This window comes from Streptomyces silaceus, from assembly GCF_001419745.1.
In the GTDB taxonomy this organism is placed as follows: domain Bacteria; phylum Actinomycetota; class Actinomycetes; order Streptomycetales; family Streptomycetaceae; genus Streptomyces; species Streptomyces silaceus.
Map to the genome: position 1 here is coordinate 1 of NZ_LIRJ01000070.1, position 41,846 is coordinate 41,846.

Here is a 41,846-nt window from a genome sequence, read left to right on the forward strand (position 1 = left end):
CCCCCTGACCCACCGCCCCGACCCCTTCGAGAAAGCGTCAAGAGAGCATCCACATGTCGCATCCCGCACCCCGCACCGTCGCCGAGCTCACCGACGCCGTCCTGGCGGGCGCGCACGGCCCCGACCCGGCCGGCCTCACCGTCACCAGCGCGTTCTGGCTGTACAACACCACCCGGCTGGCCGGCGGCGACGTCACGTACCACAACCACTATCTGCTGCTCCGCGTCGGCGACTCCTTCGGCGCCTGCTCGTTCGAGGCGGGTGAACTCGCCCCGGACTTCTGCGAGAACGCCTCGGGGCAGCCCCTGGACAAGCTCCTGCGCGACGAGTCGGCGCCCGTGCGGACCGCCGCGCTCGACGCCTATCTCGCCCGGGTGCGCCCGCACCGCGACGCCGACGACGCCGAGCGCGTCCTGCTGCCCGCCGGGACGCCCGAGGTCCGCGCCGAGGCCAGGGACGCCGCCATCGCCGGCCTGCTGGACCTCGCGCCCGGCGCGCGGGTCGCCCTGATCGGCGTGGTCAACCCGCTCGTCGCGGCGATACGGGAGCGGGGCGGCGTCTGCCTGCCCTGCGACCTGAACCTGCGCACGACCGCGTGGGGCGACCCCGTCACCGACGACATGACCGAGGTCCTCGCGCGGGCGGACGCGGTGGTCGCCACCGGCATGACGCTCAGCAACGGCACCTTCGACCTGATCCTGCGGCACTGCGTCGAGCACGGGGTGCCCCTGACCGTCTACGCCCAGAGCGGCAGCGCCGTCGCCCGCGCCTTCCTCGGTGCGGGCGTCACCGGCCTGAACGCGGAGCCGTTCACGTTCTCGCAGTTCAGCGCCGACGTCACCCCGATGTACCGCTACCGCGCCCCGCGCGCCGACGAGGCCGCGCCGCTCGTGGACGGATCCGCCACGCCCGTCGACGGAGCCGCCGCGTGAGCGTCGACGCCACCAAGGACAACGCGCCCGCCGCGGCCGAGGAGCCCCTGCCGGGCGACCTGCGGATGGCCCGCGCGCTGTGGCCCGTGCTGCTCGCCTCGGCGGTCGGCCTGCTGCCCTTCACCGTCTTCAGCACCTACCTCGTGCCCATCGCCGACGAGGCGGGCAGCGGCGTCGCCGCGATGGGCGGGCTGCGCGGGCTCGGCGGCCTGGCCGCCCTCCTGGTGGGCACCGCGCTGGCGCCGCTCATCGACCGGGTGCCCAGGGAGTGGGCGGCGGCGGGCGCGCTCGTGGCGCTCGGCGCGTCGGCCGCGCTCGGCGCCGGCGGCAACTTCGTCCTGCTCGCCGTGTTCTGCCTGCTCGTCGGCGCCGCCACGGCCGTCCTCAATCCGGCGCTGACCGCCGCGGCCGCCGACCGCTTCGGCACGGGCAGGGCGGCCGGGCGCGCGGCGACGCTGGTCACGGCCGTCCAGTCCATGACCGCGATGCTCGCCGCGCCGGTCATCGCGCTGCCCGCGCTGTTCTGGGGCTGGCAGGGCGACCTGCTCGCCGTGACCGCCGTGTCGCTGCTGCTCGCCGCCGTGTTCGTCGCGCGCGGCAGGCACGCGGGCGGCGCACGGACGGCGGGCACCGGCGAACGCCTCGGCTACATCGCCTCGTTCAGGGCGCTCGGGGCGGTGCGCGGTGCCGTGCCGCTGCTCCTGATCGCGCTCCTGCGCACCGCCGTGTTCATGGGCTACCTCTCGTATCTGGCGGCGTTCTACGAGGAGCGGTTCGACCTGGACGCCGGTCTGTTCGCGTTCGTGTGGACGCTGAGCGGGGCGTCGTTCTTCGTCAGCAACCTCCTCACCGGACGGCTCACCAACGCGGACGAGCCGCGCGTCGGGACCGAACGGCTGCTCACCATCGGCCTGTTGGCGGCGCTCGTCTCCGTCGTCGGCTTCTACTTCACGCACTGGCTGCCGCTCGCCCTCGCGCTGACCTCGCTGCACGCCGCGAGCCACGCCGTCGTCGCGGCCTGCGTGGTGAGCCTCATCGTGCGGCGCTGCGGACCCGGGCTGCGCGGCTCGGCGCTGAGCGTCAACGCCGCCGGCATGAGCCTCGGCGTGTTCGTCGGCGCGGCGCTCGGCGGCGCGGGTCTGGGGCTCGCCGGGTACCCGGGCGTGGCGGCCGTGTTCGGCGCGCTCGTCGTCGGCGCGGTGGTGGCCGCGGTGCTCGTGCTGCGGGCGGGGCCGGTGCGGGACGAGGGCGAACGGGACGATGCCGTACGGGACGACGCGGAACCGGAAGCGGCGGCACCGGACAAGGCGGTCCGGGACAAGGCCGGACCGGACCAGGCGGATCCCTCATGAGCGCGACCGCCGAGGCGCCCGCCGGGTCCGCCGAGCCCGTCGAAGAGGCCACCCCCGCCGGCGTACGCGAACGCCTCGCGTCCCCCAGGGCCCTCGTCCTGACCTGCGTCGCTCTCTTCGTGCTGCTGCTCGTCTCCGTCGTCGTGGCGATCGGGCTCGGCGCGGCGGTGGTCCCGCCGGGCGAGACCGCCCGCTATCTGTGGGCGGCGCTCACCGGCGGGCGCATCGGTGCCGACGAGACGACGACGTACCAGATCATCTGGCAGATCCGCACCCCGCGCGTGCTCCTCGCCGCGCTGGTGGGCGCCGGTCTCAGCGCCGTCGGCGTGGCCATCCAGGCGATGGTGCGCAACGCGCTCGCCGACCCCTTCGTCCTGGGCGTCTCGTCCGGGGCCTCGGTGGGCGCGGTCGGCGTGACCGTCTCCGGCGGGCTGGCCGCGCTCGGGATCTACGCGGTGTCCGCGGGCGCGTTCCTGGGTGCGCTCGTCGCCTCCTTCCTCGTGTACGTCGCCGCGTCGACCCGGGGCGCCCTGTCGCCGCTGCGGCTCGTGCTGACGGGCGTGGCCATGTCCCTCGGCTTCCAGGCCGTGATGAGCGTGATCATCTATTTCGCGCCGGACAGCGAGGCGACCGCCATGGTCCTGTACTGGACCATGGGCAGCTTCGGCGCGGCCTCCTGGGACACCCTGCCCGTCGTCTCGGCGGTCGTCCTGACCGGCCTCGTCGTCCTGCACCGCCATGGCCGCGCCCTGGACGTCCTCGCGCTCGGCGACGAGACCGCCGCGTCCCTGGGCGTCAGCCCGGACCGGCAGCGCAGGCGGCTGCTCGTCGTGGTCTCGCTGATCACCGGCGCGATGGTGGCGGTCAGCGGCGCCATCAGCTTCGTCGGCCTGGTCATGCCGCACCTGGTGCGGATGGTCGTGGGCGCCACGCACGCCCGGGTCCTCGCGCTCGCCCCGCTGGTCGGCGCGGTCTTCATGGTCTGGGTGGATCTGCTGTCCCGGACGGCCGCCGCGCCGCGCGAGCTGCCGCTGGGCGTCATCACCGCGCTCGTCGGCGTTCCGGTGTTCATCGCGCTGATGCGGCGCAAGAGCCATGTGTTCGGGGGGCGTTGAGATGGAACTCCGCATGACGGGGCTCTCGTACGTCACCGACGGGCGCAGCCTGGTGCGCGATCTGTCGCTCGACGTCGGCAGCGGCCGGGTCGTGGGCCTGGTGGGGCCGAACGGCAGCGGCAAGTCGACCGCCCTCAAGTGCGTGTACGGAGCGCTGCGGCCCACCCGCGGCACCGTCCGCGTCGGCGAGGACGACCTGTCACGGCTTCCGCCGCGGCACGCCGCCCGGCTCGTCGCCGCGATGACCCAGGACGGCTCCGTCGACCTGGACTTCACCGTGGAGGAGGTCGTCGCGCTCGGCCGGGCGCCCCATCTGCGGGGCAACCAGGCGCTGGACGCCCGCGAACGGCGGCTGTGCGAGGAGGCGATGGAGCGCCTCGGCATCCGGCACCTCGCCCGGCGCGGCGTCCTCACCCTCTCCGGGGGCGAACGCCAGCGCGTCCTGCTCGCCCGCGCCCTCGTCCAGGAGCCGCGGATCCTGGTCCTCGACGAGCCGACCAACCACCTCGACGTACGCCATCAGGTGGCGCTGCTCTCGCGGTTGCGGACCGCCGGGCTCACCGTCCTGGTCGTCCTGCACGACCTCAACCTCGCGGCGGCCGCCTGCGACCGCATCGGCGTCCTGAGCCGGGGCCGCCTGGTCGCCTCGGGCACGCCCGCGGAGGTCCTCACCGAGGAACTGGTCGCCGACGTGTTCGGCGTGCGGGCCAGCGTCGTCACGCATCCGCTGACGGGCGATCCGCAGCTGCTGTACGCGCTCGACTCCTCCCTCTGACCTCACACCCCCTCCGGTCTCACACCTCTCTGATCTCACACCTCCTGCGAAAGGCGCCGACTGACATGTCCCCCAAACGATCCCTCGCCCTGGGCTCCGCGCTCGCGGGCACACTCCTCCTCGCCGGCTGCGGCGCGGAGGTCGGCCGGAGCGACGACAAGGCCGCCTCCGCGACGGTCACCGTCAAGCGGTGCGGCGAGGACGTGCCGTACAAGGTGCCGCGGCGCGCGGTCGCCTACGAGGGCGGCAGCGCCGACAAGCTGTTCAGCCTCGGCCTGACCGAGCACGTGCACGGGTACGTGATGCCGCCCGCCAACCCGCCCGTGAGCGAGTCCCCTTGGGCGTCGGAGTACGCCAAGGTGAAGATGCTCGGCGACGACCTGCTCAACAAGGAACTGGTCGTCGAGGCCAAGTCCGACTTCGTCGTCGCGGGCTGGAACTCCGGCTTCAGCGACCAGCGCGGCATCACCCCGAAGATCCTGGACAAGCTCGGCATCCAGAGCTTCATGCACACCGAGAGCTGCTTCAACTACCCCGGACACCCGGAGAAGGTCACGCCGTTCAAGGCGCTCTACAGCGACCTGGAGCGCCTCGGGAAGATCTTCCGCGTCGAGAAGAAGGCCGAGGAGGTCATCGGCGGCCTGAAGAAGCGGGTGGCGGCCGTGGAGGCGAAGGCGCCCAAGAGCGGAGCGCGCGTGCCGGTCTTCCTCTACGACTCCGGCACGGACCAGCCGTTCACCGCCGGCAGCCAGGTCCCGCCCAACGACATCATCAAGAGCGCGGGCGGCCGGAACGTCTTCGACGGGCTCGACGAGCGCTGGACGCAGGTGACCTGGGAGGCCGTGACCAAGGCCGAGCCCGAGGTCGTCATCATCCTCGACTACGGCGACCAGCCCGCGAAGAAGAAGATCGAGTTCCTGAAGAAGTCCCCGCACACGAGGGAGCTGCCCGCCGTCAAGAAGAACAACTTCTTCGTCCTCGACTACAACGAGGGCATCAGCGGGCCGCGCAACATCGACGGCCTGGAGAAGTTCGGCACGTACCTGAGGGAGCTGAAGCGTTAGCCTCCCTCAGCCCTGCCCTGCTCTGCCCAGCCCGGCCCGGCAGCCCTGCCCTCGCACCCGCCCGGGGGGCTCGCCTCAGCCCTTGAGGGCCGCCGCGCCCTCGGCCGCCTGGCCGGCCGCCGTGGCGCGGGCCGCGGCGGCCTGGGCGCCCTGCCCCAGCTCGTCGGCGAGCCGCGCCTGGGCCAGCCAGTTGTAGGGGCAGACCGGGCGCAGATTGATGCGCTCGCTCAACAGCGTGCGGGCCAGTTCGTGGCGGCCCGCGCGCAGGGCGGCCTCCAGGAGGGTCTTGTGCACGGCGTCGCGCTGGGCGTGGCTCCCGCCGTACGCGCCCAGGCGGTGCCGCACGGGGAGCAGCAGGTCCACGGCCTGATCGTGGCGCTCCTGCCCGTAGGCGATCAGCGCGCGGCACACGGGCAGGCCGACGTCCGCGGTCATGGCGCGGTTGGAGAGGCCGCGCCCGCCGCGCGCGACGTACGCCTCGCGCTCACGCACCAGGCGTTCGGCGTCGGCGATGCGGCCCGCGCCGACGTACGCCATGACCGCGTGCACGTCGTTGAAGGCGTAGTACGCGCCGTCGTGACGGGCGGCCCAGGCGTCGGCGAGCCGCTGCCACCGCTCGCCGACGTCCTGTCCCGCCAGGTGCAGCCGCCACAACAGGGCGGCTGCGTCGAGGAGTTCCATGGCCGCGCCCGTCGAGCCCGCGTGGTGCAGGGCCGCGTCGTAGATCTCCAGGACGCGGGGGACGTCGCCGGCCTCCAGGGCGTAGAGGCAGTAGTGCCACCAGTTGTGCACGTTGAGGTAGTTGCCGGTCGCCCAGGCGTCGGAGCGGGCGTCGAGATAGCGGATGCCGTCGGCGAACTGCCCCTGCATCTCGTAGGTGTGCACCACCGCGTGGATGGCCCACACGTCGCGCGGCCGGCGCTCGACGGCCTCGAACCCCGTCTCGCGGGCCTTGTCGTAGTGACCGGCCTCCTCCAGGCCGAAGGCGTACATGCCCAGGAGCGGGCCGTAGTGCGGATCGGCGTCGTCCCAGGCGGAGAGCGTGCCGCCGACGCGGTCGCGCAGCCGCGGGGCGTCGCCCGTGAAGAAGTCGATCTGGTGGCCGACGGCCAGGGCGAGGACGTCGCGCGGGTACTCCACGGTGATCTCGCCGAGCACGCGGCCCGCCTGGTGGATGTCGCCGCCCAGCCAGGCGGTGGCGGCGGCGACGTGCATGCGCTCGCGCGGTGTCATCTCCGCGCGGCGCACCTGTTCCTTGAAGTGCTCGAAGGTGTCGCGGGCGTCGGCGGCGTCCTTCTGCTCCGTGCCGAGCAGGCCGAGGTGGGCGGCGAGGACGTTGCCCATGACGGAGCGGGGCGCCGCGGCGAGCAACTGCCGTGACGCGTCGGCCACTTCGGCGCGGAAGAACAGCAGGTGGTCCAGCGCCTGCTCGTAGTGGCCGACGGCCTCGGCGCCGGTGTGCGACATCGGGTGACCGTGCCGGTCGCCTGCCATGATCGGCTCCTTCCGCGGGGACGCGCCGAGAGACCCGGCCGCCGGGTGGGGCGGCTCTCTCGGCGGGACAGGACCCAATCCTGCCCGCCGTGACGTCACTTGACGCACCGTGACCGGCACGGAGGGCGACCCACACACGGCCCTCGGCGTCGACGGTGGGCCCGTCGGGGAAGCCCGCGCCTTCCTCGATTCGCCCGAACGGGCTTCTGTTCGCGACGTGTTGACCGTCGTGGTCCCTCACCCCCTTCCCGGACGGAGGCGTCGCCACGGTGCTGGGCACCGTGATCGGCGGCCCGGCCCTCGGCGTCCTCGACAACGGCATGTCCCTGGTCGGCGTCGGCACGGGCACCAGCAGGTCATCAAGAGCCTCGTGCCGCCGGCGGCGGTCGGCTTCGACGCGTGGAACAAGCGGAGGGCCGGCAGATGAGGCCGGCCGCCGCCCCGGGACGCGGGGCGGCGGCCGGGAAGCGCGGCGGTCCGGCTAGCGGGGGCCCGCCGGCCGCTTCGCGAGCCGGGTGAAGTTGTCCTCGCCGTACCCGGCGTCCACGAGAGCAGCCAGGCGCTCCTGGACCAGGGACGCGACCGGCAGGTCGGGCGCGAGGCCCAGCGCGTTGCCGATGTCCTTCCGTGCCAGTCGTGCGCTGAACCGGCGCGGATGGACGTCGTCCAGCATCTGCCGGCCGAACCGCTCCAGCATGCGGCTCGCCCCCGACGACACCGCCAGCGCGTCCAGGACCGTCGCGGGCGCCAGGCCCGTCTGCCGTGCGAGTTCGAAGCCTTCGCCGAGGACCAGCACGTTGCCCAGGTGGATGATCTGGTTGACCAGCTTCATCGCCTGCCCCTGGCCGATGCCGCCGGTCCAGAAGAGGTGGCCGCAGATGTTCTCGACGAACGCGCGCACGTCCTCGTCGAGTTCCCCTTCGCGGGCGCCCAGGTAGCCGGTCAGGCGGCCGTCGCGGGCGAGTTCCGGGCTCCCCGACACCGGGCAGTCCACGTATCCGATCCCTCGCTCGCCCAGCAGTCCGGCCGCTTCCTTCGCCGCCCGGGGATCGTGCGAGGAGAAGTCCACGACGAAGGCCGCGGTGCCGAGGCCCCGGACGACGTCCAGGACTTCGGTGGCGGACGGCAGGCACAGGGCCACGATCGGCGTGCCCCGCCCGTCGGCCGTGGCCTCCAGGCCGCCGCCCGCGACCAGTTCGCCGACCCGGCCGCGCTCATTGCCCGCGCGGACCGTGTACCCGGACCCGACGGAACGGGAAGCCATCGGCAGCCCGAAGGCACCCAGTCCGTACCACTCGACGATCTTCATCGACGTGCTTCACCGCCGCAGTCCTCCACCGAGGGGAAGGAGTCGGAGAGGAAGACCGTCTGCGCCATCATGCGCAGCCCGGACATCTTCTCCCGGAACGCCTCGATGGTCTCCTCGGGGTGGATCGTGTCGATCACCGCGTTCTCCCCGAAGGCGTTGAACTGGTGCGCGGTGCCGCGGGGTATCTGCATGTCCACGATCGAGGATTCCGGTACCCGGAAGCTGTGGCTCTCGCGCGTGCTGCCCGGCATCGGCTCGCGCTCGACGTCCAGCTTGAAGGGGGTGACGCCCTCGACGTACGTGTAGTGGAAGGGCGAGAGCGTGGACACGCGGATGGTGGTGTCCTCGCCGGTGATCAGCCGCACCATGCGGGCGCCCGTGTGGTAGTGCATCCGCGAACAGGAGCCCCGTTCACCGACGTTGAAGAGGTCCATACAGTAACGGCTCGCCGCGTAGCCGTCGGCCGGTTTGGCCAGCATGTAGACGAGGCCCTCCTCGAAGTGCTGGGCCCGGACCACGCCGTCGTCGTCGGGGGTCAGCGCGGCCTGCGCGGCGTGCCCGTCCCGGACGACCTTCGCCATCGCGTGCACCAGCGCGTTCGCCGCGACGGCCGGCAGTGACGCGACCGGCGTGACGATGCAGGTGCCCGCATCCTCGAACCGGTCGACGTCGTGGACCTCGTTCTCGTCGTCAGGGTTGATCTTCAGAGCGCCGGAAGCCATTGCGTGTCCATTCTGTTCTGTGCGGTATTCACGTCGGTGGGTTGCGGCCCCGAGGACGGGGCCGCCGGTCACAGCGCCTCTCCCTCGACCACGACGGCCGCGTCGAGCTCGGCGCGGCGGGCGAAGCACTCCGCCCGGTCCGCTCCGGTGATCACCGCGTAACCGACCCGGGAGCGGAAGCCGTTCGGCGGGAGCCGGATCTCTCGGCCCTCCGGCACGATCGCCTCGAACCGCTCAAGCCACGGGAACCGGCCGGGGTCCCCGTCGAGGCGCAGCCTGCGGAACGTCATGTCGTGGGGCGGGCAGATCATGTGGATGGTGGCCGCCCCGGTGCGGTCCCGCACGATCCGCGGTTCCCGTCCGACGGCGATCTCGGCCGCGGCCGTGGCCAGGTCGACGCCGGTGGCCAGCAGGCCGAGCTGGGGGATGCGGTCGCCGCCGAGGCGGACGTTGATCTCGATCATGCGCGGGCCCCGGCTGGTCAGGCGGAACTCGGCGTGGGTGGCCAGGTTGTCCAGACCGGCGGCCCGGTGCGCCTCCCGGACCAGGCGCAGGGCGTCGTCCATGTCCGGGTGCGGGGCGGCCGGCACGGTGTGGCCGACCTCCTCGAAGTAGGGCGCGGGCCCCAGGACCTTGTCCGACACGGACAGGGTGTGGGTGACGCCCTGCCAGGTGAGGCAGTCGACGCCGTACTCCGGCCCGTCCAGGTACTCCTCGATCAGGAGCCCGGACGGCCCGCCGAGATAGCTGTAGCGGGCCCGGGTGCCGGCCGCCATGGCGTACCCGGCACGCAGTTCGTCCTTGTCGTCGGCCCGTACGACTCCGATGCTGCCGCCCAGGTCGCGGGGTTTGAGCACCACGGGGTAGCCGATGTCCTCGGCCGCGGCGAGCGCCTCCTGCTCGTCGTGCACGATCGCGTGGCGCACCGGGCCGAGGCCCGCGGCGTCGAGGTGGGCCCGCAGGCCCGCCTTGTCCTTGCACAGCCGCACGGCGTCGGGCGCGGGGGTGGGCAGGCCCAGTTCGTCGGCCAGGTCCGCCACCGGTTCGACCAGGGCGTCGTCGTAGGTGATGAGCCCGTCGGGCGCCTCCTCGCGCGCGATCCTGGCGACGGCGGCCGCGTCGTAGGGGTCGGCCTGGTGGAACCCGCTGAGGTAGGGGCGCTGCCAGGACAGGTCCCGGTCGTCGATCAGGATCAGGTCCACGACCGCGCTCATGTCGGCGAGGATGTACTCGCGGAACGGCCGCCCGGTGCTGGCGACCATCATCAGGCGTTTTCTGGTCATGGGCGGGCCTCGCTCTCCGCCGGGGCGGGGACGCCCCGGCTCAGGGTCCAGTCGGATCGGTCGCCCGCGTCGGTGACCGCGACGCCGATGCGGGACAGCTGTGCGCGGATCGCGTCGGCGCGCTGCCAGTCCCGGCGGGCGCGTGCGGCGGCGCGCGCGGCGACGAGTTCCTCGACGGCGCGGCGCTGCGCGAGGGGCAGTTCACCGGTGCGCAGGGCGAGTTCACCGGGGTCGAGCGTCGTCAGACGCAGTCCGAGGAGGGCGTCGGCGGACGCGAGGACGACGCCCAGGCCGCGGTCGGTGAGGTCCGGGGCGCGGACCGCCTCCTGGAGCTCGGTCAGCACCTGGGCCGTGTTGAGGTCGGCGCACATGGCGGCGTCCATGCGGTCCAGCGCGCGGAGCGCGGCCGTGTCGTCGGGCGGCAGCAGCAGCCTGGCCTGCTCGTACGTCACGACGTCCGGCACGGGAACCGCGGGTCCGCGACGGGACAGCAGGCGGCGCAGCGTCGCCTGGGCGCCGGCCACGCCGGCCCGGGTGTAGGCCAGGTCGCGGCGGTAGTGGCCGCGCAGCAGCAGGAGACGGAACGCCATGGGGTGCAGGCCCGCTGCCGTCAGGTCGGCCACGTGGGGTGCCGTGCCCCGGGTCATGGGCCGGTCGTCGTGGGTCAGCGCGCCGTGGTGGAGCCAGTGCCCCACCCAGGGGCGTCCGTCGGCGAGGCAGGCCTCGCTCTGCGCGATCTCGTTGACGTGGTGGAGGGCGCGGTGGTGCCGGCCGCCCGTGTGGAGGTCGAAGTGCGCGCCCAGCAGCGCCGTGCTCGTGGCGCTGCACGGCAGGTGGCTGCCCGGCAGGCCGCGCCCCCAGGGCGAGTCCCAGGTCCTCGCCGTGTCCCGCGGGTCGTCCCCGGGGCCGGTCAGCCGCCACAGCGCGAAGTCGCTCGGGTTGCGCCTGCCGGGCACGCTCTCCGCGCTGGCTCCGTCGCGCTGGCCCTCCAGGTGCATCCGGGCGATGGCTCCGTAGCCCGCCGAGCGGGACGTGTCGAAGTACAGGCCCGAGCCGAGCCGGTACGCGTGACCGGTGCGCTCCAGCTCGCGTGCCATGCCGATCATCTCGTCGACGTACTCCGAGGCCCGCGGGTAGTGGTCGGCGGGCAGGACGTTCAGGGCCGCGAGGCCGTCGTGGAACTCCTTGACGTGGAGCTCGGGGTCGACGTCGTCGGGCACCCGGGCCCGGACCACATCGGTGATCATCACGGCGTGCCGGACGGGGAACCCCTTCCAGCGCAGGGCCCGGCGCAGCAGGTCCACGCAGACGTAGCCGCGCAGGATGCCCAGGTGGGGTGAGGCGAAGGCGATCGGTCCGCAGCTGTAGAGACCCACCTCGCCCCCGGCGCTCCCCGACGGGCGGAACGCCTCGACACCGCGGTGCAGGGAGTTGCGCAGGCGCAGCGGCGCGCCCGTGCTCACGGCCGCTCTCCCCGGTCGGGGTCCGCCAGGTCGGCGAGGCGCCGCCGGATGATCTTCCCGGTGCTCGTCCGCGGGATCCGGTCGGCGAAGACGAGCCGCCTCGGCAGCGCGTTGGCGGAGAAGGCGCCCTTCAGGTGCCGGTGCACCTCGTCCGCCGAGCCCTGGGGCGCCACCACGATCGCGGTGACGGCCTCTCCGTCGACGCTGTGGGGGACGGTGACGCAGGCCGCGTCGTGGACGCCGTCGAGCCGCACCAGGACGCGCTCCATCTCCTCCAGGGACACCGCCTCGCCGCGCACCTTGGCGATGTTCTTGGTCCGTCCGGTGATGACGATGAGGTTGCCGGGACTCTCCGGGGACGCGACCTCGTACCCGAGGTCCCCTGAGCGGAACCAGCCGTCCAGGAAGGCCTCTTCGGTGGCTTCGGGGTTCCCCGCGTACCGCGACATCACGTTGTGTCCGCGCATCCGGATCTCGCCGGTCTCGCCGGGCTCCGCGCGGGCGCCGGAGTCGGTGAACACCGCGACCTCGTTGCCGTACACGGCGGTTCCGATGGAGGGGATGTCCGTGTCGAGCATGAGACGCCGGTACTCCCCCTCCGAGAGGTCGATCGGCAGGGTGGTGGAGAAGTTGGTCGTCTCGGTCAGCCCGTAGCCCTGGACGATCCGGGCGCCGAAGGCGCGCCGCACCCCGGCGCTCGTCTGCGCGGACAGCGGGGCGGCGGCGGTGAGGAAGTACCCGAAGTCGGAGGGGAGTTCGGGGTCGCGCCAGGTCTGCAGCAGGGAGTTGAGCACGCTGGGCACCGTGCTGGCGATCCGCGGCCGGAACCGCTCGATCAGGCCCGGGTACCCGAAGGGGCCGAACCTGGCGGCCAGCACGGTGTGGGCGCCGGAGAAGAGCGGGGAGAGCAGCGTCGTGTGGACGCCGTTCGCGTGGTGGATCGGCAGGAAGCCCAGGATGCGCTCGCCGGGGCGGACCCGGTGGTGGCGCAGGAACGCCTCGGCGTTGGCGGCGGCGTTGCGATGGGTCTGCGCCACGATCTTCGACGCCGCCGTGGAACCCGACGTGCCGAAGTACAGCGCGTCGGAATCGGGCAGGACCTCGGCGAGGCGGCTCGTGTCCGTGTCGTCCGGCAGCAGGTGCGGGTCCGGCACGGTGACGGCGCCCGGCAGGGGATCCCGCTCGCGCAGGACGGCAGGCGGGCACAGCACCGCGACCGCCGACTGGCCGTCGCTCTGCTGGAGCGCGCGCTCGGCCGGGTCGTCGGGGTTGAGCAGGAGGCACGCGGCGCCGGTGCGCAGGACGCCGAAGAGCGTGGCGATCGACACCGGCTCGTTGAGGGGCATGAGGGCCACGACGTCGCCGGGCGCGACGGCGTGCTCGTCCCGGAGCCACCCGGCCACCCGGGCGCTCCATGTGTCGAGCAGCCGGAAGGTCAGCGTGGTCTCCGTGCCGTCGTCGGCGACGGCGGTCAGGTAGGGCGCGTCCGGCATGTCGTGGACGCGGGCCGTCAGCGCGGCGAGCACCGTGGGGTGCCGGCCGATGTCCCGCGTCGGGGGGATGCCCAGGTACGTGTGGACGGCCGTGTGGGCCGGTGCGGTGCCCGTCATGAGGGGTCCCGGGGCGGGAGTGCGTCCGTGGGGACGTCGGTGAGCCCGCGGACGGCCGTGGCCAGCGTGCGCACCGAGGTGAAGGTGTCGGCGGTGATGAGGTCGGCGGGGAAGCGGACCCCGAAGGCCTGCTCGATGTCGACGATCAGGGCGGCGATCGTCAGCGAGTCCACGCCGCGGTCGGTCAGCGGGGTGTCGGGGTCCGCCGGGGCCGCGGCGGACCCCGCCTTGGCCTGCCCGGTGACCAGGTCCTCGACTGTCTGCGTCACGTCTTTCATCGGTGTGCTTTCTTCCTCTGCGAGGCGGTCGTACGGAGGGTGTGCCGGATGCGGTGCTGACGGTCCGCGAGGCGGTCGAGCGCGACGGAGAGCTCCTCCCAGCGGCGGGCGCTGGTGATCCGCACGGAGCCGCCGGACAGGCAGAAGGTCAGCAGGCCGGGGAAGACGGACACACCGGTCTCCCTGAGCAGGTCCCGGAAGCAGAGGTAGGAGTCCTCGTAGTCGTCGAAGCTCAGGGCCAGGTTGATGGAGTTCTCGGCCGGCATCACGGTGATGCCCGGCAGGTCGAGCCCGCCGGTCACGGCGTCGCGCAGCGTCATCAGGGACTCCTGCCGGGCCAGCCGGTCGGAGCGGTAGGCGTGGAACGCGGCGGCGAGGGCGCGCGGCCGGATGCCGTAGTGCGGCTCGAACTCCGCGGCGTGCTCGGCGCCCGCTTCCTCGACTCCCGTGACCAGCCAGCGCTCCATGCGCGCCAGCACCTCGACCAGGGTGTACGAGAACGACGGCGGGCCGCCGAAGGTCGTGGACGCGTACTCGTAGTACTCGTCGACGAAGGCGCTGTCGGCGATGATCCAGCCCGCCTTGATGCCGGGCGCGGACCAGTTCTTCGACAGGCTGCTCACGCGGACCACGTGGGGCGCCGCGCGCAGGGCGGAGAGGGCGTTGGCGCGGCCGAGCCACTCGTGGCACTCGTCGAGCACGATGACCGTGCGCGGGGAGGCGGCCTTGATCAGTTCCTCGAGTTCCTCCTCGGGAACCAGCGCGCCCGTGGGGTTCGCCGCGGTCTGCAGCAGCACCAGCGGGGTGTCCGGGCGCAGTTGGTCGATCAGCGGCCGCAGCGACGACGTGCCGTCCCGGGCGGGCAGGGGCACCAGGCGTACGTCGGTCCGCCGGGCCACCGACTCCACGAGCGGCGGGTAGTTCGGCAGGGCGCACAGGGCGGGCGCGGTGGTGGTGCCGCGCGGCAGCAGGAAGTCGGCGAGGCTGCTGATGGCGAAGGTCGCTCCCATCGTCAGGGCGACGTTGGCCGCTCCGTACGCGGGAACACCGAGCCGTGCCGACTCGTACGCCGCGACCGCCTCGCGCGACGCCTCCCGGCCGCGGGAGTCGGAGTAGCCGTACCAGTCCCGCCGCAGCGCGTAGCTGACGCACTCCTTGAGGACGCCGGGCAGCCCCCACGCCTCCTCGTCCACGGCGCCGCCGGAGAGGATCACCTCGGCGGTGGGCCGCAGCTCGCCGTAGAGGTCGTCGCGGAAGTAGTAGTTGAACATCTCCTTGACGAAGCGGACGGTGGCCCGCGAGGTGAGCACCCCGTCGGTGTCGAACTCGCGGCGCACCCGTGACTCCCGCCAGCCGCGCGCGAGTTCGTGCCGTGTGCTGTGCCGGCCGAGCTCGGACTCCATGCGGCCGAGGTACAGGTCGCGGAGTTCCATGGGGTTCTCGGGGTCGGCGGCCCGCCGGAAGATCTCGGTCAGGCGGTCGTCCGGGGAGGGGTCCATGAGCACCCCCGCGGAACGCGGGACCGTGCTCGCCCTGCGGGCGGCCTCCTCCGGCAGTGCGAGGGGCGCGCCGGTGACGATGCCCGAGAACAGCCCCGTTTCCGTGGTCACCGCTCCCCCTCGGGCCGGGTCGCCCTGATCCGCAGCCGCTTCAAGTGGCGCTGTGATCCGGTCTGTTGGGCGGTTGTGTCCGCCGCGGCCGACACAACGGCTGTGCCTGCCGTGCGGCCGTGGAAGAAGTACGTGTTGTCGATGACGGCGACGGTGCCGCGCGCCCAGTGGACGGCGGCGGCCGTCTCCGGCGCGTACATGGCCGCGAGCAGGGCGCGGAAGGCGTCGTTCACCTCGGCGGCGGTGCCGTCGTCGGTGTCGCTCTCCCAGTGCAGGGGCGCGGCGTCGAAGTCGCGGAAGGAGAAGACGGGCCGGCCGCCCGCCTCGCGCAGCACGGTGGGCACGGGATGGTCGCTGCGGTAGCGGGTGACGCGCAGGAGGGCGCGTTGGGCCGGGGTGAGCGCCTCGTGCACGGCGGCCATGGGCACCAGCACGGTCTGCGCCGGGGTGTGCTCGGCGCCGTCCGCGTGACCGGCGGGCCGCCCGGGGTCGCAGCACATCAGCGCGATGTGCCGGGGCTGTTCCGCGACCGCCCGGCCGCTGCCCTCCGAATGGAGCGTCAGCGGGCCCTCCGCGAAGGGCTGCAGGGACACGTCGTCGGTCCGGGAGTGGACCGCCGACAGGTTGAGCAGGACCTGCTGGGCGGTGTGGGCCCGCACCGCGGGGTCCGTCTCCGGTATCAACTCCCCCAGCCCGTCGCCGAAGGCGATGAAGCCGTCATCGTCCAGGGGGGTGTCCAGGACGCCCAGGAACAGCCCGTGCGCGGCCAGTTGGCCGGCCGATGCCTCGGCGAGGCCGCCGGGCCGCACCCGGGGCACCGCCGCGCGCGGCGCGGGAAGTCGCCGGCCGCTGTCCAGCAATGCGCCGCGCAGGGCGACGTGCGGATCCGAGTCCCGTTCGACAAAGGTGCCTCGCACCATCACTCCAGGTTCCCGCCGTGCACCAGGACGGCTTCGCGCGCGAGCGCGCCGAGATCCCGGATGCCACTACAGACGTAATCAAAGAATTCCCTGTCGTTCAGGGAGTCCGAGCGCGTCATAAAGAAATTTCTCCATGCATCGATAATTCGATCCCTGGTCGGAACGATGGGGAAGCCTAGAGATTGCCGCGCAACGGTGGCAACCGTCGCCCGATGTTCGCTCGAACAGCCGGAAGTGCCGACCGTGTGGACTCAAACGAGCGGTGTGCCATAGCGTTCGGTGCGGAACCTGTAGGCCGAAACTTTCGGAGAGAATTTCAGGCCATGCATATCGCAGCCGTTGACTACACCAGCCCCCATGCGCCGTCCGAGTTCGCGAGATCCATGCATGAGACCGGCTTCGGCGTCATCCGCGGCCACCCGCTGTCCGACACGGGTCTGACGGACGAGATCCACCGGGAATGGGCGGCCTTCTTCGCGACCGAGGCCAAGCTGGACTACCGCAACTCGGAGGGCCAGGGCGGCTTCTTCCCGCTGCCGTCCGCCACGGGCGCCGACGCGTCGAGGCTCGACCGCAAGGAGTTCTTCCAGATCCTGCGCGACGGCAGCTATCCCAAAGAGGTGTCCGATTCCGCGCTGCGGTACTTCGACGAGGCCAAGCGACTCGCGGCCACGGTGCTCGGGTGGCTCGGAGACGCCCTGCCGGCCGATGTCTCGGGCCGGTTCGCCATGCCACTGCCCCGCATGCTGGACGGCTCGCTCAGCACCACCCTGCGCATCCAGCGCTACCTCCCCGCGAACGGCGAGGAGGCACCGGACGCCCTGCGGGGCCAGGCCCACACCGACGTCAACCTCATCACCGTGCTGCCCGCCCCGCGGATACCGGGGCTGCAGGTGCGCGACAGCGCGGGCGCGTGGCACGACGTGCCCTGCGACCAGGGGGCCTTCGTGATCAATGCCGGGGAGATGCTGGAGCAGATCACCGACGGGCACTACCGGGCCACGGAGCACCGGGTGGGGTTTCCCGCGGGCGGGGACGGCGGACACGCGCGCTTCTCCATGCCGATGTTCCTGCACCCGCCGGGCGACACCCGGTTGAACGAGCGGTACACCGCGGCGTCCTTCCTGCGCAAGCGCGCCGAGGACCTGCGCAAGCTGGGCTGGCGGCCGGCGTTCGGCGGGCCCGCGGACAACGGGAAACAGCCGGGGGCGGCCGGCGAGGAACAGCCCGTGGCCACCTAGGCGGCGTCGCGCAGCGCCGGAACCACCTCGGTGGCGAACAGTTCCATGGTCCGCCAGTCCAGCGGCGGCCGCGAGCCCAACAGGAAGTCCCGCACCCCCAGTTCGAGGTAGGGCCTCAGCCGTTCCACGCACTCCTGCGGCGTGCCGAACACCAGGTACTCCGACCACAGCGGGGAATCCGGCGGCAGCACCTCGGCCACCGCCTTCCGCCGCCGCTCGACCTCCCGCCGGTCCTCGCCGAGGATCGCCCGGAACGTCATCGACTGCCGGATCTCTCGCGGGTCCCGCCCGATGTCGGCCGCGTGTCCGGCCAGCGCGTCGAGCCGGTCGCGATAGACCTCCGGCTCGGCCACGAGCGTGTTCCAGATGTCCGCGTGCTCGGCGACGACGCGCAGCATCCGCTTCTTGCCCTCACCGCCGATCACCAGGGGAATGCGCGGCTGCACCGGCTTGGGTTCGAGGTACGCGTCGGAGAGCCGGAAGTACCTGCCCTCGAAGGTCTTCTTCTCCTCCTGCCAGAGCCCGCGCAGCACGTGGCACGCCTCGTCGAGCATGTCGAGCCGCTGTCCGGCGCGGGGGAAGGGGATCCCGTACTGCTCGTAGCCGAGGTCGTCACCGGCCGCTCCGACACCGAACTCCAGCCGCCCGCCGGAGACATGGTCGATGGTGGCGGCGGCGGACGCGGCCACCGCCGGGTGCCGCCAGGTGACCGCGGAGACGAGCAGGGCGCAGCGGATGCGGCTGGTGCGCGCGGCGAGTGCCGACAGCAGCGAGGTGCCCTCGAAACAGGGACCGTCCGGCCCGCCGAGGGGCGGCCGGAAGTGGTCGAAACAGGAGATCCAGTCGTATCCCATTTCTTCTACGCGCTGCCACAGGTCGACCATTTCCGGAAAGGACCGGTACTGCTGACCGGAATGGACACCGAACCGGATCGCGTCTCCGTACATGCGCATGAGGCAACCGCTCCCGAGCGTCTCGCCGAACATCGTGTGCGGCAACATATTCCAAGGAGAAACCTTGAAAATCCACAAACAGCCCGTCGGACGGACGAACACCCCGCAGGGACAGGACCTGCCGGTCGACGCCTATACGCTCGACAACGGCGACGGCCTGGCGATCACCGTCTGGACCTATGGGGCGACCCTGGTCGAGGTGCGCACGCCGGACCGTGACAACCGCACCGGGAACGTGGTCCTGCGGCTGCCCGGACTCGGCGACTACGAGGACCGGCAGCGCAACGCGTACGTCGGGTCGACGGTGGGGCGGTACTGCCGCTGCGTCCGCGACGGGCGGATGAGCATCGACGGGGTACGGCACCTGCTCGACCCCAACGAGGGCCCGCACCATGTGCACGGCGGCCGCGAGGGCTTCGACCGCAGGGTGTGGGCGGCCGAGGCCGGCCGTGACGGCGAGGACCTGGTGCTGCGGCTCCGCCTGGAGAGCCCCGACGGCGACCAGGGCTACCCCGGCGCGGTCACGGCGGGGACGGCGTACCGGATCGACCGCGAGGGCCGTCTGACCATCGAGTTCAGCGGCACGACGACGGCGCCCACCGCGTTCGGTCTGACCAACCACGCCTTCTGGAACCTGGCGGGGCACGGCACCGTCGACGGGCACCGGCTGGCGGTCAACGCGAGCAGCGGCGTGTTCTTCGACGACGAGCAGATGCCCGTGGCCGGTCCCCCGGCGGACATCCGGGAGACTCCGCTCGACTACACGACGGCGCGCACGATCGGGGACCACGCCCTGGACAACTTCTTCGTCCTCGACGACCCCTGGCTGTGGGCCGCGGAACTGCACGACCCGGGCAGCGGCAGGCACCTCGAAATCCGCACCGAGGGGCCGGGGATGGGGATCTACTCCGGTGACAAGCTGCTCACCCCGCGCGCCGGTCTCGCCCTGGAACCGGGCTGCTTCCCCGACGCCCCGAACCGGCCGGACTATCCGTCGGTGCGCCTGGACCCGGGGCGGACGCACACGGAGAGCACGGTCTACAGCTTCTCGGTCGTCTCCTGAACCGTCGGCCGACGCCCCGGTCGCTCCTGGCCCCTCAGCCGACCACGCGCGTCTCCGCGCCGTCGACGACGATCGCCTGGCCGTCCCGCAGCGCCACGAACGGCTCGTGGTGGTCGATGTGACGCCGGACGGTCTTCTCGATCTCCTCCGACTCGGGGTGGTCGGACCGGAAGTGGGGCGCGACCGCGTAGGGCAGCCACCCGAGCCCGTCCCAGAGCGGCGGGCCCGCCGGATAGCCCGCGGGTACGTAGTCGGGGTCGTCGACATGACCGTCGACGCCCCGCAGGGTCGTGCCGGCGACCACCGCCGCGGCGCTGTACCCGCCGAAGACCAGGCAGTCGGCGGCCACGAGTTCCTGGAGCAGCTCGTCCGCGCCGCTGTGCCGCAACGCGCGGCGCAGGACGAAGGAGTTGCCGCCCCGCACGTAGACGAGATCGACGTCTTCGAGGGCTTTTCGCAGGGTCGACGCGCTGTTGAAATGGTCGCGCAGGTCGAGTTCCGCCGGGTCCAGGCCCACGGACCGCAGTTCCGCCGACTCCCGCTCCGTGGACGCGGCCCTGGTCTCCGCGTCGTGGAAATCGTAGGCATTCATCACAAGAGCCGTGCGCGTGCGCCCCTTGAGCAGCTTCCGCAATTCCTCGGGGCGATTTCCGATACGAAAAGAAGACAGATAGAGACGCATCGCGTCAGTATAGGGGTGACCACTTGAGTCAGGTTGAACACAGTGACGCGGCGGCCGGCTCGCCGAAGCGGCCGGGCAAGGTGTGCCTGGGCGTCGTCCACGTCGACCCGTTGCCCGGGACCCCGTTCCACGAGGCCGGGTCGTTCCAGCGGATCCTGGACGACGCCGTCGCCTCCGCCGTCGCCCTCCACGAAGGCGGCGCCCACGGCGCCCTGTTGCAGACCGTCGACCGTGTCTACACCACCCGCGACGAGTCGGACCCGGCCAGGATCGCGGCGATGAGCCTGATCGCCGGGGCCGCCCGCGAGGCCTGCGGCGAGGGCTTCCGGATCGGTGTGCAGCTCATGCGGCACGCCACCAAGGCGTCCCTCGCGGTCGCGAAGGTGTGCGGGGGCGACTTCGTCCGGGCCACCGCGATCGTGGGAGCCACCGTCAGCACGCACGGCCTGGTCCAGGCGGATCCGCTCGACGTCATGGAGTACCGCAAGAAGATCGACGCGTGGGACGTCCAGATCATCGCCGACGTGGACTCCATGCACTTCCAGTGGCTCGGCGGCGGGGTTCCGACGGAATCCATCGCCCGGCAGGCCGCGTTCGTCGGCGCCGACGCGGTCTGTCTGGGCAGCAAGGACGAGGAGCGGACGCTGCGGACGATCGAGGCCGTACGGCGCACGGCCCCCCACGTGCCGGTCTTCCTCGCGGGCCACACCGATCACGAGAACGCGGCGCGGCTCATGGCACACGCCGACGGGGCCTTCGTGAGCACCTGCTTCAACGGCTGGAAGGGCCGCATCCAGCCGGAGAAGGTCGCCTCGTACATGGACATCCTCAACTCCCTGGAGGGCGCCGCGTGACCACCCGTCCCCCCTACTCGACCGAGGAGATGCGGCGTCAGGTCCGCGCGCTCGCACCGGAGTTCCGGCAGGTCGTCGACCACCTGGCACGGACGACCGCCGACGGGCTGCTCGACGCACCGCTTCGCGGGATACGCCGGGTGGTGCTCACCGGCAACGGGGACTCCTACCACGCGGCCCGCGCCGCGGAGCTGGCCTTCGAGCGGATCGGCGGTGTGGCCTGCGAGCCGCTGAGCGCCCAGCGGTTCCTCGACCACGGCCTGGACGGCCCCGGCGGGAGCGGCCCGGACACCCTGGTCGTCGGGATCTCCGCGTCCGGCACCAGCGGTCCCGTCGTCCGCGTGCTCGAAGAGGCCGCGCGCCGCGGTACGCCGACCGTCGCCGTGACCGCGTCGGAGGGCAGCCCGGTGACGCGGGTCGCGGACGTCGGCCTGATCGCGCCGACCGGCCCGCGGCAGGCCTCGCCCGGCATCCTCACCTACCAGGCGAGCCTGGCCGCGCTCTTCGTCACCGCGATCCGGCTCGGCTCCCGACAGGGCGCCCAGGAAGGCCTGTTGGACGAGCTGCGTGCCGTCGGCGACGCCGTGCGGGCCACGGTGGACGGGTCGGCCGCCGCGTGCGACGAGCTGGCGCGGGAGCTGGCCGACGGGTCCGGTCCGCTGGTGGTGACGGGTACGGGTCCCCAGGCGGGCACCGCCAAGTTCGCGGCGGCGAAGGTGGTGGAGGCGTGCGGGCTGCCCGCGTTCGCGCAGGACCTGGAGGAGTGGTGGCACGTCGAGCGCTTCGCGCTGCCCCGCGACAGTCCGTTGGTGGTGCTGGCGCCGCCCGGGGCGAGTCACGCGCGCGCCGTCGACCTGGTGGCGCGTGCCACCGGGATCGGGCGGCGGGTCGTCGCCGTCGCCCGGCACGGCGACCCGGCCGTGGCCGGGGCGCATCGGGTGCTGCCGACCCACGGGGAGATACGCGAGGAGTGGAGCCCCCTCGTCGACCATGTCTTCGCGGGCCTGCTGGGCGCCGGGCTGGGGGACGCGCTGGGCCGGGTGCCGTTCTCGACCCGCTGAGCCGACGCCGGCCAGGCCGCTCGGGCCGTGGTGTCCGCTCCGGAAGCGGGGCGGACACCGCTGCACCGGTCAGGGGTACGGGGCACGCGTCACCGGTCGGCTACGCCACCTCGACGGGGTGGGAGTCCGCCAGTTCCGCGCCGATCTTCAGCAGTTCGTCCTCGCTGTCGGCCCCGTAGATGACCATCACGCAGACACTGGCGGAGGAGTCGCCCAAGGTCACCTCGGCACCGATGCGCGCGCCGATGGAGACGTCGACGACGTGCGCGTGGGCCAGCAGCTCGTCGCGGGTCGGCAGCGCGGTCACGCGGCCGGAGCGCGGCGGGATGATGTTGAGCATGCCGTGGTAGCGGAACGCGCCCTGCTGGAGCGGCAGTTCGGAGAGATCGCCGTCGAGCATCTCGTGCACGGCGATCTCGCGTTCGTCCACGCCGACGGCCGCGCCCACCAGTTGTGTCACCGCGAGTCCGCCGAGCCGGCTGGCGATCTCGGAGAACACGAGCCGGCCGGTGCCTTCCTCGCGGAAGAACTCCAGGTGCGTGGGCCCGCGCGTGAGACCCAGCTGTTCGTTGAGCCGCCGGTGCAGTTCCCCGACCTCCCGGTACAGGTCGGCGTGGTCGTCCTCGTCGAGCAGCACGGAGAGGCCTGGCCCCGCGCCCTCGCGCAGGCGCAGCGGCGGGGTGACGTAGCGGCTGATGCGGAGGATCCAGGGCTCTCCGTCCCGCCACACCGCGTCGACGTGGAACTCCTCCCCGGCGATGTACTCCTCCAGGAGGAGCTGCCGGGACCGCAGCTCCGGCGCGTACCGGAAGTCCGCGAGGGCGGCGCGGAGTTGCTCGCGGTCGCGGACGACCGTCGTCGACACGGTGCCCCAGCCGTTGGCGGGCTTGAGGACGGCCGGATAGCCGACGCCGCCCTCCACTTCCGCGAGGGCCGCGTCCGTGTCCGCGAGGGCGGCCGGGTCGGGTACGGAGCGGGCGCGGGCCGTGTGCAGGCCCGCCGCGCGTGCCCGCTGCTTCATCAGACGCTTGTCCCGGGTGGCCAGGACGACGGAGCTCGCGGGCTGGTCCGCGGCGAGCAGGTGCGCCAGGTACGCCGCCGCGTACTGGCTGAACTCGTTGGCGGACATGACCTTGTCGATGCCGACGCCCTCGCTGACGAGGTCGGCGGCGACGGCGCTGAGCTCCTCCAGCGCGTCGAAGGAGGAGACGTAGTACACCTTCCGGCAGCGCGCCAGGGCGTCGGGGGCGAGGCCCTGCGGGGTCCGCTCGTGCACGACGTAGAGGTCGACGTCGTCGCGGTCGAGCACGGGGGCCGCCCAGTAGGGGCTGTACCTCACCAACAGAACGTTCTTCGTCATGCTTTCGGTTCCTGTCCGGCCGGGGTCTTCTTCAGCTGGGTCCAGTAGGAGTCGAGGAGCGGCCCGAAGGCGATGTCCTCGCAGATGGAGCGGGCCGCGTTGACGCCACTGGCCGCGGCTCCGGTCCACATGAAGTACGGTCCGTCGCCGGATCCGTTGCCCGCGCACCAGACCCGGGGGTCCGAGGTCTGGCCGAGCGTCGTCGTGTCGATGCCGCCCTTCTCGTTCAGCTCCAGGCCGAGCTGGGGAACGAACCGGAGGTTGTGCTTCTTGACGCCGGGGATCAGGAGCGCGCCCGCGTCCACCTCCGCGCCCCCCTTGGTGTGCAGGGTGAGCGCGCCGTCCGTGCCCCGGGTGGCCGCGGTGACCTCGTCCACGAGCACGACCCCGCCCCGCTGCCGCAGCCGCTCGGCCATGGGGGTCCTCGCGGCCTCCCCGTCCGAGACGACGGCGGTCATGACCGTCGCGTACTGGAGGGACATCAGGGCCATGCCGATCGCTTCCAGACCGACGCCGACCGCGGCGAACGGCTTCCCGTCGTGCTCGTGGGTGTGGCAGAAGGGGCACTCGAAGACGTTCTTGCCCCAGACCCCCTCCGGCAGCCAGGAGGGCAGCTCGTCGATCGGGCCGGTGGCCAGCAGCAGACGGTCGGCCGTGTAACGGTCGCCGCCGCGGGTGACCACGGCCACGCCGAGGTCTCCGGACTCGGCTTCGAGCACCTCGTCCCAGACCAGCGTGACGCCGTACGTCCGGGCGGTCTCCTCCATCGTGCCGTAGAGCAGCGCGGGCGCGACGCCCTCGGCGTAGGGCACGTTGTGCACCGAGTCGACGCACGAGTTGCGCCGGTTCTCCGTCGACACCACCAGCACGCGCAGTTTGGCGCGGGCGAGCATGACGGACGCCGTCAGGCCCGCGGCGCCGGCACCGATGACGATCACGTCATAGGGGGGTCGGGACACGATTCTCCTTCTGTGGATTGCACGGGTTCTCCGGGTCGGCCCGGTCAGCCGTTCCGGAAGGCGGCGGCCTGCATGCGGAACAGGTCGGCGTACATGCCGCCCCGCGCCATCAGCCGGTCGTGGCTGCCCGTCTCGGCCACCGCGCCGCCGTCGACGACCACGATCAGGTCCGCCATCCGCACGGTGGAGAACCGGTGCGAGACCACGACCGTGACCGTTCCGCACCGCTCGGCGAGGGACTTCGCGAGGGCCATCTGCCGGCGGTAGACGACGTATTCGCTGCGGGGGTCGAGCGAGGCGGTCGGCTCGTCGATGACGCACAGCAGCGGCGCGGTCCGCATGTGGGCGCGGCTCAGGGCGACCCGCTGCCACTGGCCGGTCGACAGCTCCACGCCGTCGAACGTGCGGCCGAGCTGGGTGTCGAGGCCCTGGGGCAGCCCGGCGACGATCTCCTCCGCGTCCCCGTCGGCGAGGGCACGGGTCAGCCGATCGGGTTCGCCGGCCGCGGAGAGGTCTCCCACGCCGACCGACTCGCGCACCGGGAACTCGAACCGCGCGAAGTCCTGGAAGTTGGCGGTCGTCCGGGACCACCAGCGCGCGGCGGGGATGTCGCTCAGCCGGACGCCGTCGACGAGCACGGCGCCCTCGGTGGGCTCGTAGAACTTGGCGAGGAGTTTGACGATGCTGGTCTTGCCCGCGCCGTGCTCGCCCACGACGGCGACGGTCGAGCCGGCCGGCAGGTGGAGGTCCATGTCCTTGAGCACCCAGGTGTCCGTGCCCGGGTAGCGGAAGGACACCCCCTTCAGGGTGATGCCGTCGGTCAGCCGCTCCGGCACGCCGGCCTCGGTGTCGCCGGGACGCCGGTGCGCCGCGCGGTCCTCCAGCCACAGGAACGCGTCCAGCGCGCTCATGCCCTCGGTGGTGTGCTGCAAGGACCGTACGACGCCCTCGGCCTGTGCGCGCAGTGTCCCGGTGAGGGTCACGAGCAGCAGCACGTCACCCGGCTGCACCCGGCCGGAGGCCACGTCGTGGACGATCAGCAGCAGGGCGAGCGTGTACCCGAGGGAGAAGACCGCCCACCCGGTGATGCCGAGCCCGGCGGCCGTCCACTGGGCCCTGGCCTGCCGCCGGATGATCCGGTCCCAGGTCCGCCGTCCCCGCTCGACCAGCCGCGGCCGTGCCCCGGCGATCCTGACCTCCATGTTCGGGGTCGCCTCGGTGAGCAGGGTCTGGAGGTGCTCGGCCTGCCGGATGTCCTGGGCGCTCGCGACGGTCGCGTCGCGGACCACGTGCTGTCCGCGGCGCGGCAGCCACAGCGCTGGTACGAGCAGGAGGGCGAGGAAGAGCAGCACGGGCGCCGTCAGCGCCAGAACGGTGAGGACGACCAGCAGCCTGAGCAGCATCGTCACGCTGTCCAGGAGCACCCATCCGCAGCGGGCGATGACGTCTCCGCTGCCCCGCACCATGGCGATCCGGTCGGCGTACTCGGGGCGTTCGAGGTGCTCGATGTCGTCGAGGCCGACGATGAGGCCGAGGATCCGCTCGTCGAGTTCCGCGCCGATGGCCTCGTCGAGCAGGTTGATCACGTTGAGGCGCGCGGAGGCCCCGACGACGGTGACCGCGTAGCTGACGGCGGCGCCCGCCGTGGCGAACAGCGCCTCCCGCACCTGTTCGTGCAGCGCGCTCTGGATCAGCGTACGGAGGGTCAGCGCGAAGGCACCGGCGGCGAGCACGTCGGCCACCGCGAGGACGCCGAAGGCCACGACCCAGCCGCGGTACCGCTGCCACGAGATGCCGAACAGCCGGCGCAGCGCCTGTGCGCGGGTCACGGGGAGACCACCTCGCTGTCGCGCTCCGCCGTCCCGGGCGCGGCGCCGTCGTCGTCCTCGTCGGCGAACCGGGCGGCCTGGAGCCGGAACATCCGCGCGTAGGGGCCGTCGAGGGCCATGAGTGCGTCGTGCGTGCCCGTCTCGGTGATCCGGCCCCCGTCGAGGACGGCGATCCGGTCGGCCCGGCGCACGGTGGACAGGCGGTGCGAGATGAGCAGGACGCTGGTGTCGCCCGCGTGTTCCATGACCCGTGAGAAGACGTCGAGTTCGGCCCTGACGTCGAGGTGCGCGGTGGGCTCGTCGAGGACGAGCAGCCGGGCTCCGCACGCGACCGCGTACAGCGCGCGGGCCAGGGCGACGCGCTGCCACTGGCCTCCGGAGAGGTCGATGCCATCGGTGTATCCGCGGGCCAGGGGGGTGTCCCAGCCCCGGGGAGCGCGGGCGATCAGTTCGTCGATGCCGGCCCGGTGCGCGACGTCCTCCAGCAGCCCTTCCGGGGCGGCGATGCCGGGCGCGCCGAGGCGCACGTTCTCCCGCAGGGACATCTCGTAGCGGGTGAACTCCTGGAAGACCACGGTGATGTGGCGTTGCCGGGCCGCGGGGTCCAGCTCGGCCAGGGGCACTCCGTCGACGGTGATCCTGCCCGCCGAGGGCTGGTAGAGGCCCGCGAGCAGTTTGGTGAGCGTGGTCTTCCCCGCGCCGTTCACGCCGACGAGGGCCAGCAGTTCTCCCGGCCTGATCTCCAGGTCGAGACCGCCGAGCGTGGGGCGCGCGGCCCCCTCGTACCGGAAGTCCACGGCCTCGAAGCGCACCGCGGGCGGCGGGGCGATCCCGGTCTCCCGCGCGGTGACGGCGCCGTGGGACTCCCCCACGACGGTTCGGGGCACGTCGGGGGTGCCGTCGTCGGGCGCGGGCCGGTCGCCGTCGGGCGCCGGACGGTCTTCGTCGGGCGCAAGCCGGTCACGGAGCCGGTCGGCCGCGTGGAGTCCCGGCACTCCGGCGAACTCCACGCCATACGCCTCCGTGTCCCAGCGGCTGACCGCCAGCACACCCCAGAACGCCCCGAGATACACCGCGAGTTGTCCGGCGGTTATGTCTCCCCTGACCGCCGAGAGGGTGAGCCGCGCGAGCCCGGCCCCGGTGGCGAGCGCGAGGAGCAGGAACTGAAAGCGCAGGTTCAGCAGAAGGCGACGGCGGACGGACGACGTCCCGGACACCCGCTGGTCCGTCGCCTCCCGGTAGCGGCCGATCGTCCAGTCGGCGAGCCCGAAGACCCGCACCTCCTTGGCCGCCCAGGGCGCGGCGGCGACCTGGGTGAGGTAGTCCTCGCGGCGCCTGCCGGGTGCCCAACCCCGTACCACCGCGTGCTGTTTCATCCACTGGCGGCGGGTGGAGGTGCGCACGAACAGCGCGACCGCGAGCATGCCCAGAGCCAGGGGCCAGGAGTAGAAGGCGAGCACGCCGGCCGCGGCGCAGGCGCCCACCGTCCGGGTCGTGATCGTGAGCTGGCCGACCGCTCCGGTGCCCACGGTGTAGCCGACCCAGTGCGGCAGCCCCTTCATGATCGCCAAGGTGAGGTCGTCCTGGACGGCGGGCTCCTCCAGGCGTGCGATGCCCGCGGACCGGCTGGCCAGGTCGCCCACGCTCAGCCGCTGGTGCGCGTTGACCCGCTGGGCGGCGATGACGCGGAGGGCCGAGTGGAGGAACTCGAACGCCTGCGAGGCGAAGATCAGGGCACCGAGGGCCACGGTCAGCAGGGTGAGCGTGTCGCCGTCGTGCGGGTCGGACACGAGGTGGGAGACCAGGGCGCCCGTCATCAGGCCCGTGGCCGTGGGGAGCAGTGCCAGAGCGAGGTCCACGACGGTCAGGGCCGCGAAGGTCGGCAGGCCCGCCACGCGGAGCAGTCCGACAAGGCGCCAGAGGTCGCGCGTCCTGGCCAGGGCGGCACGGACCGCACCGCCTTGTCGCGTCACTCTCACCGGGCCGATGCCCCGAGGTCGTTCTGCAGGTAGACGCGTCGCACCGGACCGTCGGCGAGGACGGGTCCGTAGGGCCGGAAACCGAACTTCTCGATGAGCCGCACGGTGTTCGTGAGGTCCGGGTTCGTCTCCGCCCGAATGGCCGTGGCCCCGGCGTCCCGTGCGGTTTCGATGGCACGGCGCACGCACCTCAGGCCGGTGAGTTCTCCGCCGGTGACCCGGTCGGGGAGCACGGCGAGGCGCTGCATGTGAATGGGCTTGTCCGTACCAGGAAAGAAGTCGGTTTCGATACTGAACGGCGGTTCCCAGGTCAAGGTGAACATGGCGACCGCGGCGCCCTCTTGCCGAAGAACGTGTACGGCTCCGGAAGACACCAGACCTTCGGTGCTCGCGCGATTGCGCCGCGGTACAGGAGTTCCGTACGTCGCTGCGATGAATGCGTCCGACGCGAGGAGCAGTTCATGTACTCCGTCGGCGTCGGACGCGATCGACCACCCATCGGGAATTTCGGCGTCGTGCCCTGTCATGCGCCTCAATATGGCGCACCGCCCCAGGGCTGTCCATGTTCGCCGAGCAGCGCGAACACCGCTCGAAGCGTTCGACTGCGGACCGGCCGCAGTCGAACTCCGGAACATCCATGAGTGGTGCCGAGTCACGGCGTATCGCCGTGAATTCCGGCTCTCTTTGCGGGTACTTGAGGAATTCTTTAGGCATGCGGCCGCCCGGACCGGACCGGCGTCCCGGGCGGCCGTCCGCACTCAGCGTCCGGACTCCGCGCGGTGCTCGCCGAGTTCGCCCTTGAGCTGTTCCGCGAACTCCTGCCATGCCCTCACGTTCGCCTCGGCGACCTGCAGAACGCTTTCCACGGAATGCGCCGGAATTCCGCTGACGATCTCCTTCCACTGCTCCCGTTCCGGCCTGTTGCTCAGCCAGCCCAGCAGCGTGCGCCCCACATTGCTGAACCGCAGGGACGGATCCTTGCGCAGTCTGCGCAGCGCGGCCGAGGACGACACGAGGCACTCCGCCGCCTCCGCCCGGACGCCGGCCGGACGGGACGCCTCCCCCTCGGGCAGGCCGCCCGCGCCGGCCCGGGGCCGCCGCTGACTGGAGGGCACCGGGTCCTGTCCGCGCCGCAGCCTGTCCCGCACGTCCATCACCGTGGACGGCGCCAGGCCGGCGGCTCTGGCGATCTCCCGCAGGGACGCGTCGGGGTTCTCCAGCAGCAGACGGGCCGCCAGTTCCCTTCTGGTGGCACTGCTCAAGGGGCGGGCCCGCCCGTCGCGGCCGGTTCTGGCGAGCTCTCCCTCCACCGCTCCGGCGAGCTCCCCCCGTATCCCTCTCACCGTCCGCGCCGACAGTCCGGCGACGGCAGCGATCGACCGGTCCGACCAGTCGGGGTGGTCGCCGACCATGCGTCTGGCCGCGGCCTTCCTGTCGTCGAGCGACAGGGGCAAGCCGTGCCTCACGTTCATCCTGACGGCGATGACGAAGGCGTCTTCCTCCGCACCGTCGAAGAACTGGACGTCAATGGTGTCGTCGCCCCGCAGCGCCGCGGCGCGCAGCCGGTGCATGCCGTCGATGACGCGCATGCTCGGCCGGTGGGCGACGATCGGAGGGAAATGGGCATCGGATTCGACGAGCAACTGGATGTGGTCCGCGCGTTCGCCGTCCAGACGGGGCGAATCCGCCGGTAAGAGCGAGCGAATGCTGACCTTCGTGATCGGATACTTCTCGAGCAAGGCGGCCTGATACCTGTCGACTTCACCGGATGTCACGGCTCGATCCCCCTGAGCAAGTGCGCTGATGATCGTGGGTTGATGCCGGTCGGCCGCGCCCGGAGGGGGTCGGTCCAGCTGGGACGTCGGCGTGTCCGGCGGTACGGAGCGGGCTGGGCCGATCCAGAAGGTCCCGACACACGTCACACCGCTGTGACCTGCACACTTACAAGATCAACCGCTTTCGGGGTCACCCCGTTCCGGCCCCTGGATCAGCAACGTAGATCACCAGTCGCCCGACCAACGAGCCCGCAATGAAGCTGCAATACATGCGCAATACAAGGAGTCTTGAAGCACGCCAAACCGGAACATGTCGCCCCGTGTCACCCTGTTCGCCGAACCGCCGTTCATGACAGCGGCCCCCTCCGCGATCCCGAACTCCCGTGCAAGGAGCGGGGTGTTCACGGAGAAGGCCGCGGCACTCCCCCTCAGGCCGCCCCGGCCTCGACCACGCTGAACGAACTGGGCGCGCCCAGCGGCGTCACGGACAGGACGGAGAGCCCGGCCCGGCCGCAGAGTTCCTCGAACTCGGCGCGCGTGCGCTCCCTGCCGCCCACGTTCACCAGCATGTTGAGGTCGCCGAGGTACGTGACGTCCGGCCCTTGCGGGTCCACCGTCTCGGGCAGGACCGGTTCCACGATCAGGACCCGTCCGCCGGGCGGGAGCGCCGCGCGACAGTGGCCGAGGAGGGTGACGCAGCGGTCGTCCGGCCAGTCGTGGATGATGCTCTTCATCAGGTAGAGGTCGGCGCCCTCGGGCACCGACCGGAAGAAGTCGCCCGCCACCAGCGAGCACCGACCGGCGAGCCCGTGCCGCTCCAGCGTCGCCGGAGCCTGGGCCAGGCCCTCCTCCGTGTCGTACACGAGGCCCGCCAGGTTCCGGTGCGCGCGGAGCACCGCGGACAGGAGCGTGCCGTCGCCGCCGCCGATGTCGGCGACCGTGCGGAACCTGCCGAAGTCGTAGCGCTCGGGCAGCACATCGGCGGCACCCCTGGTGCTCTGGCTCATCGCCCTGTTGAACTGTGCGGACCGCTCCGGACGCGCCTTGAGGTAGGAGAAGAAGTCCGTGCCGAAGACCGAGCCGAAGACCGTCTCGCCGGTCCGCACGGCGTCGTCCAGACCCTCCCATGCCCGCAGCATGGTCGGGTCGGCGAACAGGGCGGCCAGGTCCGCCATGGAGTCGGGGTGCCCCGGGTCGAGCAGCGCACCCTCGGGCGTCACCACGAAGGTGCCGGGGGCGGTCTCGTGTACCAGGCCGAGTCCCGCCAGGGCGCGCAACAGCCGTGTCATGCCCTGCACTTGGGTGCCCGCCTCCGCGGCCACCTCGGCGGCCGGGCGCTCCTTGTCGCCGAGCAGCTCGACCACCCGCAGCCGCTGGGCGGCGCGCACGGTCTGCACCGCCATGCCGCCGAAGAGCAGCCGAATCACCCGCATCCGCGCCTCGGCCTCCGCGGCCCCCGCCTCACGCGCGCCGGCGCGCACGGCCCCCGCTCCGGTCCCCGCCGCCTCGCTCGCCTTTCCGTTCGTCACAGCCGATCCCCTTCCGCTTCGGACGGTGCTCGGGCCGCCCACCCGGCGGACCGAGCAAGTTAGGCAAGCCTAACTTCGACCGCCCGGCCGCTCGGGAGCGACGGGACCCTTTCGGCCAACAGGGCATGCGCCCCGGGCATTCAGCTCCTGCGCCCCAGCACCAGCCATCTGGAGGGCAGTTCGATGCGCGTGCCGTCCTGGGTGAACTCCGTGGTGGTCAGTGGCAGTTCACCCGACGCGAGGACGGCGAGGCCGGCCGCGTCGATGTACGCCTCCACCGCCGTATCCACGACCTCGGCGGGCGTGAGCCCGTGGGCGAAGACCGGCGCCAGCTTCGGGGGCGGCCCGTCGGGGCTCTGCGCCAGGCCCATCAGGACGGGGCGCGCCGCCTGGGAGAGCTCGACGAGGAAGGCGCGGCCCCGGTCGCCGATCAGCGCGGCGATGCCGTCGAGCAGCGGCTGCCGGTCGTCGGGCTCGCACTGGTGCAGGACGCCCCGCATATAGACGTTGGCGTCGCCGACCTCCGCGTGCAGCTGCTCCATCTCGCCCTTCTCGACCGCGTCGACCTGCCGGAAGTCGGCCTGTCCCGCCGGGTCCGCGCGGCGGGCGTGGTCGACGGCGGCCGCGGACAGGTCGACGCCGAGGACGCGCGGGAAGCGGTCGGCGAGGAACCGCGTCTGCGTGCCGTTGCCGCAGCCGAGGTCGACGACGGGCAGACCGATGGCGGCCATGTGCGGCTCGAAGAGCGCGAGGTGGAGACCTGCGGTGAGGGCGGGCTCGGCGTCCCAGAAGACGGACCCCGGTTCGTCGGGAGCGTCCAGCCAGAAACTCTCCCACGCCTCCTTGTAACGACTCGTGACGCTCATGCCAGTGCTCCCCGGGGTGCGACGACAGCCGCCGAAGCCGACGACGACATCGGTGTATCGCGCGCCGGGCACGCGGACAAGCCACCGGGAGCATTCGGCGGCACGCCATTCCGCCCTTCGGGGCGCGGGGCCGCGGCCGCGACCCGCCCCTCGTCAGCGGCGGGGCAACGCCAGTTCGAACCACACGGTCTTTCCCGCGCCCGTCCGGCTCGTCCCCCACTCCTTCGCCAGGGTGCTCACCACGCGCAGCCCGCGCCCGAACTCGTCGCCGGGGCCCGCGCTGAGCAGCGTCGGCAGCGTCTGGTCGTCGTCCTCGACCTCGCACAGGAGCGTCCCCGAGCGGACCAGCCGCAGATCGACCCTGCCGCTGCGGGCGTGGCGTACGACATTGGTGACGAGCTCGCTGACGAGCAGCTCGGCGGTGTCGCCCAGGGCCTCCAGCGACCAGGCCCGCAGCTGTTCGCGGACCAGTTCGCGGGCCCGGCCCACCTCGCTGGGGTCGGGAACGAGCCGCCGGTGCGCGACGTCCTCGGGCGCGATGCCGTTGAGTCTGGCCATCAGGAGCGCCACGTCGTCCTTGCGCCCGCCGCGGGTGTTGAGGGCGCGGATGATCGTGTCGCAGGCGTCGTCCATCGAGGCGGCGGGGTGTGCGGCGGACTCGGTGAGCGTGGCGAGGCCGACGCCGATGTCCTCGCCGCGGACCTCGACGAGCCCGTCGGTGCACATCAGCAGCCGGTCGCCGGGCGCGACCCGCAGCAGGACCGATTCGAAGGGCACGCCGCCGACGCCGATGGGCGCGCCGGTGGGCAGGTCGAGCAGTTGGCTGCGGCCGTCCTCGGCGCGCACCAGGACGGGCGGGATGTGGCCCGCGTTGGCCAGGTGCAGCTCGCCGGCGATCGGGTCGTAGACCGCGTACAGGCAGGTCGCCAGGTAGTGCTCGCCCAGGCGCTGCGCGAGGTCGTCGAGGTTGCGCAGGAGCTGCTCGGGCGGCAGGTCGAGGGCGGCCATGGTCTGCACGGCGGTGCGCAACTGGCCCATCATCGCGGCGGAGTTGAGCCCGTGTCCCATGACGTCGCCGACGACGAGCGCGGTCCTCGCCCCGGGCAGCTTGACCGAGTCGAACCAGTCGCCGCCGACCCGGCCGAGCAGCGTGCCGGGCAGGTAGCGGGTGGCGATGTCGCAGCCGGACATCCGGGGCTGGATGTGCGGCAGCATGCTGTCCTGGAGGGTGTCGGCGACGCTCTCCTGATACGTGTACATGCGGGCGTTGTCGAGCACGAGGCCCGCGCGGGCGGCCAGTTCGGCGCCGGTGACGCGGTCCATGTCGTTGAAGACGGGCCGCTCCTGGTGGCGGAGCAGGATCATGAAGCCGAGCACCACGTTGCGCGCCTTGAGCGGGACGACGAGCATCGAGCGGTGATTGATCAGCGGGCGGATGTCCCGCTTCTCGAACTGGGAGGCGATGGCGTTGCCCATCTCCTCGGTGATGCGCGGCACGAGCACCGGCCGGCCCGAGGTCATGCACTGGAAGAACGGCGTGTGCGCGGGGAACGGCATGGACTCGCCGACCGGCACCACGTCGTCCCAGCGGCCCGGCTCGTCGGTGTGCTCGACGGCGACGCGGTGCCACAGGGTCGTCTCGTCCGGCGGGCCCTCGGGGAACCCCTCGCCGGCGACGACCTGTTCGCGCAGATACGTGCCGGCGACGTCCGTGAAGCGGGGCACGACCGCCCGGCTGACCTCGAGGACCGTCCGTGACAGGTCGAGCGAGGATCCGATCCGCCCGCTGACCTCGTTGAGGAACTCCAGGTGCTCGCGGACCGCAGCGTACTCCAGGTCCTCGGCCTCGTCGTTCGCGTCGGTCTCGCCGGGCGGGGTCGGCAGCCCCCGCGCCGCGGCCTCCGCGGCGCGCCGCCTGCGCTCCTTGCGCTCGACGCGGCGGGCCACGCCCCAGTCGGGCGTGACGGGCACCCGGTCGTGCCTGCTGAACTCCAGGACCGGATAGCCCAGTTCGAGGACCTGGGCGACGATGCGGGAGCTCTCGCCGACACTCATGCTCGGCAGGATCTCCGGGAGCCGGGCCGCGAGCTCCTCCGCGCCGGGGAAGTCCGTGTGCAGGGCGAAGGCGGGCACGATCCGCTCGACCTGATCGGCCTGTTCGCCCTCCTCCTGCTCCTGCCCCGGCTCCTCGGCCGGGGTCAGCCGCGCGGCGTCGGCGGCGAGCACGAGCAGCCGCTCCGGTCCCGGCCCGACCAGCGGATACGCCCACCAGAGGACGTCGACGCGGCCGCTCTCACGGCTCTGCCCCGGCCCCGTCAGCCGGGCGCGACCGGCGGCCGGGTAGCAGATGCGGCCGTCGAGGGAGGTCTCCAGGTCGGGGCCGAGTCCGTCGTACGCCCCGTAGGGCTCGCGGTCCTCGGGGATCGCGCCGTGCACCGGGAGCAGATCGCCCACGGGACGGCCGACGGCGGCCTCCTTGTCCTCTCCGAAGAGACGGCGTGCCCCGACGCTCCAGTGCGAGACGAGGCCCGCGCCGTCGACGACCACCACGGCCAGGGGAATGCGCCCGGCCGCGGCACTCTGCGTCACCGGCCCGCCCGGAGTGCCTCGTTCCATGGCCCTGCTCCTTCCCACGGCAGCGCAAGATCTGGGCCGCCACCAACCCACGTTACGACCGCGGCCGGTCGCTGTGCGGGGCAATGCGTGAAATTGGCATCGGGCCGGGGTACCGGCGCACGCCCCCTCCCTGACGGAGTCTCAGTCCTCGTGCCCGAGCTGAAGATCCCGCTCGGTGCGGCCGCCGCCCGCGACCTGGAGGACCGTGGCGACCGGCGGGTAGCCCGCGGCGATGACCGTGTACTCGCCGGACGACAGGTCGACGAAGCGGAACGTGCCGTCCGTCCCGGTGGTCAGGGTGTCCACGACGTTGCCCGCCGCGTCGAGCAGCGTCACGCGCGCGTCCTCCACGGGCCGCCCGCCGCTGGCCCGCACGGTGCCCCGCAGCACGGCGCCGCCCGCGAGCTCCACGTCCTGGCGGGTCTCGCGCGAGGCCTGCACGCTGACGGGCAGCGCGGCGGGCCGGTAGGCGGGGGCGCTCGCCGCGAGCGTGTACTCGCCGGCCACCAGCTCCGAGATGACGTAGCCGCCCTCGCGCCCGCTGCGGGTGGTGGCGACGACCTCGCCGCGGACGTCGGTGAGGGTGACGGCGGCGTCCCTGACGGGCGTCCCGTCGGCGGTCAGGACGGCGCCCGCGAGGCGTCCGGCACCGCCGAGGACCACGTCGAGGTCGACGGGCCGCTCGCCGACGGTGACGGTGACGGCCTGCGGCTGGTGCCCGCCGGCGGCGGCGATCAGCACGAACGAGCCGGCGCCCGGCGTGGCCAGGGCGTACCGCCCGTCGTCGCCGCTCGCGCCGCGCCCGATCTGCTGTCCGGCCACGTCGATGAGGGTGAGGGCGGCGCGGGGCACCACGGTGCCGTCGGGGTGCTGCACGGTGCCGCAGACGGGGACCCCGGCGGCGTACGTCGCCGTACGGGCCTGGGGCACCGGCGCGGGCTCGGCGGTGGGTGCGTTGTGGGAGGCGGCGCTGGACAACAGGGGGGTCTCCTTGAGGAAGAAGGCGAGCAGCGTGCCGACGACGAGCACCGGCACCAGGTAGAGGAAGATCCGCGGCATCGCGTCGGCATAGGCCTGGATGTAGCCGTCGCGCAGCGGCGCGGGCAGCGTGTGGACGAGCTGCGGGGTGATGGACTCCGGGTCGGGCAGCGAGCCATTCGCGGCCGCGCCGGCGGGGAGCCGGTCCTTGAGGGCGTCGGCGAGCCGGTCCGCGAGCAGCGTGCCGAAGATCGCGGCGCCCACGCTGCCGCCGATCTGCCGGAAGTAGTTGTGCGCGCTGGTGGCGGTGCCCAGGTCGGAGGAGCGGACCGCGTTCTGCACGGCGAGGATCAGGACGGGCATGACCAGGCCGATGCCCGCGCCCAGGACGCCCATCCAGACGCTGTACTGCCAGCGGGGCGTGTCGACCTCCAGACGCGAGAGCAGCCACATGCCGGCGACGGACAGGACCCCGCCGAGGATCGGGTAGACGCGATAGCGCCCGGTGTGGCTGATCAGCTGGCCGGAGATGACGGACGCGCCGACGACGCCGCCCATCATCGGCAGCATGAGGAGGCCGGACTCGGTGGCGCTCGCGCCGTCGACCATCTGCAGGAAGGTCGGCAGATAACTGGCCGCTCCGAAGAGGGCGACTCCGGTGACCACGCCTACGAGAGCGGTGATGTTGAAGACCGGATCACGGAAGAGCCGCAGCGGGATGATCGGTTCTGCCGCGTACTTCTCGGCGACGAGGAAGAGCACACTGGCGACGACGGCACCGGCGCCGAGCCCCAGGATGACGCGGTCGTCCCACGCGTACTCGATGCCGCCCCAGCTGGTCAGGAGCACCAGGCAGGTGGACGCGGCGGCGAGCAGCAGCGCGCCGAGCACGTCGAGCCGGGCCCTGGTGGCGGGCTTGGGCAGCTTGAGGACGAGCGTGACGACGAGCAGGGTGACGATCCCGAACGGCACGTTGAAGTAGAAGCACCAGCGCCAGGACGCGTGGTCGGTGAAGAAGCCGCCGAGCAGCGGTCCCGCGACCGACGCGAGGCCGAACGAGGCGCCGATCAGGCCCATGTAGCGGCCGCGTTCCCGGGGCGGCACGATGTCCGCGATGATCGCCTGTACGCCGATCATGAGGCCGCCCGCGCCGACGCCCTGGATCGCGCGGAAGGCGATGAGCTGGTCCATCGTCCGCGACCAGCCGGCGAGCGCCGAGCCGATGATGAAGACGACGATCGCGAACTGGAAGACGCCCTTGCGTCCGAAGAGGTCGCCGAGCTTGCCGTAGATGGGCAGGCCGACGGTGGAGGTCAGCAGATAGGCCGTGATCGCCCAGGACATCTTGTCCAGGCCGTGCAGCTCACCGACGATCTTCGGGAGCGCGGTGGCGACGATCATCTGCTCCAGGGCGGCGAGCAGCAGGGCGAGCATGAGCCCGACGAACACCATCCGGACGCGGCCGGGGCTGAGCCCCTCCAGCGTCGGCTCCGGGGGTGGCGGCGGCGTCCGGCCCGCCCCACGGTCCCCGGGCGCCGGCGGCGCCTCGGCCGCCGCGCCGTCCTGCTCGGCGACCTTCACCAGCGTCGTCCCGCCCACGTACTGCTCCCCTCGTCGCGCCTGCGGCCGCCCATTTCTCGCATTACGCGACAACTGCGAGCAAGCGCGACGAGGTGTGTCCACAGCGGCCTTGTACGGCGTAAGTGCCGGTCGGAGCGCTGGGGCGCACATCGGAGCCGAGCAGAAAACCACTCGAAACGGTGAGCGTGACAACAACCCTGATGGGCTACACGGGAGTTGGCAGGCCGAGGGGCCGGCCTACCGCGTCCGGCGGGGCTACTTCTCCAGCTCGGCGGCGAGCCTGCCGAGGACGGCGTCGTAGATCCGCCCGAGGCCCTTGGGCGCGAACGTCTTCTCGAAGAAGCCGCCGATGCCGCCCGCGCCGTTCCACACGGTGGTGACGACCACGCGGGACTGCCCCTCCCCGGCCGGGGTCACGCGCCAGGTCGTGACCATCGAGGAGTTGCGGTCCTTCTCGACCAGTTCGCCGTCGGTGGGCTCACTGACCTCGAGCAGGCAGTCGCGGATGCGCTTGCTGGTGGCCTGCAGCTTCCAGTGGACGAGGGTGCCCTCGCCGTCGCCGCCCTCCCGCACCTCGTACTCGCTGAAGTGCTCCGAAAGGAGCTTCTCGCGCGTGCCGTTGTAGTCGGCCAGCGCGTCGAAGACGTCGTCAGGCTGTGCCGCGATGATCCGCTCCGTGGTCGCCTCGACCTGCGCCATTGCACTTCCTCCAGCACTTGGTAACTCGGGGGTTCACGGAAAGCCAACCACCAGGCATACCGGCCGCCCAAATCGGGTCCCCGGCGAAGGCGCGCGCACCGGCGGGCTCACCCGGGCAGCAGGCGCAGCGAGACCCAGAGCGCGAGGGTCGAGAGAAGCAGGGCGGCGGGGGTGGTGAGCAGTCCCAGGCGGGTGAACTCCCGCAGGTCGACGTCGTGTTCGTGCTGGTGGGCGATGCGGCGCCACAGGAGCGTCGCGAGGGATCCCGCGTAGGTGAGGTTGGGGCCGATGTTCACGCCGAGCAGCACCGCGAGGACGGCGCCGGGGCCGGAGGGCGCGGCCAGCGGGACCAGGGCGAGCACGGCGGGCAGGTTGTTGATCAGGTTGGCGAGCAGCGCGGCGACGGCGGCGGTGCCGAGGAGCGCGGGCAGGGCCGTGCCGTCCGGCAGGACCCGCCCCAGGGCGTCGCCGAGGCCGTTGTCGACGACGGCCCTGACGACGACGCCGAGGGCGAGGACGAAGGCGAGGAACGGCAGCGAGGCCGAGCGCAGGATCGCCACGGGGGTGGTGCGGCGGCGCGCGAGGGCGCGCACGGCGAGCACGCCCGCCCCCGCAGCGGCCGCCCAGGCCGGATCGATGCCGACGGCGGAGGCCACCGCGAACCCGGCGAGCGTGGCGGCGACGGTCACCAGCGCGAACAGCGGCATCCGGGGCGGCTCGGCGGCGTCGGCGCCCTCGGCGGGCGCGTCCAGGTCGGCGGCGAAGAACCGCCGGAAGACGGCGTACTCGACCGCGACGGCGACCAGCCAGGGCAGCGTCATGAGCAGCGCGAAGCGCGTGAAGCTCAGCCCGGTCGCGGTGAACGCGAGGAGGTTCGTGAGGTTGGAGACCGGCAGCAGCAGGGACGCGGTGTTGGACAGGTGGGCGGCGGCGTAGACGTGCGGCTTGGGGCGGGCGCCCATGCGGGCTGCGGTGGCGAAGACGACCGGGGTCAGCAGGACCACGGTGGCGTCCAGGCTGAGCGCCGCGGTGATCACCGAGGCGAGTCCGAACACGGCGGTGAGCAGCCGCCGCGGCCGCCCGGCGGCCCACCGCGCCATCCAGGCGCCGCAGGCCCGGAAGAGCCCCTCGTCCGCGCAGAGCTTGGCGAGCACCAGGACGGCGGCGAGGAACCCGATCACGGGTCCGAGCCGTGCGGCCTCGTCGCGCACGTCGTCGAGCGGGATCGCCCCGGACACGATCACGACACCGGCGGCCGGTACGGCGAAGGCGGCCTCGGGCCAGCGGAAGGGACGGACGACGGCGCAGACCAGGACCACGATCAGGGCGCCGACGGACAGGGACTCGACGAGCATCCTCAGATCATGCATCGCGCACGGGCACCGCCGGGCGGCGGGCCGGGGTTGTGGCGTGGGTGGGGGCGAGCGCCGACGGCGGCCTCAAGCCTCCGCGAGCGCCGACGCCGGCCTCAGGCCCCCGCGAGCGGGATGACGGTGCGGTACGTGCCGCCGGGCGTCCGGCGGGGCGGTGCGTCGGCGCACCGGACGGTGACGTTGCCGAGTCCCTGTTCAGCGAGCTGGCGGGTCGGCTCCTCGCGCACGGCCCGCCACACGCGCTCGGGCTCGGCGCCCGCGGCCGGGAGCAGCCGTACCCGCAGCGTCGCCGGGGCGGTCCGCTCGGCCTGGAACACCTCGATCCCGGGCCGTCTCCCTGTTCTCGGGTATCCAGTCGCACGATCAAGGGAACATGTGTTCTATTCTGTGGCCAGAGCTACCGAGGAGGCGTCATGCGCTGGGAGAACCTCTCCGACGGGCCGCGCCAGGCGACCGCCGACGCCGCCCTGTTCGGCGCGGACGCGGTGCGCACGAGAACGTTCGACACCCCCGAGTTCCGGGGGATCACCTTCCACGAGATCCGGGCCAGGTCGATCGTGAACCGTGTGCCGGGCGCGTCCCGCATGCCGTTCGAATGGACGGTCAACCCCTACCGGGGCTGCACGCACGCGTGCGTCTACTGTTTCGCGCGCAAGACGCACAGCTACCTCGACCTGGACACCGGCCTCGGCTTCGACAGCCAGATCGTCGTCAAGGTCAACGCGGCCGAGGTGCTGCGGCGCCAGCTCGCCTCGCCCCGCTGGCACGGCGACCACATCGCCATGGGCACGAACGTGGACTGCTACCAGCGCGCGGAGGGCCGCTACCGCCTGATGCCGGGGATCATCGGGGCGCTGCGCGACCGCGGCAACCCCTTCTCGATCCTGACCAAGGGCACGCTGATCCTGCGCGACCTCGACCTGCTGCGCCAGGCGGCCGCGGTGACCGACGTGGGGATCTCCGTGTCCGTCGGCTTCACCGACCACGAGCTGTGGCGCACGGTCGAACCGGGCACGCCCGCCCCCGAGCGCCGGCTGGACGTCGTGCGCACCCTGACCGAGCACGGCATCGGCTGCGGTGTCCTGATGGCGCCGGTCATCCCCTTCCTCGGCGACCGCCCCGACCAGCTGCGCGCCACGGTGCGGGCCATCGCCGCGTCGGGCGCGACCTCCGTGACACCGCTCGTGCTGCATCTGCGGCCCGGGGCCCGCGAGTGGTTCATGTCCTGGCTCGGCCACCACCATCCCCACCTCGTACGCCGCTACGAGCGGTTGTACGCGGAGGGGGCCTACGCCCCGAAGTGGTACCAGCGGCGCGTCACCCGTCAGGTGCACGAGCTGGCCGAGGAGTTCGGCATGGGCCCCACGCGCGCGGGTGCCGCGCGGCGGATCCGCGCACCCGAGGAGCCGGCCCCCTCCCCGGCCGGTCCCACCCAGCTCACACTGCTGTAGGCGGGCACTGTCAGCGGGATGGTCCACCATGGGGACATGAGCCGGCTCACGCACATCAGCGCCCCCGAGGGCGTCGCCCCCGCCACCGCCTACACGCACGTCGTGATGGGCACAGGGCGATTCATCGCCATTTCGGGGCAGTTGCCCCTGGACGAGGACGGCGAGCTGGTCGGCGAGGGCGACGCGGCGGCGCAGGCCCTGCGGGTCTTCGAGAATCTGCGGCGCTGCCTCGCGTCGGCGGGCGCGACCTTCGACGACGTCGTGAAGCTCACGTACTTCGTGACGGACATGGCGCACATGCCCGCGGTGCGCGCCGCGCGCGACGCCTTCCTCGACCCCGAGCGGCTCCCCGCGTCCTCCGCGGTGCAGGTGGCGTCGCTGATCGGCCCGCAGTTCCTGATGGAGATCGAGGCGTTCGCGGTAGTGGCCGAGTGATCCCCGGCCTCCGCGTACGGGCGATGACCGAGGCCGACTGCGCGTCCGTCGCCGAACTCCGCGTCCTCGGCTGGCAGTCGGCGTACGCCGGCCTGATGCCGCAGCCGTTCCTGGACGCACTCGGCGTCGAGGAGAGCGCGGCGTGGCAGCGCGAGCGGTTCGCGCGGGGCCCGGGGCGCACGGTGGACCTGGTCGCGGAGCGCGAGGGGCGGGCCGTCGGCTGGGTGAGCTTCGGTCCGTCGCGCGACGCCGACGTCCCGCCGGGCGAGGCGGAGTTGTACGCGCTGTACGCGCACCCCGAGCACTACTCCACGGGCGTGGGCCGGGCCCTGGTCCAGGAGTGCGTGGCGCGCTGCGCGGCTGCCGGGCACGGCCGGCTGCGTCTGTGGGTCGTCGAGGGCAACACACGCGCCCGCCGCTTCTACGACCGCGCGGGCTTCACGCCGGACGGCGCCCGCGCACCGGACGAGGTGGACGGCATGCCCGTACCGGAGATCCGCTGTGAACTCCCCCTGCGCTGACCGCCTCCTCGCGCCGGGCCCCCACGCGTCCCCCGCTCATTCCGGCAGCCGCGCCAGCGCCGCCGAGGCCGCCGCCGCCAGCCGGGGGTGGGCCCGCGCCGCCATCAGGACCTG

Annotated in this window: 36 protein-coding genes and 1 pseudogene; 13 read left to right on the plus strand and 24 right to left on the minus strand. The window is 72.5% G+C overall.

Annotated elements, in window-relative coordinates:
- The first annotated feature begins 53 nt into the window (after nucleotides 1-53).
- The 5 genes from AOK22_RS08145 (at nucleotide 54) to AOK22_RS08165 (ending at nucleotide 5,238) form a co-directional block, all read left to right on the plus strand.
- Complete coding sequence (locus AOK22_RS08145; RefSeq protein ID WP_055697913.1) at nucleotides 54-932, plus strand: Rossmann-like domain-containing protein; 879 nt, start codon at nucleotides 54-56, stop codon at nucleotides 930-932.
- Nucleotides 929-2,284 carry an MFS transporter gene (locus AOK22_RS08150; RefSeq protein ID WP_237773285.1) on the plus strand — a complete coding sequence of 452 codons (1,356 nt, stop codon included), beginning with the start codon at nucleotides 929-931 and terminating at the stop codon, nucleotides 2,282-2,284. Before AOK22_RS08145 ends, AOK22_RS08150 begins: the two co-directional genes overlap by 4 nt.
- Nucleotides 2,281-3,399, plus strand: coding sequence for a FecCD family ABC transporter permease (locus AOK22_RS08155; RefSeq protein WP_079036428.1), 1,119 nt, complete (start codon nucleotides 2,281-2,283; stop codon nucleotides 3,397-3,399). The genes AOK22_RS08150 and AOK22_RS08155 overlap by 4 nt, the downstream gene beginning before the upstream one ends.
- A gap of 1 nt (nucleotide 3,400) precedes the next feature.
- Nucleotides 3,401-4,174, plus strand: a complete 774-nt coding sequence (locus AOK22_RS08160; protein ID WP_055697914.1) for an ABC transporter ATP-binding protein — start codon at nucleotides 3,401-3,403, stop codon at nucleotides 4,172-4,174.
- Between the two features lie 65 nt (nucleotides 4,175-4,239).
- On the plus strand, nucleotides 4,240-5,238 hold the full coding sequence (locus AOK22_RS08165; RefSeq protein WP_055697915.1) for an ABC transporter substrate-binding protein: 999 nt from the start codon (nucleotides 4,240-4,242) through the stop codon (nucleotides 5,236-5,238).
- Between the two features lie 75 nt (nucleotides 5,239-5,313).
- Here AOK22_RS08165 and AOK22_RS08170 read toward each other — a convergent pair whose 3' ends face one another.
- Nucleotides 5,314-6,732: a tetratricopeptide repeat protein gene (locus tag AOK22_RS08170; RefSeq protein WP_055697916.1), complete on the minus strand. Its 1,419-nt coding sequence runs from the start codon at nucleotides 6,730-6,732 to the stop codon at nucleotides 5,314-5,316.
- A gap of 254 nt (nucleotides 6,733-6,986) precedes the next feature.
- Between AOK22_RS08170 and AOK22_RS42565 the strand changes: the two are divergent.
- Nucleotides 6,987-7,159, plus strand: a pseudogene (locus AOK22_RS42565) (sugar ABC transporter permease); the annotation flags it as partial.
- Between the two features lie 54 nt (nucleotides 7,160-7,213).
- Here AOK22_RS42565 and AOK22_RS08175 read toward each other — a convergent pair.
- From AOK22_RS08175 to AOK22_RS08210, 8 genes are all read right to left on the minus strand, one after another.
- The gene (locus AOK22_RS08175) at nucleotides 7,214-8,041 is read right to left on the minus strand and encodes an NAD(P)-dependent oxidoreductase (RefSeq protein WP_055697917.1); all 828 of its coding nucleotides are present in this window, start codon (nucleotides 8,039-8,041) and stop codon (nucleotides 7,214-7,216) included.
- Entirely contained in the window at nucleotides 8,038-8,763 is a 726-nt protein-coding gene (locus tag AOK22_RS08180; protein ID WP_055697918.1) for a hypothetical protein, read from the minus strand. The genes AOK22_RS08175 and AOK22_RS08180 overlap by 4 nt, the downstream gene beginning before the upstream one ends.
- A 68-nt stretch (nucleotides 8,764-8,831) precedes the next feature.
- Nucleotides 8,832-10,046 (minus strand): ATP-grasp domain-containing protein, encoded by a 1,215-nt coding sequence (locus AOK22_RS08185; RefSeq protein ID WP_237773286.1) that lies wholly within the window; start codon nucleotides 10,044-10,046, stop codon nucleotides 8,832-8,834.
- A complete protein-coding gene (locus AOK22_RS08190; protein WP_055697920.1) occupies nucleotides 10,043-11,509 on the minus strand; it encodes a CysS/YqeB C-terminal domain-containing protein in 1,467 nt (488 codons plus the stop codon). The genes AOK22_RS08185 and AOK22_RS08190 overlap by 4 nt, the downstream gene beginning before the upstream one ends.
- Nucleotides 11,506-13,119, minus strand: coding sequence for a class I adenylate-forming enzyme family protein (locus tag AOK22_RS08195; protein WP_055697921.1), 1,614 nt, complete (start codon nucleotides 13,117-13,119; stop codon nucleotides 11,506-11,508). Before AOK22_RS08195 ends, AOK22_RS08190 begins: the two co-directional genes overlap by 4 nt.
- A complete protein-coding gene (locus AOK22_RS08200) occupies nucleotides 13,116-13,388 on the minus strand; it encodes an acyl carrier protein (RefSeq protein WP_244164716.1) in 273 nt (90 codons plus the stop codon). The genes AOK22_RS08195 and AOK22_RS08200 overlap by 4 nt, the downstream gene beginning before the upstream one ends.
- Nucleotides 13,389-13,393: 5 nt before the next feature.
- Nucleotides 13,394-15,007: a pyridoxal phosphate-dependent aminotransferase gene (locus AOK22_RS08205; protein WP_055697923.1), complete on the minus strand. Its 1,614-nt coding sequence runs from the start codon at nucleotides 15,005-15,007 to the stop codon at nucleotides 13,394-13,396.
- Nucleotides 15,004-15,927: a TauD/TfdA family dioxygenase gene (locus AOK22_RS08210; RefSeq protein ID WP_055697924.1), complete on the minus strand. Its 924-nt coding sequence runs from the start codon at nucleotides 15,925-15,927 to the stop codon at nucleotides 15,004-15,006. Before AOK22_RS08210 ends, AOK22_RS08205 begins: the two co-directional genes overlap by 4 nt.
- A 383-nt stretch (nucleotides 15,928-16,310) precedes the next feature.
- Here AOK22_RS08210 and AOK22_RS08215 point away from each other — a divergent pair, with 383 nt between their 5' ends.
- On the plus strand, nucleotides 16,311-17,168 hold the full coding sequence (locus AOK22_RS08215; protein WP_055697925.1) for a 2OG-Fe(II) oxygenase family protein: 858 nt from the start codon (nucleotides 16,311-16,313) through the stop codon (nucleotides 17,166-17,168).
- Here AOK22_RS08215 and AOK22_RS08220 read toward each other — a convergent pair.
- Entirely contained in the window at nucleotides 17,165-18,121 is a 957-nt protein-coding gene (locus tag AOK22_RS08220; RefSeq protein WP_055697945.1) for an LLM class flavin-dependent oxidoreductase, read from the minus strand. The genes AOK22_RS08215 and AOK22_RS08220 overlap by 4 nt on opposite strands.
- A 64-nt stretch (nucleotides 18,122-18,185) precedes the next feature.
- Here AOK22_RS08220 and AOK22_RS08225 point away from each other — a divergent pair, with 64 nt between their 5' ends.
- Nucleotides 18,186-19,184 (plus strand): aldose epimerase family protein, encoded by a 999-nt coding sequence (locus AOK22_RS08225; RefSeq protein ID WP_055697926.1) that lies wholly within the window; start codon nucleotides 18,186-18,188, stop codon nucleotides 19,182-19,184.
- Nucleotides 19,185-19,218: 34 nt separating this feature from the next.
- On the opposite strand, the gene AOK22_RS08230 is transcribed toward AOK22_RS08225, so the two are convergent.
- Nucleotides 19,219-19,776, minus strand: coding sequence for a Type 1 glutamine amidotransferase-like domain-containing protein (locus AOK22_RS08230; protein ID WP_237773288.1), 558 nt, complete (start codon nucleotides 19,774-19,776; stop codon nucleotides 19,219-19,221).
- A 113-nt stretch (nucleotides 19,777-19,889) separates the two neighbouring features.
- Between AOK22_RS08230 and AOK22_RS08235 the strand changes: the two genes are divergently transcribed.
- Both AOK22_RS08235 and AOK22_RS08240 read left to right on the plus strand, forming a co-directional pair.
- Nucleotides 19,890-20,720, plus strand: coding sequence for a BtpA/SgcQ family protein (locus tag AOK22_RS08235; protein ID WP_237773289.1), 831 nt, complete (start codon nucleotides 19,890-19,892; stop codon nucleotides 20,718-20,720).
- Nucleotides 20,717-21,781, plus strand: coding sequence for an SIS domain-containing protein (locus tag AOK22_RS08240; RefSeq protein WP_055697929.1), 1,065 nt, complete (start codon nucleotides 20,717-20,719; stop codon nucleotides 21,779-21,781). Before AOK22_RS08235 ends, AOK22_RS08240 begins: the two co-directional genes overlap by 4 nt.
- 100 nt (nucleotides 21,782-21,881) lie before the next feature.
- On the opposite strand, the gene AOK22_RS08245 is transcribed toward AOK22_RS08240, so the two are convergent.
- The 13 genes from AOK22_RS08245 to AOK22_RS08305 form a co-directional block, all read right to left on the minus strand.
- Nucleotides 21,882-23,141 (minus strand): ATP-grasp domain-containing protein, encoded by a 1,260-nt coding sequence (locus AOK22_RS08245; RefSeq protein ID WP_055697930.1) that lies wholly within the window; start codon nucleotides 23,139-23,141, stop codon nucleotides 21,882-21,884.
- The gene (locus tag AOK22_RS08250) at nucleotides 23,138-24,100 is read right to left on the minus strand and encodes an NAD(P)/FAD-dependent oxidoreductase (protein ID WP_157872198.1); all 963 of its coding nucleotides are present in this window, start codon (nucleotides 24,098-24,100) and stop codon (nucleotides 23,138-23,140) included. The genes AOK22_RS08245 and AOK22_RS08250 overlap by 4 nt, the downstream gene beginning before the upstream one ends.
- Nucleotides 24,101-24,144: 44 nt before the next feature.
- Nucleotides 24,145-25,929, minus strand: coding sequence for an ATP-binding cassette domain-containing protein (locus AOK22_RS08255; protein ID WP_055697932.1), 1,785 nt, complete (start codon nucleotides 25,927-25,929; stop codon nucleotides 24,145-24,147).
- Nucleotides 25,926-27,902, minus strand: coding sequence for an ABC transporter ATP-binding protein (locus AOK22_RS08260; protein WP_157872199.1), 1,977 nt, complete (start codon nucleotides 27,900-27,902; stop codon nucleotides 25,926-25,928). The genes AOK22_RS08255 and AOK22_RS08260 overlap by 4 nt, the downstream gene beginning before the upstream one ends.
- Before the next feature lie 2 nt (nucleotides 27,903-27,904).
- A complete protein-coding gene (locus AOK22_RS41360) occupies nucleotides 27,905-28,435 on the minus strand; it encodes a GNAT family N-acetyltransferase (RefSeq protein ID WP_157872200.1) in 531 nt (176 codons plus the stop codon).
- 231 nt (nucleotides 28,436-28,666) lie between these two features.
- A complete protein-coding gene (locus tag AOK22_RS08270; protein WP_244164717.1) occupies nucleotides 28,667-29,683 on the minus strand; it encodes a ParB/RepB/Spo0J family partition protein in 1,017 nt (338 codons plus the stop codon).
- A gap of 428 nt (nucleotides 29,684-30,111) precedes the next feature.
- Nucleotides 30,112-31,116, minus strand: coding sequence for a methyltransferase (locus AOK22_RS08275; RefSeq protein ID WP_055697946.1), 1,005 nt, complete (start codon nucleotides 31,114-31,116; stop codon nucleotides 30,112-30,114).
- A gap of 236 nt (nucleotides 31,117-31,352) precedes the next feature.
- On the minus strand, nucleotides 31,353-32,078 hold the full coding sequence (locus tag AOK22_RS08280; protein WP_055697936.1) for a class I SAM-dependent methyltransferase: 726 nt from the start codon (nucleotides 32,076-32,078) through the stop codon (nucleotides 31,353-31,355).
- 153 nt (nucleotides 32,079-32,231) lie between these two features.
- Nucleotides 32,232-34,694, minus strand: coding sequence for a SpoIIE family protein phosphatase (locus AOK22_RS08285; protein WP_055697937.1), 2,463 nt, complete (start codon nucleotides 34,692-34,694; stop codon nucleotides 32,232-32,234).
- A gap of 141 nt (nucleotides 34,695-34,835) precedes the next feature.
- Nucleotides 34,836-37,271: an MFS transporter gene (locus AOK22_RS08290; protein WP_055697938.1), complete on the minus strand. Its 2,436-nt coding sequence runs from the start codon at nucleotides 37,269-37,271 to the stop codon at nucleotides 34,836-34,838.
- A gap of 237 nt (nucleotides 37,272-37,508) precedes the next feature.
- Nucleotides 37,509-37,952, minus strand: coding sequence for an SRPBCC family protein (locus tag AOK22_RS08295; RefSeq protein WP_055697939.1), 444 nt, complete (start codon nucleotides 37,950-37,952; stop codon nucleotides 37,509-37,511).
- Between the two features lie 107 nt (nucleotides 37,953-38,059).
- On the minus strand, nucleotides 38,060-39,307 hold the full coding sequence (locus tag AOK22_RS08300) for an arsenic transporter (protein ID WP_055697940.1): 1,248 nt from the start codon (nucleotides 39,305-39,307) through the stop codon (nucleotides 38,060-38,062).
- 113 nt (nucleotides 39,308-39,420) lie between these two features.
- On the minus strand, nucleotides 39,421-39,642 hold the full coding sequence (locus AOK22_RS08305) for a hypothetical protein (RefSeq protein ID WP_055697941.1): 222 nt from the start codon (nucleotides 39,640-39,642) through the stop codon (nucleotides 39,421-39,423).
- A gap of 96 nt (nucleotides 39,643-39,738) precedes the next feature.
- Between AOK22_RS08305 and AOK22_RS08310 the strand changes: the two genes are divergently transcribed.
- From AOK22_RS08310 to AOK22_RS08320, 3 genes are read left to right on the plus strand one after another with little or no spacing between them, the layout of a single operon-like run.
- A complete protein-coding gene (locus AOK22_RS08310) occupies nucleotides 39,739-40,776 on the plus strand; it encodes an Rv2578c family radical SAM protein (RefSeq protein WP_055697942.1) in 1,038 nt (345 codons plus the stop codon).
- Between the two features lie 36 nt (nucleotides 40,777-40,812).
- On the plus strand, nucleotides 40,813-41,211 hold the full coding sequence (locus tag AOK22_RS08315; protein WP_055697943.1) for a RidA family protein: 399 nt from the start codon (nucleotides 40,813-40,815) through the stop codon (nucleotides 41,209-41,211).
- 23 nt (nucleotides 41,212-41,234) lie between these two features.
- A complete protein-coding gene (locus AOK22_RS08320; RefSeq protein ID WP_055697947.1) occupies nucleotides 41,235-41,732 on the plus strand; it encodes a GNAT family N-acetyltransferase in 498 nt (165 codons plus the stop codon).
- Nucleotides 41,733-41,846: the final 114 nt, after the last annotated feature.

What these genes read in the sequence shown, in the direction of transcription:
- AOK22_RS08145 (WP_055697913.1), top strand. Translation starts at nt 54, where the DNA reads ATGTCGCATCCCGCACCCCGCACCGTCGCCGAGCTCACCGACGCCGTC.
- AOK22_RS08155 (WP_079036428.1), top strand. Translation starts at nt 2,281, where the DNA reads ATGAGCGCGACCGCCGAGGCGCCCGCCGGGTCCGCCGAGCCCGTCGAA.
- AOK22_RS08160 (WP_055697914.1), top strand. Translation starts at nt 3,401, where the DNA reads ATGGAACTCCGCATGACGGGGCTCTCGTACGTCACCGACGGGCGCAGC.
- AOK22_RS08165 (WP_055697915.1), top strand. Translation starts at nt 4,240, where the DNA reads ATGTCCCCCAAACGATCCCTCGCCCTGGGCTCCGCGCTCGCGGGCACA.
- AOK22_RS08170 (WP_055697916.1), bottom strand. Translation starts at nt 6,732, where the DNA reads ATGGCAGGCGACCGGCACGGTCACCCGATGTCGCACACCGGCGCCGAG.
- AOK22_RS08175 (WP_055697917.1), bottom strand. Translation starts at nt 8,041, where the DNA reads ATGAAGATCGTCGAGTGGTACGGACTGGGTGCCTTCGGGCTGCCGATG.
- AOK22_RS08180 (WP_055697918.1), bottom strand. Translation starts at nt 8,763, where the DNA reads ATGGCTTCCGGCGCTCTGAAGATCAACCCTGACGACGAGAACGAGGTC.
- AOK22_RS08185 (WP_237773286.1), bottom strand. Translation starts at nt 10,046, where the DNA reads ATGACCAGAAAACGCCTGATGATGGTCGCCAGCACCGGGCGGCCGTTC.
- AOK22_RS08195 (WP_055697921.1), bottom strand. Translation starts at nt 13,119, where the DNA reads ATGACGGGCACCGCACCGGCCCACACGGCCGTCCACACGTACCTGGGC.
- AOK22_RS08210 (WP_055697924.1), bottom strand. Translation starts at nt 15,927, where the DNA reads ATGGTGCGAGGCACCTTTGTCGAACGGGACTCGGATCCGCACGTCGCC.
- AOK22_RS08215 (WP_055697925.1), top strand. Translation starts at nt 16,311, where the DNA reads ATGCATGAGACCGGCTTCGGCGTCATCCGCGGCCACCCGCTGTCCGAC.
- AOK22_RS08220 (WP_055697945.1), bottom strand. Translation starts at nt 18,121, where the DNA reads ATGCGCATGTACGGAGACGCGATCCGGTTCGGTGTCCATTCCGGTCAG.
- AOK22_RS08230 (WP_237773288.1), bottom strand. Translation starts at nt 19,776, where the DNA reads ATGAATGCCTACGATTTCCACGACGCGGAGACCAGGGCCGCGTCCACG.
- AOK22_RS08245 (WP_055697930.1), bottom strand. Translation starts at nt 23,141, where the DNA reads ATGACGAAGAACGTTCTGTTGGTGAGGTACAGCCCCTACTGGGCGGCC.
- AOK22_RS41360 (WP_157872200.1), bottom strand. Translation starts at nt 28,435, where the DNA reads ATGACAGGGCACGACGCCGAAATTCCCGATGGGTGGTCGATCGCGTCC.
- AOK22_RS08275 (WP_055697946.1), bottom strand. Translation starts at nt 31,116, where the DNA reads ATGCGGGTGATTCGGCTGCTCTTCGGCGGCATGGCGGTGCAGACCGTG.
- AOK22_RS08280 (WP_055697936.1), bottom strand. Translation starts at nt 32,078, where the DNA reads ATGAGCGTCACGAGTCGTTACAAGGAGGCGTGGGAGAGTTTCTGGCTG.
- AOK22_RS08285 (WP_055697937.1), bottom strand. Translation starts at nt 34,694, where the DNA reads ATGGAACGAGGCACTCCGGGCGGGCCGGTGACGCAGAGTGCCGCGGCC.
- AOK22_RS08295 (WP_055697939.1), bottom strand. Translation starts at nt 37,952, where the DNA reads ATGGCGCAGGTCGAGGCGACCACGGAGCGGATCATCGCGGCACAGCCT.
- AOK22_RS08300 (WP_055697940.1), bottom strand. Translation starts at nt 39,307, where the DNA reads ATGCTCGTCGAGTCCCTGTCCGTCGGCGCCCTGATCGTGGTCCTGGTC.
- AOK22_RS08310 (WP_055697942.1), top strand. Translation starts at nt 39,739, where the DNA reads ATGCGCTGGGAGAACCTCTCCGACGGGCCGCGCCAGGCGACCGCCGAC.
- AOK22_RS08315 (WP_055697943.1), top strand. Translation starts at nt 40,813, where the DNA reads ATGAGCCGGCTCACGCACATCAGCGCCCCCGAGGGCGTCGCCCCCGCC.
- AOK22_RS08320 (WP_055697947.1), top strand. Translation starts at nt 41,235, where the DNA reads ATGACCGAGGCCGACTGCGCGTCCGTCGCCGAACTCCGCGTCCTCGGC.